This window comes from Bacillus sp. AR8-1 (assembly GCF_008042345.1).
Lineage (GTDB): Bacteria > Bacillota > Bacilli > Bacillales > Bacillaceae_G > Bacillus_A > Bacillus_A cereus.
On the sequence record NZ_QNUB01000067.1, the window covers coordinates 1 to 57,303 of the forward strand.

A 57,303-nucleotide genomic window follows, 5' to 3' on the forward strand; every position below is an offset into this window, starting at 1 on the left:
ATTATATATTATATATATAGTATTATTTATTAATAGTTATATAGTATGTAATACTATTAATGGTTTAAGGGGTTTGTTTTAGGGGTTTGATTTTCTGAGTCAGGAGGTTCGGAGATGACCAGAATTGATGGTTATGTTTCAAAGAAGACAATACGACTATGGCTGGAGAATTACGAATCACTGGCTGTAGGTGATCGGTTCCCTGATGCGCCGCCTAGCTTTACTGGACCTGGTGCACTGGATGGGAAAGGTGATGGACGGTTGAATAAGATTGTGCTGGATCAGGCGATTAAACAATTACCGAAGAACATGAAATATATAGTACTTGCTCGGTATGTGTACAAGATTCCTAGAAAGAATACATTACGGACTATGAATATCACTGCAAAATTGTATTACGCACGCTGTAGACAAGCCGTGGATTTATTGCACATGAGTATTAACGGTGATATGGCGGGTATGAGAAGTTTAATAAAAAATTTGTACGAGGCTTGACAAGGCGGGGTCATAGTAGGTACAATTTATGCTAGGATGGTGAAGTTGTGTCCTACTCCAACAATAAATAATACGCATAGCCATGAGGCCCGTGATGAGGGTATCATGGCTATTTTTATGTCCGTTGGATTGGACTGACTGTGGCGTATATAGTAGGTAGAAACTAAGGTGACTACTGTAGTAGTTATCTAACTGTCGGCAACACGAAAGTGGAAACCAATGGGTGTTTTTATCAGCCGAGCTCGCTGAGGGAGAAAGACCTTTGAAACTCAGGGGGTGGAGTAGACTTTTTATTAAACAAAATAGTAATGTTAAAATACTTTTAAATATTTATAGTGTTGCACGAATGCATACAGAATTCATGAGTGCCTCCTGAATTCCTACATTGTTGGTAACACTTTTCAGCTGACGCGTATGCTGTTTGCACTTGATATGGATTACCCCAGAAACAATAGTTATAACAATAATTAGGCATACCACCATTCTGAATGCATGCTAAAAAACATTGTATTTGTTGATTTGCGCTACTATAAGGTGCCGCTTGGGTTATACTGTTGGGTACTGTAGATGTTGTGTGTTGATATGATGTATGCAAAGGATGTTGTTTAATATATATATTACATGCCTCATGACAAGCATCATGTGGCCATCCCTTTTCCATGCAAAGTTCCATACATTCCTCATAGGTAGGGGCACGGTAATAAAACTGATTATACAAAGAAACTCACTCCTTCTTTTCTTTTTCTAGATATTATATTTAGTTGTATACTTAATGATAATTGTCCAAGGTTTATTAGGCGATTGGCTATTGAATATAGAATAGTTTATAGTGTTGTAGAATTTAAAGAGTTCCCTTTCGGTATCATAACTTAAAGGTTTTGACAACGTTTTGGTGGTGTGGTAATATCAAGGTATCAAACGGTGTCATAACTTAGATTCATTAGTTAGCGCCGAAATGGAGCTGATACGAATGAAATACGGATACGCAAGGGTAAGTACAGTTCACCAGGACTTAGAAGCACAGATTCAAACGCTAGAGAAGGAAAGTTGCGATACAATTTATTCAGAGAAGTTCACCGGTACTAAAGCTGATCGGCCTAAGTTTAAGGAATTGCTATCGAAGCTGGAGTCAGGTGATACGTTGGTAGTTACTAAGCTGGATCGCTTCGCACGTTCAACTGTCGATGCGATACATACTGTACGAGAACTATTTGAGAAAGGTGTAAAGGTTCACGTGCTAAACATGGGGCTGATAGAGGATACACCGACAGGACGTTTAGTATTCAATGTCATGAGTGCGTTCGCTGAATTTGAACGTGACATGATTGTTGAACGAACGCAAGAAGGTAAAGCTATCGCTAAACAACGTGCAGACTTCAGAGAAGGTAGACCGAGGAAGTATAACAAGAAACAAATTGAACACGCATTAGGCTTACTAGATAAGCATTCATATACGCAAGTAGAAGAAATGACTGGAATCAGTAAAAGTACACTAATACGAGCAAAAAAGAAAAAAGAGTCGGAAAAATAATTTCGGCTTTTTCTTTTTGTTCGAGAAAATATTCAGTCCCCCGGGGGAGGTCAAATCTGGTGAGGGGCTGGCAGGCGCTCGTAACGTTCCGCCAGAATTTTTAAACTCGGGGGGATAAGCTATAATTATATTATTATGTTAGAATGTAATAGCATAATATATATAATAAAGGAATGATATTTATGGCTTTGAAAGAGGAATTTTTAGCTCTTAGCTCTGGAGTTTATCTTGCAAGTTGTGCGGTAGGTTATTTAGATGAGCATGCTTCAATTGCGTTTGAGGATTTTAAAGAAGAAATAATAGACAGTATTGTACGCCCTAAAAAACGTACTGCTCTACATGTTTATCTTGACTCTTTTGGGAGCATGGCAGATCATTTGAGAGATGCAAAGGAAGGGGACTTAGAAAAGGATTTCAAGTTAGTTACTGAACTACTTAAAGAAGTGAATTTAGAAGCAGAATTACCTGAGCTAAACTTAGATAGTTGTGCAGAAGATTGTCAGCATGATGGGTGTGAATGTGATAAAATTTTGGATCAGTATTTTGATTATGTGTATGAACACTCTTCCGTAATTGATGCTCGTATTGTACAAGCAGCTTTTCAGATTCTGTTCCAAGACAGACAGTTTTTACGTAAATTTCATTTGGAATTAGCAAGATTTATAGAAAAAAATATGGATGCAATAAGAGAGAGGCATTCTGATCATGTAACCCAAAGAGGTTATATCAAACGTAGACCGTTCCCAGTTTGGTTGAAAACGGCAGTCTTTCACAGAGACAAAGGTACTTGTACTTTTTGTAGACGTGATTTAACGCACTTAGTAAGACCACAAAATATCAAACACATTGATCATATTGTACCTTTAGCTTTGTATGGAAGTAATGATGCATCAAATTTTCAATTGCTTTGCGAAACTTGTAATACATCTAAAGGAGCAAGATCCACAAAAACAAGTGCAGTAAACGTTCCTTTTTGGAATTTAGACTAGTAATTACATATGGTTTAAGGGCAAATTGAGAAAAAGGCAATCGATACTAAATCGGTTGCCCTTTTCTATTTCACGAAGAAAGGGGAGCGAAAGAATGGCGAAGTTAGACGAGTTAAAACAGAAACTTACGGCTAAACAAATTCAAGCGGCGTACTTGCTTGTAGAAAACGAGTTGATGGAATCGAATAACGAGGAAAAAAGAACCCAAGACGAAATGGCGAACGAGCTTGGTATAAATCGGACAACGCTTTGGGAGTGGCGAACTAAGAACCAGGACTTCATCGCATTCAAGAGTGAAGTGGCCGATAGTTTTCTCGCAGAGAAGCGCGAGCAGGTATACAGCAAGTTAATGCAGTTAATTTTAGGGCCGCAACCGAGTGTAAAAGCTATGCAATTGTATATGCAACGATTTGGTTTACTGACTGATAAGAAAGTAATCGAGGGTGATCTAGGAAATGCGACCCGTACAAATGCGGAAATCGAAGAACAGCTTCAGAAATTAAAAAAATTGACAGGCGAGTAAAAGGAGGGCGGGCTACATGGCATATATAGACGGTAAATGGTTAGCCCGTCATGAACGTCAGGAGCGTATCAATCTTGTAGCAGAAAGAGCAAAGAAGTTACAGGAGTTATACGAAACTGGTGAGGCTACAGAATATTACATGGATACACTACTTGCTGACATCGATGAGCTAGAAAAGTTAAAAAGGGTGCATCTTGGAGAACATGACATGTTGTACTTCATGTATGAGTATTTCTCGGAAGAAGGAAATCCTGGGAATCCTGATAACTTAATTCCGGCTGGAGTAACGATGGATGATGCAGCTGAATTTCACCAAACGTTATGTGGGCTTTTAGATGACATCACAACAGGTAGGGAGAAAAAGAAAAAAGTGGCCTGGAGTGTAGGGCGTGGCCATGCGAAAACAGCATACCTGAGTAACGGTTATTTGTGTCATCAAGTCGTGTATCGATTAAAGCAGTACATTGTTTTGATTTCTGAAACATCCGATGTAGCCGGTGACTTTATATCGTGGGCACGTGATCAGTTAAAGTACAACGAGAAATTACGTGAAGATTTCGGTATCTTACTTCACGAACAAAAAAGCCGAAATGAAGTAGATAACGATAAAGAGTTCGTGACTTTAACAAACACGAAAGTCGAAGCGAAAGGTATAGGGACACAGGTACGTGGGTTACGTCACGGTTCTAAAAGGGTTCAGCTCTATATTTTGGATGACTTAGAAAGTAAGGAAAACACGGCGACGGTTGACTTGATTGCAAAAAACAAACGCTGGTTCAAAGAAGAATTACTACCAGGTTTAAGTCGACAAGAGGGTGCCTGTATTTATATGGGTACTATCGTTTGTTACGACAGTTTATTGCACCATGTTATTAAAAACCGTCGTGACTTTGTATCAAGATCATTCCCGGCAATTCTGAAATGGTCAGAGCGTGAAGATTTATGGCAAGAATGGCGTGAGATTCGTCAGGTCGATGATCCAGACTCGGCAGATCGTGCTCGCGAATTTTATGAACAGAATAAAGAAGAGATGTTACGTGGTACAAAAACGTTATGGCCATCACATTTCCCATACATCGATTTGATGGAAATTAGAGAAGATGACGGTACCAAAGCGTTTAACCAGGAGTATCTATGTAACCCGACTGACGAGGAAAGACAGATATTTAAACCTAAATATTTCACGTACTGTACTGAAGATGATTTAAAAGACAAAAAACTTTTGTATTACGGTGCGGTTGATTTCGCAATGGGAAAAGAAAAAGGTGACTACAGCGTAGTAGTTACACTTGCGAAAAACGTGGAAACAGGAACGTGCTACATTATTGATATTTTTATGGAGCGTGTGCATCCAAATACGTTGTTAGAAAAGGCTGTAGAATACACGCTGGCATATCAATATGAATCAATCGCTGTAGAGGCACAACAAGCACAGGAATGGTTTGCGGATAAGGTTGGAGAGGCATTGCAGAAAAAAGGATATCCTTCATCGACTCGTTTAAAACAAATTAAGCAGCGTACACGAAAAGCACTACGTATTGAGTCGTTATTACCAGATATACAGAGCGGTAAATTACGTTTTATGAAACATTTACGTGCTTTATTGGAGCAATTTGAAATGTATCCGATGCACCCACACGATGACGGTCCGGATGCGGTTCAAATGGCTTTTTCTATCGCATATAAACGTGCAAGACGTAAAGCAGGCACTACAGGGAATTCAAGATATTGAGAAAGGAGGGGCTTGAATGAGAGTACAAGGTGATCGTAATTTTATGAATCCAGTGGAAATTGTAATGCCAGTTCGTACCGCACTCGGCGATTCTGAGTGGACACGCATTATGTCTGAGGTTCGCTTGTATGAGCGTTATGAAGGAGACTTAAACGTATGGTCTGATTATAAAAAACCAGACAATCTCGACTACGAACCTACGAAAATACAACTTGATTATCCTCAAAAAATCGTAAACATGATTGCAGCGTGGCAATTTGAAAAAGAACCGAAAGTCACAGTTCCTCCTGATGTGATAGACGATCCAGCTCTTATGATTCAATCAGGATATGAACCTAGTGAGGAGCAACAAGCAGAAAACAGTAGAGCGAAGGCGAAGGAACGGTTATTAACATGGGTTTGGGATGATAACCGAATGCATGAGAAGTTATTAGCAGCAGCAAAGGACCGCGCCATTTCCAAAACTGGTGTGTATGCTCGGATTCATTACGATAAACGTCGCGGTGAATTTAAGATTATTTGGCATCCATCAACAGAAGTTATTGCAAAGTATAGCGACTGGGATATAGACCAACTGGAAGAGATTCATTTTATTGCATGGCTTGATGAAGAACAAACGAAAATGTGGAAATTATCGTATTACTTAGTTTGGCATGAAGAAGCTGGTGAGTACGACTGTGAAATTGAAGAGGCTGTATACAACGGTGACTTAGAAAAACAAGAGGATAGGGTTGAGCGCTCATCAATGGGCATCGATTTTATTCCCGTTGTACCAGTGCCGACTGAAAAGCTCAGTAAGCGAACTACAGGTTATAGTGAGCTTGAAAAAACGATTAAGCTTTCTGACGAAATCGACAAAAAGATGTCTGATTACTCGGATGCATTACGTTTTGAAATGTTCGCCATTACGTTACTAACGAATGTAGACGAGGATCCAAAGAATCCACTTCAAGTTGCACCAGGTGCAAAATGGGATTTAGGTGATGGTGCGGAAGATGCAGGTGAACCAAGCGCTAAAAAGCTAGAAAGTGGATTCCGATTTAAAGAAACCATTGAAGCGTATCTGGACCGATTGCAAAAACGCCTACATGAAAAAGCAGAGGTACCGATGGTGAACACTGCTGACATGAATACAGGTGGTATAAATGATATGGCTGTACAGCTTTTATTCAGTAACATCATCTCGAAAACACAACGCTCATGGGTTATATGGCAGTCCCGTCTACAAACCTTAAATGAGTATATTTTGCGTTATATGAAAGCAAGGCAGGATGACCCAAAGTTCAAATACGATAAAGAAATGTTAGCAAAAGTAGATAACTATTATGCTAGCAAGATTATTTTCGGTTTACCGTTACCTCAAGATCAAAAAGCACTTATCGAACAGTTAGGCGATGAAATTTCAAACGAAATCGAATCAATTAAAGGTGCGATTACGAGAAGTGGTAAAGAAAATGCAGAACAGAAATTCATGGAGATTATGCAAGAACGAATGTTGAAACGACAGTCTCAGGATCCGTATAACGAAAAGTAATACTTGCCTTACGAAATGGCGCTATAAACTTTCGGAAATTATAGCCGACAGGCTCAAAACGGAGGATTTGCTAATGGAATACGCAAAACAAGCTACAGCATTAAAGTATTTTGTAGAAAAAGTACAAAAAACACCTAAGTTCCCACTTCGGTTAGACCTTCAGTTTTTCTCTGATGGTGGCGGTTCTGGAGATGATCCAGACAAAAAACCTGGAGATACTGACGACCCGTCAAAAACTTTTACGCAAGAAGAACTAGACGAAATTGTTAAGAAGCGCTTAGAACGTGAACGTGGTAAATCCGCTGAGAAATACGGTGACTACGATAATGTAAAAGCGAAATTAGCAGAATTTGAAAAAGCTGAAGAAGAGCGTAAAAAGCAAGAAATGACAGAAATTGAACGTTTGCAGGCTGAAAAAGAAGAAGCTGACAAAAAGGCACTAGAAGCTTCCGAAGCAGCGCAAAAAGCACAAGAAAAAGCAAATACACGTATTCTAAATACGGAAATTAAGAGTATTGCACGTGCTTTAGATGCAAATGATCCAGGTGATGTATTGGCGCTTTTAGATAAGTCGACTATTCAACTTGATGAGAATGGTAATTATCAAGGAGTTGAAGAGGCTGTTAATGCGCTAAAGGAAAATAAACCTTGGATGTTCAAGAAAGTTGTGGGCGCAGATGCAGCTGGTGGCGCGAATCCAGGAACAAATCCGAGAGCGAATGAAATTCTTGCTTTAGAAAAAGAGCTGGAAGAAGCAAAAACAAAAGCGTTAAAAGATTCAAAATTTGCGGGCGAAGTAACACGTATTTATAACAAGTTGTTAGAAGCGAAATCGAAGAAATAACGGATCGTTGATTAAAAGTCAGCGGTTTTTTAATTTTCAAAATTTGAGGGGGCTACAAATATGCCAGTACCAACTACGTACGAATTTCAACAACAAGTAAGACAAATGCAAGCGAATGTGGATTTAATTCTCACGAAAGCACCAGTTCTTTTCGGCTTAATTGGTGTAGGAGACGCTTTAACACAAACTAAATTTGAATGGCAGAACGACTATTTAAACTCTGATACAGGTATTGTAAAAACTGCCGCAGCTGTTGGGGATACGGACCTAGTTTTAGAAAAAGGCGAGGCTCGTAAATTCACTGAAAATGCTCTGGTACAAAACGGCTTAGAAGTACTACGTGTAGTAAGTGTCGATGAAAACGCGGATAAAATCACTGTGCAACGTGGTTACGATAGTACGAAAGCGGAGGCAATTACAGCTGGTGGTGAATTAAAAGTCATCGCAAGACCGAGACCAGAAGGTGAAGATGCTTTCCGTAAGAATGAGATCAATGACCGTTTAGTGTCATATAACTTCTCACAAATCTTTTCAAGATACGCATCTGTTTCACGTACACAACAACAAGTGAACACATACGGCGTATCAAACGAATTAGATTATCAAGTAAATCTGCGTTTACAAGAGATGATTCGTGAAGCGAACACGTCTTTAATTTATGGCCGTAGAAATAGCGGTTCTCCGACACAACCGCGTACTACAGGTGGTTTATTTGCATTTACAGGTATTGAAGGTTCTCATAAGCAAGATTTTAAAGGGAACGAAATCGCGGCTAAACCACTGAATGACGCTGTAGAGCAAGTGTTTACTCGAGGCGGTTCAGCAAACACAATTTTATGTGGACCGAATATCGCACGACAAATCACAAAACTTGGTGGCGATACAATTCGTACTACGCGTCAAGATACTGCGGCAGGTTACCAAATCTTATCGTTTGTATCGGATTTACCAGGTGGAGCGATTTCTAGTGTTGTAGTTGATTTAAATATGCCTAAAGATCGTGCGTTACTTCTTGATACAGAAAAAGTAAAGGCACGTTACTTAACTCCAATTTATGACCAAGATGCTACACCAAATGGTGCTGACTACTTTTCTCGCGTCATTCGTGGGGAATTTGGATTTGAAGTTAAGAATGCGAAAGAGTCTATCGCTGTTCTTGAAAATATCTCTAAAACAATGGCTTAAAAGGTAGCGTGTATGCTACCTTTTTTGTATTTTGAAAGGAGTTTTATGCATGTCTATTTCTGAAAGTCAAGCACAACGTTTAAACAGATCGATGCCGATTGCGAAAGACACATCACTTGGCAATATTATTAAAGGTCTTGAAGAAAAAGTAGCTCTAATACCCAAAAAGGTTGATAAACAACCAGATAGTACAGCGACTGACGTAGCGGGTGTAGTAAAAGACTTAAACGCCCTTATTGCAAAGTTAAAAGCTGCAGGAGTTATGACGCCTTAACAAAATTACAGTGACGGAGGTGACACCGAATGAAGGTGTCGGAAAGACTGGAGAGTCGGTTAGCAAAAGTTCCAAAAGTAACTCCGGAGGACATCGGAAATTGGTTGTCTGAAGCCGAAACTGAGTCAGAGTTAACTGAAAAAGTAAATGCAAATGCTGTTTTTTATCTTGCGTTGTCATTTGCTTATGAATCAATTGCAGCAGACGCAGCGCGCTATTTTTCTTATACAGATGGTGAAGAATCGGTTGATAAATCGATGATCTTTGCGAATTATAAGAAGTTATCAGTGGACGCGCTTAAAAAATACAGGAAGTATCGACGTGGAAAAGGTACTCATCAAACATTTGCTAAGCGTGCAGATGGGAGATGATTACATGAGCGATTCTCAACAAGAGATGGATGCAGCGCTCGATACCATTTCCGAAGAATTTAAAGAGGAGCACGAAAAACAAGTTTCTGATACTGTAAAGGCCATTATCCTAATACGTTTGTTTTTAGTTGATTTATTGAATGAATATCAAAAGGATGGAATCGTGAAGCGTAGTAGGTTAAATGCGTTATTACGAGATCTTACTTTATACGAAAAAGAATTTCGTAAACAAGCAGAGCGGTCATTCCATACATTGATTGAAAACACATCGAAGTGGACCACATCAAAATTATCAGAGGCAGGTTTGGACGTGAAATCTATAACTGCGGTAAATAAGCAAATTATTCAAGGGGTTATAAAAAGACCTGGTGAAGATGGCTTAGTTCTGTCTGATCGTGTATGGAATTTATCTGGAGATATGAAAGATCAATTAAGTAGTGTCATTCGTCCATCTGTATTAAAGGGCGAGAGCATTACAATGATTTCTCAAAAGATAAAGGAAGTACACGACAATGAGAAATGGAAGATTGAGCGTGTAGCAATTTCTGAGAGTACTAACACGTACCGAGCAGCTACTATACAGAATGGATTAGAAAGTGAAATTGTGACAGGTTATCAAATTATTGATAATGGCCATCGCCACAGATACCACTCAAAGCATATGTGTTACAAGCTAGCAAGACGTGATGCATACGGTTTAGGGGCTGGAAAGTATCCGAAAAATATTCCGGAAAGCCTTATGAATCAATTAATAAGCCCACATCCACAATGTTCGTCACGGCTGAACTACTTAATAAGCGAGGAGGTGTAGCAATTGCTTACTGAAGATGATATAAAAGAGATTCGAGAAAATCGTGAAATGATTGAGCAGGGACGTAGAGAACCGGTGATTTTATACATTAAAGGGGTTTCTGAAAAGGATCCAATTACAGGAGAAGAAATCCAAGGTGACCCCCGAAAAGAAACTGTTCAATTAGTTTGGAAGAAATTCACGTCAGTGGAAAAGACGAAGTTCGCTGATCTCGATGTTAAAAAAGGAGAGGCGCTTGTTACATTTCCTCTTAATGTGGACTTAGAGAACATTGAAAAAATTGAACATAAAAGTGTTTTTTACGTTATCGAACTTATCGATGAACGAGGGCTTGGTGGTGTAAACCGTCGTGAGGTCATTGTAAAGAGGGTGATTTGATGAGAATCAGAGTTGTTGTTAAAGGAAAATCAAATGTGTTAAAAGCACATAACCCCAATAGTTACAAAACACCAATTGAGCAAACGGTAGAAAAACATACACGCTTACAAGCTAATCAAGCCTCTAATCGAGCACCGATATTACACGGTCCTTTATCTGAAAGTATTCCTGCAAGTGTAAAGATGGTAGTCGGTGCGAGAATTATTGGTACGTATGGATCTCCTCTTATTTACGCGGCGGTACAAGAATTTACGCACAAAACCAAAAAAGGTTTTATGCGTAAAACAGCATTTGAAGGTGAGCAACCATTTGTTGAGGATATAAACAAAACTGTTCAACGTGTAACAAAGGGGCATTAATTATGTTGAATGATGTAATGTATTCATTAAAAAAGTCGCTGGACGTTTTTGCACCTACTACATGGATATACGATGGTGTTTCTGTATCAGGAAAAGACAAGCCTTTTATTACTATCGAGGATTTGTCAGGTAAAATTGATAGATTTTCAAAAGAAAATTTCTCGCGAGATCATCTTATCCAAGTAGGTGTTTATGCGGATAAAGTTTTTGACAGGAATGATTTGCAAGATAAATTAATTAACCGATTCGAAAAGGGTTCAATTGACTTGTACGATACAAGTAAAAAGAATCCAGAACGAATCGGTTTTTTTAATGCAAAAGTAAAGGATTTCGAACCACTATCTCAAAAAGATGTTGAGATTTTAACAGCGAAACATTTGAGTTTTATTACTATAACAATCAGAAATTAGAGGGGGACTAAAAATGGCAGAAGTGAAAAAAAGTAATGCACCTGAGTTTAAAGGTGCCGAAACACTTTACTTGATTGACATTCCGCAACCTGACGGGAAAACTACAAAAACAGTCCGATTTTTTAACCAAACGTCAGGTTCACGGTCAATTGAGGCTGGAGAAATCGAGTTAAAAACGAAAGATAAGAGTGGATCTGATTACGGTGACGTAACACAATCCGCTAGTATTGAAGGGATTTGTACTGAAGGTGACGAGGGACTTGATTATGTAGAAGAAGCAATTCTTAATAAAGTATTAGTAAGAATTCATGAAGTTAACCTACGTAGTGCAACCGCTTCTGAGTTTAAAGTTAAATCAGGAACATACATGTTGAATAGTTTGGAACTTTCTCATGAAAATGAGGAGTACTCAAAGTATTCTATCGGCTTAAAATTAAACGGGAAAATTTCTAAAGGGACGCTTAATAAAGTACCAGAAGGTGCACCTTCTGGTGATGTAGCTACACCAGGAACTGAATAAGGATGTTTTGAGGAGGATGAGAGATGGAATCTATAACAGAAATAATTGCTGATTTTGAAAAAAGAATTAACGATCTACAAAGAGATAATGAAGGTTTAATTCAAACGTTAAATTGTGTTTCAGCAGGTGTAAACGAATTAAACAGAAGGGTCAATATGTTAGAAGAGGGATTAGCAATGAAAGCTGATATAACTCATGTTCAACTAATAAATAAACAATCTGAAATAATTAAGAAGATTAATGATAGTAAATTGGTAGGGATGGATTGTAAGGTTGGGGTTTTATTAGATGGAAGAGTTGTAGCGGAATCCATTGTCGAACATACAGCTGATTCAATCCAAGGTCGCGTAGTAAAAGGGAGTGAGATAAATGAAACTAGATAAACAAGAACAAGCGGTTGCAATTGGTACATTTATTTCAATGCTAGGACAAGACCTTGTAAATGAACGCATCGATAAACAGAAATTAGAAAGTGTACTTCCTATCTTTAATGAAATGCAAGATAATACAACACCAAAGCAAAAGAGAGAAGCAATGATTAGTTTGCTTGGTAAAGCAGTGGATGAATTCCTGGAAAATAAATAATTGAGATTTGAATAAGCGTTCATATAAACGCTTTTTTATTTTGAACAAAAAATTGGAGGTAATTATTATGGCTGAAAAATCATATACGCGTTTCGTAATTAATGGTAAAGAACAAGAACTGAAATTCTGTTTACAAGCACTGAGATTATTAGATGAAAACGGTGGGCCGATGCAATTCGTTTCTCAAACCATGCAGGGCGGAATTACTAATTTCACGGATGTGGTTTATTACGCACTGATTCATACAAATGAGGGAATCACGTATGAGGCAGTACAGAAAGAGATTGAAAATATGTTTAATGCAGAAAAACTAGACCTTGATGAAATTCTAAAGTACAACAAAGCTGTTGTGTTAAATAGTTTTTTCTTCCAGAAGACAGTGAAGAAACTTCTAGGGACAATGACAGCGGAACAACAGAAATCGTTCGAGAACCTGTACGCATAAATATTGATGAATTGCAAGGTGAGTGTTTTCGTTTTTTTAATATGACCACCTTGCAATCTTGGCGTATTAGTCTCAAGGAATATCACCTTATGTTGAACGGATATAAGGAACAACTACTTGATAAGTACGAGTTTGCAAGTGTACAAGCTTTGTTTAATCGAAATGCTCAAAGTGACAAAATCAAGTCATTAGCGGATATATATACACGTCCAGAAAGTGTTCGTGATATTGAAAAACAAGCAAATGAACGGAAGGAAGTAGTTGAAAAAATTCAAAGGAACGAATCGTTTTTTGATCAAATAGAATCAATGATTAGAAGTCAAATACAAGAAGAGGAAGGGTAGGTGAGGTGAATGAGCCAGAACAAGGTAGAAACTCAGGTGATTGCGGATATATCTAATTTAATAAGTAACCTTGGACAAGCTACACAAGCATGGAATACGTTTTTTCAGCAGATTAGTAGACCACCTCCTATCCCACCGGCTCCACAACCGCCGTCACCTCCACCATTACCGCCAGCGCCACCAGCACCACCGCCTCCTGATTATTCAGGGTGGCGTGCTAGATTTCAAGAAGTAGGTAATCAAGCAATTGAAATGGGCCGACGTGTACAGCAAACAGGACAAACAATGCAAAATGCATTTGGTCCTGCAGCTGCAGCGTCGGCTTTTGCTTTAGGAAGTATGATTCAAAAGTCACGAGAATTTGAATCACAAACTCGTAAAGCGGCAGTTTTAACTGCAGGTGACTACGGTCAAGTAAAGAAAGCGATTCTTGATATGGCAAAGGATTCTGTGTATTCAACAGGGCAGGTAGCAGCGGCTTTTGCTGAAATGGGTGCGAAAGGTTTCGATTCGGCTCAAGCAACGTCCGCATTACCTGGTGTGTTGAGTGCAGCGGCCGCATCAGGCGAAGACCTGGGGATGGTTGCTGATACGATTACGTCAGCTTTAAACTCATTTGGTATGGAGGCAAGTCAAAGTACACATGTTGCTGATGTTCTAGCAACAGCCGCAAACGCAACAGCTGCGGGTGTAGGGGATATGCAATACGCTTTTAAATATGCGGCGGGTCCTGCAGCTCAATTAGGCATATCGATGGAAGAACTAGCGGCTTCTGTTGGTATTATGTCAAATAGCGGTATTAAAGGGGAGACCGCTGGTACAGCATTACGTGCATCTTTACTACGTTTAGTTAAACCGCCAAAAGCAGCGGCGAATGAGTTAAAACGACTTGGCGTATCTATTACGGATCAACAAGGTAATATGAAACCATTGTCTCAAATTATTGGTGAGTTGAAATCAGGAATGGAAGGTATGACAAGTGCACAAAAAGGTGCGGCGTTAGCAACAATATTTGGTACAGAAGCTGTATCAGGTATGATGGCACTTGTAGCAGCAGGACCTGAAAAGATTGATGCTTTAACACAATCCTTAGTGAACTCGGACGGTGCTTCTAAAAAAGCTGCGGACTCCATGCTTGAAGGATGGGCCGGAGCACTGACGAAAATGGAAGCCTCTCTTGATGTTGCGGCACGTGCATTTACTGACGCATTGGCTCCAGCATTAATGGCTGTAGCTGGAGTAGTTGAAACGCTGGCAAACGCATTTACAAAATTACCAGCTCCCGTGCAGACGGTGATCGCTTCCGTAGTAGCATTTACTACGGCTTTTTTAGTTATAGCAACGGTAATTGGTATGGTAACAAATGCTGTAGGTACAACGATGATTCTATTTGGTAAATTAGCTAATTATATAAGTAAAAGTTCAGCTGTAGCTTTTATTGCTAGAAATGCCATGATAGCACTGCGTGCAGCTTTTGTGTTTCTAACAGGACCAATCGGAGCAACGATTGCAATTCTAAGCTTAGTTGGGGTAGCGCTAGTTCAACTTTACAAACATAACGAGACTTTTCGAAATGCCGTTAACAATGCGTGGGAATCAATAAAAAGTGGGACAGTAGCGGCAGTTGAAGCTATGAAATCTGCTATTGATTCTTTAGGTTCTTATCTTGGGACAATACCGGAAAAATTTTCAGCAATGGGTACAGCAATCGGCGCAGCATTAGAGGCAGGGTTAATTAAAGCGGGTCAAGTGTTTTCTGGTTTTGCAACAGCTGTAGAGATTTCGCTAACTATAATAAAATCGAAATTTAGTGAATTTGGTCAGGGGATAAGTGGTGCATTTAGTTCAGCAATATCAGGACTTGGTTCAGCATTTGCCGGAATTGGGTCATCTCTTTCTCCAGTAATTGATTTTATCAAAATGTCTTTTTCCTCAATAGGAAATACGATAGCCACTTTAACACCATTAATTGTACGTTTAGGTTTATCATTTTTAGGTGTTTCAGGCCCCGTAGGATGGGTAATCGCTATTGTAGCTTCTTTAGGTGCTACGATATTTAAGTTGATAAATACAAATGATCAAGTGAAGTCTGCTTTTATGTCGGCTTGGCAGTCTATACAATCAATTTTTAGTTCTGTGATGTCTGCGATTTTGCCGGTTGTTCAGTCAATAGCTCAAGGGATTACACAAGCATTTGCACCACTTGCTCCTGAATTTGCGAAAACAGGACAAGTTATAGCAGAAAGCTTCGCTACACTTGGACCTGCTCTTTCTGAGCTAGGTACGGCCTTTGGTGAGCTAGGTACGGCCTTTGGTGAGCTAGGTTCTACAATAGCTAGTTTGTTTAGTGAAGTAGTACAAGCTGTAGTACCGATAGCACTCGACTTATTCCGTTTGTTTGGAGAAACAATCCAAGCCGTAGTACCTTTAGCGTCTGATTTATTTAAACTTTTTGGGCAAGTAATACAAGAAGTAATGCCTATGATTACTGAATTAATTCAGATGTTTGCTGATACGACAATAGAAATTATGCCAATGATAACAGAGGCTATACAACAAGTAGCTCAAATTTTTACTGAGCTAGCATCTACTGTCTTACCGATATTCCTTCAAGCTTTCCAAACGGCATTCCCTATTATATTACAAGTAATCCAGGCGGCATTTAGCATAGCAGGAATGTTAATTCAAGGGTTTGGAGAGGTCCTATCAATCATAGCAACGTCAGTGATTCCGATCATTCTGCAGGCGGTACAGGCGGTCTTCCCAGTAATAGCTGGGATTATTGCTTCTGCGATTTCCGTTGCGATTCCGATTATTCAATTATTAGGCCAGGTAATCTCTATCATAGCGACTACAGTTATCCCTTTAATTTTACAAATCGTTCAGGCGGTTTTCCCGGTAATAGTTTCGATAATTCAAGCGGCGATTCCCGTAGCCACTGCGATACTTGAAGGTCTGGCAACAATAATAAAAGGCGTAGTGATCCCAGCCATTCAATTTATTCTGTCGATTGTCCAGGCAGTCTTTCCCGCAATTATGGGCGTAATAACCTCTGCTATTGGGATAATCACCAACATAATAAAGCTTTTCACTTCAGTTTTAAAAGGAGATTGGAGTGGAGCGTGGAACGCGGTGAAAGGCATTACGTCGAGTATAATGTCATTAATCGGAAATATCATCCAAGGGGCGATAAATTTAATTTCAGCAGTCGTGACTGGTGGGCTAAATCTAGTGAAATCTATTTTTTCTAGTGTTTTATCAGCGATAGGTTCTCTAGTAAGTTCAATTTTTTCAGGTATAGGTTCAGTCATTTCATCTGTTATGAACGCAGTAGGTAGCATCATTTCCTCAATTTGGAATGCGGCTAAGTCAGCGACATCTAACATCCTAAATTCTATCTATAACACAGTGACTCAAATTTTTGGCAATGTAAAGTCATTCCTAAGCGGAATCGATTTAGGAAGCATAGGGAAAAATATGATGCAAGGGCTCTTAAATGGTATAAGCTCTATGGCTGGGGCTATTTGGGACAAAATTACGGACATTGGAAATGGAATCAAAGATAAAATTTCTGGTCTGTTATCGATTCACTCACCGAGTCGTTGGTTCAGGGATTTCATTGGTGTCAATATGATGAAAGGTTGGATTAATGGTATTGATGCCATGAAAGGTGCTGTACAAAGAACAACGGAACAAATGACTGAATGGATGAAACCTGAAGCTCTACAAGTAGAGACTGTATACGGAATGCCAAGAGGACTTGGCGCGTACCAGACAGCTAGACCACAAGTAAACTCAGGAAATACGGATGCTGGAACTGCTTCAAATTCTACAACTAGTGAAAAACAACCCGCGTATATTAATATACAGCTTGGTAGACAAGAGTTTAATAGGTTCGTTGACGATATTACTGGCGAACAAGAAGCAGTTAAAAGACGTAGAGAGGTATTTAAAGGAGGGCGGTAGATTGCTAGTTTTTAATGGGATAGATTTAGAAGAATACTTCGAGAAGAAATACGAAAAAGGATTTTTTATGGTTAACGATATAAGAGGTCGCGGAATTTTAAGTGACGAAATTAATGAGTTAACGGTACCTCACCGCCCAGGTTCATATTTTTTAAGCAAAAGGACTCCCAAGAGAGTATTAGAAGTAGATTTCTCTCTTAAGGGAGTCTCTCTTTTTGAACTAAGGAAACGGATAGACGAACTAAATGGTTTGTTAGATACGGATGGGCCTGTGGAAATATCGTTTACAGACGAGCCGGAATTAATCTACTACGGAATTAAAGAGTCAGTCGAAGAAAAGCTTGAAAAATCTAATATTCACCAAGCAACTATTTCAATAATTTGCCCAATGCCTTATAAGTTAGGACCCACTAGAACGGTGGAATTTGAAATGGACGGTCGAGGATTAATTGCAAATGTTCAAAACAAAGGAAGTGTAGAATCCAATCCAATTATAGAGGTTGAAGTGACGAAGCCTTCTACATTTCTTGATGTATGGAATGGAACGAATTATTTTCGCATTGGATATCCATTAAAAGCAGATCAGGTTCCAGTTGAAAGAAATCAACGCGTGTTATGGGACGAGATGGGGACAACCATAGGATGGACGGATGTTCCTAAAACAGAAGATATGACTGGTGAAGGGAAATTCAAATCAGATGGATACCGTTTTATGGCCGAGTATCTAGGTGAACCTACGGTAAAAGGATGGCATGGTTGTATAGCCAAAAAGAATATCCCACAAGGACCATTACAGGATTTTATCATGCAAGCTTATGTGCACATTAATAGTTATCATTGGGATCAAATGGGGCGTGTGGAAATAGGTCTTCTTGATGAAAATAGCGATTATGTAGCCCGTATATCAATGAGTGATGTCCAATGGGAAGCAGAGCAAAACAGTGGATTTGCTAGTGTTGGGAATAGTAAAAAACCGGGTGGGCAAGTCTTTATCAACGAATATGGAGATCATCCAGATACTTGGACTAACTTCAGAGGTCGCTTATGGCTTGCAAGAACAGGGAACAGATGGGAAGCATATATTTCTAAATTTATTTTAGGTACGGAAATTGATGACTCAGAGCGATTTGTAGTGTGGGTAGACGAAAATAATGTCAATATGAGCAAGGTCGCTCAAGTTCAAATCAGCATTTCTCAGTTTTCAAACAACATGTTTTGTTCGCAAATGTCCATTGATGACTTGAAAATATGGAAAGTCAATATGAATACACAAGATAATCCACCGTATATTTTCGATGTTGGAGATAAAGTGGTCATTGATACAGAACAAAGTATTGTAAGGATAAATGGTAAGAAGGCTATTAATTTAAAAGATTTTTTTAGTGATTATCCGGTTATTCAAAAAGGTTCAAACAAACTGGAAATCGTGCCTTCCGATGTGGGAATAGCCAAAGTAACGTATAGGGAGAGATATCGATGAGAGCACCTAGCGGCACACTTCATGTCATTGATTTTAAAACAGATCAAATTGTTGCTAATATCCAGCCGCAAGATTATCGGGATGATATACGTCATTGGGAGATTAAGAACAATATCGATACTTTAGAGTTTAAAGTGTTTGATAATACAGAGCATGCAGCGACACTCATGCAACAAAATTTAGTTTTAAAAGAAGTACGTGATGGACGGATTGTTCCTTACGTTATAAATAATGAAGTTGAAAAGGATTCAAGAGATAGATTACTTACTGTACACGCTTCTGGTGCTTGGGTTCAAATTGCAAAAGATGGTTATATCATGCCACAACGTATAGAAGGTAAAACAGTAAATCAATTCATGGATATGGCCCTGATAGGTATGAAGTGGAAACGCGGTAGAACGGAATATGCGGGCTTCCATACAATGACAATCGATGAAATTATAGATCCTCTTACATTTTTAAATAAAATCGCTTCGTTATTCAGTTTAGAAATTCAATATCGTGTAGAAGTGGTTGGCTCTCAGATTACCGGTTGGTACGTTGATATGATAAAGAGACGTGGACAAGAAACCGGTAAAGAAGTCGTTTTAGGTAAGGATTTAGTTGGTGTAAGACGAATCGAACATTCACGAGATATTTGTACAGCTTTAGTAGGGTTTGTTAAAGGTGAAGGCGATAAAATTATCACTGTTGAGGGTATAAATAACGGACTGCCTTATATTACAGATAGCGACGCTTTCCAACGGTGGAATGAGCAAGGGAAACATAAATTTGGTTTCTATACTCCTGAAACAGAAGATCAGAATATGTCTCCAGAACGACTTATGACACTTATGAAAACCGAATTTAAAAAACGAATAAACACATCCGTTTCCTATGAAGTAAATGCACAAAGCATTGGACGTGTATTCGGACTATCTCACGAGCTAATTAATGAAGGTGATACAATCCGAATAAAAGATACAGGATTTACACCGAAACTTTATTTAGAAGCCCGTGCAATCGCTGGAGATGAGTCATTTACTGATCCTTCACAAGATAAATATGTGTTTGGTGATTATCGTGAAATTACTGATCCGAATGAAGAAATGCGGAAATTATACAATAGAGTACTTGCTTCTTTAGGTAATAAAGCCAATAAAGAACTATTAGAACAACTAGAAAAGTTAGCGGAAGAAGCAAAAGGGACAGCCGAACAAGCTCAAAGAGAATCTGAATCCGCTAAGAAACTTGCTGAAAAGGTCCAGGAAAATCTAAAAAATAATACGGTAAATATTATTGAAGCTAAAAATCCACCGACCGATAATCTTATAGTAGGTAAAACATTATGGCGAGATATTAGCAATGGTAAACCTGGTATTTTAAAAGTGTGGAACGGTAAAGATTGGGAGCTCCTTATTCCTGATGTGGAAGCAATTAAGAAAGATACGTTGGAGCAGGTTAATAAGGATATTCAACTTACAAAAGAAGAATTAAATAAGAAAGTGGAAGAAGCACAAAATGAAACTGCTGGTCAATTCAAGGAAGTAACAGAAAACCTTCAAGAAGTTTCTTTAACTATTAAAAATGTACAAAATTCTCAAGGTGGAATTGACAAAACTGTCTCTGAAATGAAACAAACCAACGAAGGTTTTACTAAATCTATTGAATCTTTAACAAAAAAAGACGGTGAAATCACTGAAAAATTAAATACAGTGGTAGAGACTGCTGAAGGTACGAAAAAGACCCTCTCTGAGGTGCAGCAAACAACTAATAATCTAAAGAAAACCACAACTGAAATTACAGAAAAGGCTGGCCAGATTAGTGAGAAGTTGGAGATCGTAGAGAAGAAAGTTAATAACGATAAAGCTGGAGGGCGTAATCTGTTATTAGATTCAAACGTCAAATATGAAAAAACAGATTATCTAATCAATCCATATTCTCTAACTGAAAATTTTGTTGCAGGTGAGGAATATACTTTTGTAATTAAAGGGAGTGTCCCGCAAGGCCAGAAATTTGGAATTTGGCAGAATGGTGGTTCAAATAATGTTGGATATGCAACAAGTGTTTATGAGAATGGAATTACCTATGTAACTTTTAAAGCCGTAGCAGCAACGAGTGGTAATGAAAGAAAGTTGAGTCTATATAATTTTCCAAGTAACACTACAAAATCCGTTGTAGAATGGGTCGCTTTATATAAAGGTAATAGGCCACAGGATTGGACACCAGCTCCAGAAAATCAAGTAACGAATGATGAATTCACGAAGAAAACAAGCGAGATTGAAAAAAGTGTGAATGGTATTAAAGAAAGTATTAAAACGGTAGAAAAAACACAAGTCAATTTTAGCGAGCGTGTTACTACTGTAGAGAAAACAGCAGACGGTATTAGAGAAAAAGTTACTAGTTTACAAGAAATACAAACCAAACAAGGTACGCAGTTACAAGAGGCTAAAGCAGGTTGGGAAACTACTGCAAAAGCTTTGGAAGGAAAAGTAGAAATAAAAGATGTTGAAAATTATGTAGGTGGTTTAGGTACTGTAAACGAGTTACGTGATGCTGATTTTAAGTTAGGGCAGAAATATTGGTTTTGGAATAGTGGTAATGGGGCTGCTGGTTCTGTTGATACTAACTTAAAATACATAGGTATGAACACATTTTCAATTACCGGTACTGGCCAGACTCAAGATCGTTGGTGGGGACTTACAAGTCAATTCATTGAGTGTCAGGTTAACGAAGATTTTGTTGCATCGGGTTATTTCAATACTGATGGGAAAACACCTATTGATAGCGGCGGTGCATTTATTGAAATTGAATGGTGGACGGCTGACAAAAAAACTCGTGTTAAAACAGCTAGAACGAATGTTAAAGTTGTAAATAATACGTGGGTTCGTGCTGTATGTACAGATAAAGCACCTACCAATGCAGCGTTTGTGAGATGGCGTTATTACGTTACGAGAAATGGGCGTTTATGGTGTGCTGCACCTATGTTACAACGTGGTACTATAGCTACAGAATTTTGGCTACATCCGAAAGATCAAACGGATGCTGACAAAATGTTAGAGGATATCGCTAATAGAGTAGCAACTAAAGATTACGATAAAAAAGTAACCGAATTAGAAAGAAGTATCGCTGCTAATGAGGAAGGCGTTACTATCATTTCCAAAAAACAGGAAAGTTTTATTAATGAGACCTATAATGCCTATGTAAAGAAAACAGAATCGAAGTTGCAGGTATTAGATGAAGGGATCTTAGCACAAATTTTAAAAGACGGTATCATTACTTCTATCAATATGTCACCTGGTAAGATTACAATCGATGCTGAGAAACTGAATATTAATGCAGATACAATGGTCAAATGGTTAACGGCAAAAGGAATTGATACGAATCTTATTCGAATTGACGGTGATAAAATAACCATTGATAAAGACGGTGTAACTGTTAAAATGCTAGACTTCCTATTCCAAGATGAATGGGGAACAAAAACAACTGCGGTATCAAGACGAAACCTAATAGCAGATCCCGACTTTTCTAGTGTTACAAAGAAAAACATTGGGAATGCAGATTATTATGGATTTGAAGGTGGATATGGTCTTACTTGGAAGTCGTGGGGCAATGTAGTAATAGAAAAAAATAAACCTGTATTCGATTACGAGCAAATGGTAAATGCCACAAGGGTAGATATGTATAACTATCCAGAAGCAATCGTGAATAATGGTATACATCCTGGAAATGAATACACAGTATCTGCTCATTTTAGAACAGCAATGATAAATGGGGTACGTAAAACAGGGAAGCCGCGTTTACAAGTATGCTGCGTTACATTCCGAGACAATGTAAGTTACGATACATGGCATGAACAAAAAATGGATTTTCCTGAACCATCTACCTATTATGGAGAAATCAGAAGATACTCTTTCACTTTCAAAGTACCGACAAACTATATTCCGCAACAGCACGCATTAATTATTAAGGTTTGTTCTGGAAATGCTGACATGAGACAAGGTACAGCGGTTTGTGTATCGGGTGTAACGCTATACAGTGGTAAATATGCATCTATGTATAACTGGGATCGAGCAGCAGCAGAAAGGGCCGATGGTCTTCAACCGTTTAATAGAATTGCTATAGGCGGTGTAAATAACAACATAGGTCCATCTGATAACGGGCAGACCTTTGATATAAGTACAGAAAAGGATGTAAGCATAAATCAACCTATTCTAACGCAGGGAATAAATTTAGGGCGTAATAGAATGGGCCAAGCTGGATCCGCTCGTTTCTTTGATGGTGGTCAAGGCTATGGGTTTTATTTTATGGGAATGGCAGGACAATGGTACAAGCTACCTAACGTTTAGGAGGGAAATATATGGATGATTACAAAGATTTACAAGGTTATCCCTTACAAGCAGGGGAAGGTGCTCCGTTTGCTGGTAGGTTAGTAGATTCAGAAAGAAACGAAAACGGAGTATTTGTGCGAATACCTTTTGATATGCTAAACAATGCCGGTTTATATGGTGTGAATAAAGTAGAGGTGTGGGGGGAAACGGACGGAACGATATATTTTCGTATTGCAACAAGATGCGAAATATGTAAACGTGGCGCGCGTTTGTACCCACTAGATATGGGGTTTGCGAAAAAGAACATTTGTTTAGAGTGTTATACATCACTTACAGGGAATTATCCATCTCAAGAAACTCAAACAACTGAAAATATAAAGGAAACGGGGCAGCGATAAGCTGGTCTTTTTTTATTGTCTAAAAAAAGGGGTGATGGCGGTGGAACAAAAAGAGTACGAACGTATTGCGAAATTAGAAGTGCATCTTCAGACGATGAACGCCGCAGTTAAACGAATCGAGGAAAAGCTAGACTACAATCAAAAAAATTATATGCAAAGGACTGAAGTTGATGAAATGTTCAAATTCCGTGATCGAGAAATACGAGACTTAAAACTAGCGCAAGAAAAGTTGGAAAGTAACAAAAAAGCTCATATATCTATGTGGATTTCAGGACTGTCATTGGCAGTCCTTTTATTATTTAATATTTTAAATTTCTTTAAATGAGAGGGGGTGAGAGCATAGGGAACTTTGATGCAGCTTCAATTAGTCGTTATGTCGTATTAGTAATTGCTGTGATTAATAGTGTCTTAAATCTGATTGGATACCAAACGATTGATGACAAAATTACAAATGATTTAGTAGCCGTAATTACAGGAGCATTTACTTTGTATATGGCTTGGAAGAACAACTATTTGAGCAACAAAGGATTACAACAAAAAGACGTATTAGAAAAAAATAACTTACACTAAAAGGAGATGTTGAATAATGGGTTGTTTTGCAGGTTCAGGTGGCCACAATAGTATTGTACAAGGCGCAAATAGTGTATATGGGAAAGAGCATGTGGAGGATCGAAAATTCCTTGATGCAGTTGCAAAATATGTACAAGCAGCTGGATGGAAGTATGTGAATTGTTCTGATGAAGTTGGTACAACGCAAACCGCAGTTTGGAGCAATGCAGCAAATAACCACTTACGAGTGAAAGATAGTGATGTAGATTTACAATTTCATTTAAATGCTTCTCCAGGTGGTACGGGCTGTGAAGTTTGGTTGCACCCATCATACGGGAATAGAGAATTAGCAGCAAAGATTTCAAAAGCAATGGCTGATGCTTTTGGATTGAGAGACCGAGGTATTAAATTAACAACAGATTTAGGTTGGATTAATAAAACAAAGACTGGTTTACTACCTGAAATTTGTTTTATTGATAATGAAACAGATATGCAAAAATATCGTGCTAACTTTGATAAGGCTGCTAAAGCTGTAGCTGAAGTAATTACCGGTAAATCAATGCAATCAGTACCAAGCACACCACCGATAGGAGGCGAAAGAATGAAATGGACAATGAAATCAGGCGGATTAGGAATTAATTTAGCTCAAGAGATTATGGATAAACTCGCTGAATTCAAAGTGAAGGGTAACTTATTTTATGAAGGAGACGGTATTTTCTATCTACAATGTGAGCCTGTTGATGACCGTAATAAATTAGGTGCTATCACATGGTATTTCAAAGATTATAAAGATTGGTATTGCGAAGTTTATCAAGTGCAAGCTTAATAAAAGAATCGTTTGATGAACATAAATAAGAGCCGTCCTGTTGGGCGGCTTATTTGTTTATAGTTCGTAAGTACCATTTTTAATTGAAAGGGATAATTCCATGTGCTCATCTTCAGAAAGATTATGATATTTTTTCAACCCTTCCTGAATATCATTCCACTCTTCTTCAGTTCTAATTTCATTAAAATCCAATCCTTTATTAGGAATAATATATTTAGTAAGTACATATTTCAATTGACGGTCCTGCAATTTGTTTGCTTGTTTTTTTATTGACATCGAATATTCTCCTTCTCTTTAAGAATTCTAGTACGTTAAGAAAATCATACCAATTAAAGGAGAGAAATGTAAGGTGATTTTCTCGTACTATATAAATTGCGGACTGTTTAATTTATATCCACCAATTCATCAAACCTAAACTCCGTATTCGAACCAAACGCATCTGTACAATATACAGTTCTTGTCATCGGTTCGATATGTAATACATTTATGTACATGTCGTGCACCATTCCGTCACGATAGTAATAGATGTGTATTTCTTCTTTATTTTGTAAAGAATTCAGTAGTCCGATTTGCAGTTGTTCTTTCATATCCTCAGTAACAATTGGTTTTGACATTTTATTTAAGTCATTCAGCATCTCTCTAATTCCTTCGAACTGCTCTGGTAATGAGGCGAAAGGCTGCCATTTGACCATACCTCTCCCGCGTAATTTTGGTGTTCCCCAGTTATGCTTTTCCATGATGATCCCCCGATTCATATAATTTATGTCTATTATACACAAACGTTTGTTCTTTTTTAAAATATTTCTTCCGATACAAAGTTCGTAATTCACGTGGACAGGTGTTTTATATTACAAAAAATCCAACATACATGAAAGTAAGCTAGAAGTAGGCTCCTATTATATAGGAGCCTACTTTCTTTTTTTTGTACACATATATTTGTATTCTGGTATCATAAAAAGGAATATAAAGGGAGAGGTGTAGAATAAATGGCTCTAATATCATATGCGTCAAATAGAGGTTATATAGAAATTAATCCTAATAACATTCCTAACGAGTTAAAAAATAAACGCATCATTATTCAAGATTTAGATGCAGATGGGAATGTAGTACAAGAAACTGTAGCAAACGAGAGTGATAAAGATACAATGTTATCTGGCCTTGTTGCAAAGTACGGGTTCGCAGCGTTAACACCATTAGAAGCTTTAGGTGAATTTACAGATGAAGAGAAAAAAATAGTAAATTACATAACTGATGAAGATTGTAAGTACCTTACAGATAAAAGAATTCAAGAGTTTAGGAGTTTGTTTGATGAACACGGAGTTAGAAAAATTGACTTCGCTCTACAAATTTCTCAAGGAAGTCATCTTAATCCATATGCCTCTTATCATACTTACTTTTTAGTTCAAATGGGTAGTGAATACGCTCGTTCCTATACCTTTAAAGAAGCTTTAGAATTCATTGAAGAAAGAGATGGCATATATTATGCAATAACAAAAGAGGGAAATCGTCATTGGGATTTTATAGATAAACCTACAAAAAAACAAGCTCGATATCAAAGAAATAAACACGGTAATCGTATTGTTTTTAAGAGTTTTACAGATTGGAAAGAGTATCTTGTGAGTGAGGATGAACTAGATTAATGTTCCTTATTATGTATGTTATGATTTTGCCTATATAAATTTTTGTGATAGGGGAGTGGATTATACTAATGGGTGGTCAAATAACGGAAATAGAAGCTGTAAATAAAATGATGGAAATTGATCCTCCTGAAAAAGTAGATGAGGAAATACCGGAAAATGATTTATCGTCTAAACAGAGCGCTAATACATTATTTAATTTTACAAAGAAGTTTGAATGGCTAACTGAAATATTAAAAAGAAAGGCATTTTCTCCAAGATATAATGACGAAAACATTGAGGTGTATGGGTTAGGGGATGAAAAGACAATTTGTTTTCCCATGACATGTTTTTGTGATATACACTTAAAGCGCCTTAATCCTCATATGATAAAATATGGAGGCTATGGTATAGGATTAGAAAAAAGCTGGGGAATCAATGCTGGTGTGCAGCCTATTCAGTACATAAATATTAAATCACCATATCATAAGGAATTTGCTGAACTATTTACAAAATCATTGAGAAGTATGAATGAAAGCGACGATGTATTGACAGAGTATCAAAACTTTCTTTTAACTAATTTATTATATTTAAAGCCTCTAGAAGGAATGATGAGGAACTCAGATGATGATGATTTGTCCAAACATAATTTTCATGATGAAAGGGAATGGCGTTATATTCCAGATTTAAGTACGCAAGAGGACTTAACGTTATTAATCCCTGCAGGTCATATGTCACCGCAAGCACGTCTAAGTTATTCAAAAGCTTTAGGAAGAAATCCGGAGTTTTGGTTAAGTTTCGAATATAGTGATATCAAACACTTGATAGTTAAAAATGAGCAATATCGAGAGTTGCTAATTCATTTTATAATAGATGAATTAAACATTGAAAGTTTTGAGAAGATGTTGTTAGTTTCTAAGATAATTGTTTGGGAAAATATTGTAAAGGATTGGTGATTCTATGTTTTCAAATTTTAAGCAGGCATTTAAGAAAGACGAAAGTAAGAATGCCAAAATACCACAGGCTGTTTTGGATGCCTTAAGTGAAGATTTACCAAAAGGGTTAAAATATGTTCCAATAGATAATCAACAAATAAAAGCAGTTCCTGAAGAAGGTAATGAAATTAGAATCACGATATCGAGTTTAAAAGTAAAGTTACCGGATGGATTAAAATTAAATTCACCTGAAGAGTTACAAGAATTTTTATATCGTACACAACAAAAAGTACAAACTGATGGAGAAAGTATAAAAATAAATGGAGAAAAAAAACCGTTATCAGAATTAATAAAAAAACCATTTCAGCCTCAAAAAATCATACCTGGTAAAATTAAATATGAGATAGAGCCTCAGCCGTTTCCCGAACCCAATCCATTAGAGGTTACTTATGAGGAAATGGGTATAACTAAAGTTTTCCATGTGAAGAGGCAGCCCTTGGCTGATATGAAAAAAAGTTTATTTAAAACTATAGATTCCGATCCAATTGAAATCATTTTTACAATTGATGAAGAAGATAGTTCTGTAGCATTTAATGTAAATATGATGTTATCAAAAGTTACCAGTGTCGAAGAGATTATAAAAACAATAGAGCTATATAAGGGTTTTTTAAATGGGAAAGTAAAATTAGCTGATGTAATTCAAACGCCGATAATGAATGAAGTAGATGGAATAGACTCTATTGATGACGCCTTACGCTATTGGGAAAAAGTATCGGCTATTGGTAAAAAGTTGCAGTTAGAATTTAATCCGCAAGAAGAGATTGATGAAAAAGGGCTACTTCTTGTCGATCGACTGTATAAATCCTTGATTGAGAATGCACCTTATAAAATGCCGGTAATGATTGAAAAATTTACCACTACAACAAGTGAAGCGCTAAATAAAAGTGAGTTTTCAGATGGTAAGGGTATGGCATTTCAGTACAAGAATACGGAAATCTTTACATTATATGGGGTTAAGTTTAATATATTTAGTGCCGTGGCTTTGCTTAATTGTAAAATTAGTAATATTGAAACTGTGGAAACCAATAAATACAAGTTTAATATAGAACCAGCTTATGGAGATTCTATTGAGCAAGCTTCAAAACACTTTATTAGTCAGGAAGAACTAGACAAGTTCTTCACTCCACCAAGTAGTGCTTTAGAGGCGTTATCAAAAGCTGAAGATCTATAAAAATAAGCCTTCTTAATTGAAGGCTTATTTTTATACAATAGCAAACTTAATTTTTGTATTTTTATTTACAATACGTCTAACTCGAAATTTCGAGGACGTATCAAAGTTGAATATCTTCGTAATAACCTTATTTTCTTTACTCATTAAAAGCATCTCGTTAAGTGGTTCGTCTTCTTCAATTATTATCTCTAGTTTTTCTCCGTCTTCATCAGTTAACTCGATTTCGATATACTGGAACTCAATTGGTTGTGTTGTAACATTAATAAATCGCAAGGATAATTCTAAGCCATTCTTCCCACAACTCTTAACTTTTTCAAGCTCAATGCTTACATTTCTGGTGGAAGCTTCTAAATCTGCAAGTGCGGAAACGGCAGATAAATATTTTTCTTTATCACCCTGCCAAATTTTATAATCTGTAACTTCTAACTCTAATGTTTGAATAATGCTGTCTCTAAATTTATCTAATCCAACTGGATCATTCATTTTAAATGAAATTTTAGTGGGATCAATCGCTCCAACTATTTGCTTGAAATCAAAATTAGGAGTAAGAACTGTAGTGTATTCTTTTGATGTAATCCACGCTGCACCCATTTCGTTTAGACAAGGTGCGCTTTGATAATAATTATCTGAAAGAACGAATAATACCATAATGTTATTATTTTTCAATTCGTTTTTAAGAAATTCATAGATACTCTTACCATGCGGAATATCATAACCCGGTAAAGAGCTGCAGAAAATACTTTTTGAGCTCTTCTTGATACCAATGTCATTAAGTAGGTCTACTAATTCTTTTACATACTTTACATCTCTTGAAGCATGGCTAATAAAAATTTTCTCTATTTTGTTTGAATGATTTGCTTCCTGGTTTGTATTGGACAAGGAAAAGTCATAGTCTTTTAAGGACTGGAGCATTCCAATTAAGTACTCAAATCGTTCGAATCCATCTCCGTGAGCTTTATTGGCTGCTAGAGCGAAGTCATTTTTGAAGCTTTTGTCATGAACATTTTCATTTACAAACATTTTACATCTTTGAATCCATGATACATAATCAGGACCTGAAATGTAGTCATAGTATTCACCTGAGACAAAACACTTTTCTGCCACATCAGGTCCTTCGCTAATTAAATCTAATCGTTGTTGATGTAAATCCTTCATTATATTCTCCCTTATAGATAATATTTAATTTGTTAATTAACGTGTTAGATTTCCAGCTTTCCATTCTACTAAAGTACGTTTCTTACAACTCCCACAATCAAAATAACCGGTTCCTTTAGAAATTCTACGCTTATGATTACAATTAGGGCATTGTACTTCTTGTTTTTCAAATGACGCGTATATAAAGCCTAATGAAAAGAGAAAAAGGGGAATAGCAAAAAATAGCCCGACTATTGTGATACCTAAAATAACAGAAAAAATGATACCAAAAATACCGAAAACCAATGAAGTTTTACGGCCGAATTTTTCTTTTCCGGAACTCTTTTTTTGATCCACTTCAATGATAAACGTATTACCGTCTGCTGTTGTTTTTGTCTCCATATTTCTCCTCCTTTATTACTTTCAAATAAGTATATCAGAGTATTTGGAAATGTGTTTACAAATAAAAACAGTACATTTATTTTATGTACTGTACAACGTCTTCAATACGATATGTTTTCTCCATACCTTTTTCTTCAGCTAGTTGGTTTAAAGCATCCAGGATTGACTTTAATGTGTCAAAACGTACAAGACCAACCTCACCATTAACTAGATTACTAATAGTGGCAGGACGAACTTTTGATTCCACTGCTAACTTGTTTTTGGTAATCCCAATTTCCTCCATCGTTTCTCCTAAAGTGAATACCATAGAACTCATGGTAATACCTCCGTTCATTCCGATCATTTATTACTTTTCATTTTACACAATTTACATATCAAAGTAAAACTTTTTTCGAAAGACTATTGACGTATGACTCCTGAAGTTATATATTATCACTAATAAAGTTTTACTCCTAGAGTCATACTTTTGTATAAATGTGAAGGGTGGAACAGTATAGATGCAAAAAATAAGCGATTACTTCGGTTTAGAAACAAAATCTGATTGTATTTGGTTTTATGGTTTTTATACTGTGGCTTCGGTTTTATTCGTTATTAATATGCTTATAGCTCACGTGCTATAAGCTCTTTCTTTAACTAAATATCGGACAACCTCCAGCCTCGTGAATATCCTTATTCAAAAAAACAGATATACACGAGGTCTAGTTTCTTATTGTCTTTTTTAGGTAACTAAGAGGAGGATCCACACGAGGAATGACCTAACACTCGTTAAACTTGAACAGGTTAGCTAAGCCAACGTCAGAAAGTTAAGCGTCCTAACGAATAATGTTTCCTTGTTTGCGTTGTTAGGAGTCTAGGCGAGTACGGCCATTAACGGTACGGCGGTTGCTTGGCGTGTTACGGCACGGGTAGCAGCTGATAATGAAAGAATTATAGGTTACGAGTAATGAAGGATACGCCAGTAGTGCATTTCCTTTCCTGATTCTTTCTGCAGATAGGACAAGCTTTATCTGTAAAAAGTCAGCTGTGTAAGAGATTACAGCGTTTAAACAAGGTGTTACTATACGGATTCCTTAACCCGATAGACCATGATTGACAGAACGTCTACTTTACGACGCTTTTTATTTTTGAAGCGTTGTAAGGTAGTCATTCTCTGCCCTAGCCGTTGTCCTGTACCCTCATCCCATGATTGTCTGCCGAAAGCAAAAGTCAAGTGTAAAAAAAAATAAAGATAAAAACTTATTAAGGCTGGAGGGGGAGGAATTACTCCTCGATGGTCCAGATCTCCTCAATTGGTTTACCGAGTTCCTTACAAATTAGATAGGCTGTATCAAAACGAGGTTTAGTACGATTACGAACAATTGCACTAAGAGTAGAGTCGTCAACTCCAATACGTTTTGCAAAATCACTCTGCTTAATATCAAGCTCTGCAAAGATTACTTTGAGTCTACATTTAAACTTCATATACGTTCACCTCAAAGATTTACTTTCTATATACAAAAATAAACTCCTTTATAAATAGTACAAGCTAGAAAGAAAAAAATTGGTGTGGACGTGCAAAAATAATTCTCCAGGTCATATACCTATATCAAGACCACGAGGAATACCAAGTGGAAATAAGGACATCAAGAAGGGGAAGGTGAGGAACAATGAGACCTGGATATAAGTATTTAAACCGCATACAACTGTATCGATCCCAAACACTTTACAACATGTACGCAGCTTCAAATGACTATGCCGAAGTACGATGTGTGTACGATCACATTGCAAATCACAATATGTTACAAAATCCGAACTACGTCGATATCGTTGACTTATTAGGAGAAGAAGAGCCTTATGGTCCGTATAACGAAATAGGGATTCAGAAAAGGATTGATGCGTACTTAGAGGACTGTAAACAGTGGAGGGATGAACGATGAGGTGGCAATATGATTATTTGAACGACACGCCGTATCTGTATCCCTCTAAAGAGCTGAGAAGCATGTATAAAGAGTCCAGGGGTAAAGGTGAAGTAAACTCTATTCTAAAACATATGGAAAGACACGAGGTATCTAACAACAAAGAGTACCGCGGTTACTACAGTTTATCTAACGATATTATGGAAGATCTATACGGGGAAGAGGAAGAAATTCTTGAATGGGATGAAATGGTTAATCAGTATCAACCGATTCTCACGTCAAAAGGATTACAACTAAAAAGAAAGAGGGATTCGATATGACACTTGCTGGGGAAGCTATAGTAATTTGGACAGCGACAGGATTGTCTGTAGTGGCGATGAAGGCAGCTGAAAAAATGGGGATGAGTGTTCCACATTGGCTTCCACGTATGACGATGTATACAACTCTTACCGGCTCGTTTTTGTATCTTCTACGTTATGTGCTAATGGTGTTTCTTTGAAGGCATGGAACCTGGAATCATGGGACACTTTGTTATATAAGAAAAACAACTTGTATGTAAATCTTCCAGTAAAGAGCAACTATATCCTTTAAGGATATATAAGGAGTGAACCCCTATGCTTGAATTGTTATTAATACCTGCAGTTTCGCTCGGGTACGCTTTACTAAATGATAGTTTAAAAGGTAAAGAGGATGATAGAAAGAAAATACAAGTATTCTTTGCAGTAAGTGGGATTGCAATTAGGAAGGATGAAAAATTACATTATCCGGTTTTTCTCGAAAGAAAAGAAGATGATCGTAGTACGACTTATGTATATAAACTTCCGTTAGGGATGCCATCTAAATTAATACAAAAGGTTGAGGATGTTGTAAGTGAAGGATTAAATAAGCATGTACGTATCAAATACGATAACTACAAGATAATGATTCGGGTATTCAGTAAACGTATCCCACAAAAGTGGTGTTGGAATGAAGGGCTAGTAAAAAAAGGTGAATGGCAAGTACCGATGGGGCAAAGCCTCGAGAAGTTAATTTATCATGACTTTGATAAAACTCCTCATATGGTACTTGGTGGTCTTACACGAATGGGGAAAACAGTATTTATGAAAGTGCTACTTACTACTTTGATTGAGGCGAATCCTGAAAATGCTCACGTATATTTAATTGATTTAAAGGAAAAGGGATTGGAATTTAGCGAGTTCAGCGGCTTAAAACAGGTGGTGAAAGTGGCTGACTCTGTAGAAAAAGCACATCAAGTACTAAAACAAATAATGAAAAAAATCGAAGAGCGTGGAAAATTCATGAAGGAAAATGGTTACAAAAATATTGTTGAAACAAAAGAAAAAGATCGGTATTTCGTTATTGTTGACGAAGGTGCCGTGCTTGCTCCGGCCAAAGGATTACCACGTCATGTTAATAAGATCCGAGAAGAGTGTCAGTACATGCTTAGTTATATAGCGACTGTATCGGGCGGCTTAGGATTTCGTTTGATTTTGGCTACACAGTATCCTACAGTTACATCAATTCCATCGGTAGTAAAGCAGATGTCTGATGCGAAGTTAGGGTTTCGGCTACCAACATATAAGGCATCTGAGGTTGTTCTTGATGAATCGGGACTAGAAACATTGCCGTCCTTACCTGGTAGAGCTATTTATAAAACTGATCGACTAACTGAGCTGCAGGTACCGTTTATTAGCGATGAAATGATGTGGGAACACCTAAAACAATACGAGGTGAAAAAAGATGAACATCCAAACACATATCAAAATAAACCGTCAGATGACGATTCTGACCTCGATTAGAAAGTTGAAATTCGCAACACGTAGGCATCTAATGGCGGTGCACGATATGGGAGGGATTCGTAACGCAAATCGTATTTTAAAAGACCTCAGTCCTTATGTAAATAACGCAGTGTATCAAAAAGAATACGTGTATTATTTAAATAAAAAGGGCCGTGAACTGTTCGATGATACTGAGAAGATTGTACCAAATAGTCGACTAGCACACAGCTTAATGAGAAATGAAGCGTGGCTCTATCTGTTTTGTCCCGACGACTGGCAGATAGAAACAACTATACGTTATAAAGTAGATGATAAAAAGAAGACAATTATTCCTGATGTGAAGTTCAGGGATGAAGAAGGTACACTAAATGCTGTTGAAATAGATCGTACGCAAATGATGATTGTGAACGCTGAAAAGATGAGCAGGTATAGGGAATTTTCGTTATACTACAAAAATAAATACAACGGAAAAGTACCGCTCATTCATTTCTTTACCATGACAGAATACAGACAAAAAAAGCTGGAGCAACTTGCAGCTAAATACGATGTGTATGCGAAAGTTTATGTGGTTCCAGGTGTTTAATTCTTAAAATTGAGGTGATTTGTCATGAATGAATCGACAAAAGAATTGAATGCAATTTTACGTAAGTATGAGGTAAGCGGACCTCAACTTGCTTATTGGTTGTATCTAACGCTTGAAAGAATGACAGAAGATTACCGCGATAATTATTTAGAAGAACTTGGTGACGAGAGAATGGCACAGTTGGATGCGTTAGTTGATGAACTAAATGGTGTGGTTAATGAATACTGGCACCTAATTAAATGAATCTACAGCTAAAAAACTTAGAACCCTAACAGTAATAATACTTATATACTATTACTAATAATATACTCTATATATAATATATAATTATTAGTTTTATATTTATATTATATATATAAGGTATATTTTTTATAGAGGGGGTTCTTTTTCTTTTTTGTTTTTATTAGATGTTGTTGTGTATTGTTTACCCCCTCCTGAATTTTTGAGATTTATATATTTTTATTTTGACGACTGTAGAAAGTCGTTTTTTTACATTGGTAATAGATTGCCAGTTTTCGCGGTTAATCATATAATTTAATCATGATTATTCTTAGCAACAAACAGGAGAGGGTGTGTAAAAGTTGCGGTATGCTGTGTATGTACGTGTATCAACTGATAAGGACGAACAAGTATCATCAGTTGAAAATCAGGTTGATATTTGCCGATACTGGATTGAGAAGAATGGTTATGAATGGGATCAGAGTGCTGTGTATTTTGACGATGGTATTTCGGGTACCGCATGGCTTGAGCGCCATGCGATGCAGCTTATATTACAGAAAGTTAGGAAAAATGAATTAGATACGGTAGTTTTTAAATCGATACACCGCTTAGCCCGCGACCTTAAAGATGCGCTAGAGATTAAAGAAATATTACTTGGTCATGGGGTGCGTTTAGTAACAATTGAGGAAGGTTACGATAGTTACTATGAGGGTAATAATGATATGAAATTCGAGATATATGCGATGTTTGCTGCGCAACTCCCTAAGACATTATCAACATCCATCTCAGCAGCATTAAGCGCTAAAGTAAGACGTGGTGAGCATACAGGAACCATTCCTTTTGGTTATGATCGTATTGATAAAAAATTAATAATTAATGACGAGGAAGCGCTCCTTGTTAAGGAAATGTTTGACTGGTACGAAGACGGGCGAGGATATCGTATGATTGCTAATAACTTAAATAAAAAGGGGTGCAGGACAAGATTCGGAAACTTATGGTCTGAGGCATCTGTAAAAACAATAGTCACTAACTCTTTATATACTGGTGAACATGTAATGCACAAATATAAAACAGTAAAAGTTGATGGTAAAAAGAAAACCGTTAAAAATCCTAAAGAGAAGTGGTTAGTATTTGAAAATCACCATGATGCTATAATTTCAAAAGAACAATGGGAACGTATAAATCCAGTAAGTGACGTGAAGGATAAAAAGACAAAATCAGATTATCGTAATGAGTTTCGGGGAATAGTATGGTGTGCACACTGTGGTAAAAGAGTAAGAGCAATTTATGCTGGAGTACGCAGTAAATATGAGCGCGTGTATATGAAATGTTCGACGTATAAGGCGTACGGAACATGTGTAAATCATATACCAATCCGATACGAAGATTTTCGTAATTTAATCTTAGAACGATTAAAACAAAAGCAGGAGTATATTGAAACTAGATTAGTTGCACAAATTAAGGACAAGCTGCAAGGAAAAATAGCAAAATCAAAAAAGACGATTAAACAGCTGGAGAGTAAAAAAGAAAAACTATTAGAACTTTACATGGACTCGTTCATTGATAAAGAAACTTTCGTTAATCGAAACAGGAAATTAGAAGATGAGATGACAGCTCAGGAACTTCAATTACTTAAATTAAAAGATAAAGATATTCAAAACAGGGAAACAAAGGATATACAGGATGCTTTTATGCTGTTGCAGGAGGAACAGGACTTACATAAAGCTTTTCAGAAACTAATAAAAAAAATAGTGTTTTATCAAGATGGGAAGCTAGATATAGAATATACTTTTGATATTTAATTTTTGTAGCTATTGATATAATGAACATCAAGTAATAACTGGCAACAAACACAAAATAAATGGTTAGATTATTGGTTGTACGGAATTGAAAATGGAATTATGGATGAACCAATGGTTGATGTGCAAAGAGAAAATAAATCGTGGCAAAAGATAAAAAATTGGCCAGATCCAGCGGCTGTACCTTCAAAAATCCGTATGTATTTAAGTAATAAATCAGTCAATTTTCCACTAAGTATGGAATCTGTTAATAAAGTTTTCTCATTCTTAGATGATGCACAAATGAAATCAAATCAATTAGTAGCAAACCCAGAATTAGAAGTAGCCAATCGATTAGTATATACAATGCCTGTACTGCAAAAAGATACACGCATAAGTGGTACACCAAAGATTTCAATTACAGGAAATATTGATCGATCTGTATCAAATTTAACAGCATTACTTGTTGACTATGAAGGAACGAAGCCGGAAATCGTAACGAGAGGCTGGATGGATCCACAAAACTTAAATAATATAGAAGATTCAACAGCGATTCAACCGGGCAAAGATTATACATTCACATGGGACATGCAGCCAGATGATTATGTCTTTAAAGCTGGACATCAAATAGGGGTCGTTTTAATTGCTAGCGACTATGATTATACAATTAGACCGAAAGCGGGCACGAAACTTACAGTGAAATTAAGTGAAGTGACATTGCCGATTGTGAAATAAATATTTTTTCCAAAGAGCTTACTAAAGTAAGCTTTTTGTTTTATAGTCTGAATTTTTAATTTTATATTTCAAATTGGAAGGTTATGTAATACAATATCATTATATTCTATGGAAAGTGAGTGATATATTATGACAGTCAGCTCTTTCGAAAGCGCATTAAAATTAGAGGTACGAGAAGATTAGTTGAATTGGAATCTTCCGTACGTAAAAACGGAGGAGAAAATAAATGTTTAGTTTTTATAGTACACTTTGTACGGAACTGTATGATTACACAAAACCAGTCGGTTATTCTTTAAATGGTGATATTGAGTATTACAAAGAACGTTTAAAAGATTGTAGAGGTAGAATTCTCGAAGCTGCAGTAGGTTCAGGGCGTGTCATCATTCCGCTTCTAGAGGCTGGTTTTAAAGTGGATGGGATAGATTATTCAGCTGAAATGCTTGATTCTTGCCGTAAGCGGTGTAAAGAGAGAGGCTTACATCCTAATTTATATGAAGGAAGCTTGCAACAATTTTCACTTCCGCATAAATATGAGGCAATTATCATTCCTACTGGATCTTTTTGTTTAATTGAAAATCGTGTGGATTCTATAAACGCATTGAAATGTTTTTATGAACATCTTAATCCAGGCGGACGATTAATCGTAGATATTATGCTTCCGCATGACTGGAAGACTGGGGAAATTCATACATCGACTTTTTCTTTGCCGAGTGGAGACGGAATCACATTAGAAAATAAATCAATTGAAATAGATTGGCTGAACCAAGTTACTGTATCATATTTGAAATATGAAAAGTGGAGTAAAGGACAGCTAGTACAAACAGAGTTACAACGTTTTGCGCTGCGCTGGTATGGAATAGTAGAGTTTAAACTCCTTTTAGAAAGTATAGGTTTCTCTAACATTACTTGCTCTGCTGAATATGTTTATGAAAAAGAACCGTCAAATGCAAATCAAATGATTACTTTTGAAGCTCTGCGAAACGAAAAATAGAGAACTATCTATGGAAACAAGGCAGTCAATACAAAATGGACTGTCTTGTTTCCATTGTCCAAGCATTCTCCTACTAACTACATATACTATTTATGTTAAAATCGGTCACTATTTTAAACAGGACTGCTATTTTAATATATATAACTATTCAGGCAAGAGGGGAGAATAAATTTGGAAAACGAAGAACAAGGTAGAATTGAAAATCAAGTGTATTCAAATCGTGTAGTAAGATCAGAATTTGATGCGAATTGGGAAACTTGTATATCAAAGAGTGGTTATGTAATTTATATAGCAACAAGTAATAATGCTGAAGTAATAGTACTTCTTGCAGATGGTTCAAGTAAATTATTAATTTTCGAAAAAGGTGGTAAAGTAGTAGTAGGTGGCGGTGGAACAAGTCATTACAGTAAGCCACATATTGCAAGAAATATTTAAGGTAAAACATGTTAATTGAGAAGAAGCTGAAAAACGGTTAGTCATTCATATTTAGAGAATGACTAACCGTTTTTAAATGTAGTTTTTGAAGAATTATATATGTTATAGTATAATAGTGTTTTAAAACAATGTTATTTTAATATATTTCAAATTTTGTTATGTATTATTTTTATATTAAATTAGCACCTAAAGTATTTTTTTATATAAGGAGTAGTAATTAGAGAAATGAAAAATATAGACTTTATACTAGAAAGTGATGAGGCATTAAAACCGTCTGAACGATTAGTACTATTATTATTAGAGAAGCATAGAATGTTATATACGAACGATCTATTGGCATTATCAAATTTATCATATAAAACATTAACAGATTCATTAACGGCGCTTGTTTTAAAATCGTATGTGTTAAAGGAAACAGGTAAGGGAAGAAGACAGAATTGCTATAGATTAGTATGATAAGGCAGCTGTTTTAGAGATTTTTACATATGTTTTTTAATCGTAAGGTGAAAATGTGTTTTTGGTTTTCAAACGAAAAACTTACTATAAGAGGGGCTAAGATAGTAGTATTTCATTTTTGTAAGTGTAATTATTTCGTCATTGAAAATACAAAAATAAAATAAACCGCATAAAACAGAAATAAAAAAACAATCCATTTGGATTGTTTTTTTATTGGAATAATATTATTTGATATGTTGAAAGCATGAATAGCAAAATAAAATAACCCGTCATAGAAAATACAAAAATAAAATAAACCGCATAAAACAGAAATAAAAAAACAATCCATTTTTAAAATGGATTGTTTTTTTATTGGAATAATATTATTTGATATGTTGAAAGCATGAATAGCAGAATAAACATTACCTGTTTTAGTTCATGCAACTGAACGAATATGATGAAAACTATGTGTATAGTTTTTTTAATTACTTTTTTCAGTAACTCTAATGAAATCATAGTCTTTATTGTTTAAAGGTATTATTTTAAACATTATTGCTATTCAACATTAAGTACAAAGGTAATTTATAATATTATTATGTAAACTTAAGTTTTTAAAAGGAAAATGTAATAATTAATAGAACATGTAGAAGGGGATGCTTAAATATTTTGAAGGATAGGAGATTATTATGGAGCATTTACAATCAATAGTACAAGCTGTTTTAAGTGGTCATAAGGAAAAAGTAGTGGAGTTTATAAAGGCGAGTCCAAGTATTGTTAACGAATGTAGTGAAGATGGATGGACACCACTTCATTTAGCAGCTTATTTTGGACAGAAAGAAATAGCGAGTTTTCTTTTAGAAAGCGGTGCAGATATACATAGTAGAGCGAAAAACGAAAATGAAAATACGCCTTTGCAAGCAGCAATTGCGAACAAGCAAAGTAAACTTGTTGCTTTCTTAATTGAAAAAGGATCAGATGTAAATATTATGCAAAGTGGTGGCTGGACAGGACTTCACGAAGCGGCATTATTAGGAAATGAAGAAATAATTATGTTACTCCTTAAAAATGGAGCTAATAAGATGATAAAGAAAAATGATGGGAAAACAGCGTATGATATTGCATTAGAAAAAGGATATGGTCATCTATTACATCATTTGAAACAGGAAGTGAACTTATGATGAATAAATGGAGTGTTGGTATATTTTTATTTAATGAAGTAGAAGTGTTAGACTTTGCAGGGCCATTTGAAGTTTTTTCTGTAACTGAGGTGAATGAAGAAAAACCATTTACTGTTTATACCGTTAGCGAGAATGGGGAAATGATTACAGCAAGGAACGGATTGAAGGTACAGCCAGATTATAGTATTGAAAATTTACCACCAGTGGATATTTTAATAATTCCGGGTGGGCTAGGTGCTAGAGAATATGAAATAAAAAATGAAATAGTAATAAAATGGATTCGCCAACAAATGAAAGAAGTAAAGCTGATGACTTCAGTTTGTACAGGAGCGCTATTACTGGCGAAAGCAGGTTTACTGGAAGGTTTAAAAGCAACAACACATTGGGCTAGTATTGAAAAGTTTAAAAATGAGTTTCAAAATGTTGAAGTTATAGAAAATGTAAAGTTTGTAGATGAAGGACATATTATAACATCTGCCGGAATTTCAGCTGGAATTAATATGGCATTTCATATTGTGAAAAACTTGTTAGGTATGCATGTTGCGGAGGACACAGCGAAGCGAATGGAGTATGATATTAGTTTGCCAAATTAAAAAGCCCGGATTGGGCTTTTTATATTGAATGAATATAGTTAAGCTCTTCATCACTCAAAATAGGGCGAACAGATGCATTTGCATTTTCTTGTGCTTGCATTCCGGTTTTGGCACCAGGAATTACAACACTTACTGCCGGATGAGAGAGTACATAGCGAAGTGCAAGTTGCCCTAGGGTCTGATTTTTATTTGAGAGCAATCGAAGTTTTTCTACGGTTTGTAAGTCTTCTTGAAACCAAGTTTCATTTGGCCATTCTTTGCGTAAATCTCCATCTGGAAAAATTGTTTTATTTGTGAATTTTCCAGTTAAAATGCCCATTTTTAATGGACCACGAATAATAGATCCTAGATTTTTCTCTTGTAAGAATGGTAATATATCTTTTTCAGGTTTTCGATTTAATATATTGTAATCAAGTTGTACGATATCAATTTCGTTGTTGTTATTGAAATGATGAATGTATTGTAAATCATGAGTCGAAACACCGACTGCCCTTACTTTTCCATCACGTTTTAATATGTCAAATGCACGTAGAAATGCTTCTGTTTCTCTACGATTATGCCACCAAATATGACAAAAATAAAGATCAATATAATCTGTTTGAAGACGTTGTAAACTTGTTTCAAATACGGCGATGATTTTTTCGGGAGTATCATATACAGGAACTCCATTAGGGTCGTAGTGGTGTCCGATTAAACCACCTTTCGTTGATAGGATAATATCATTACGATGTCCTTTAATCGCGGTAGCCACCAACTTTTCACTATGTCCTAAACCATACACATCCGCAGTATCAATAAAATTCACACCACACTCAATTGCTTTTTTTATAGCAGTTATAGATTGTTTATCGTTAACAGGTCCCCATTCATCACCACCGATTGCCCATGCCCCAAAACCTATTTCAGAAACAGTTATTCCAGTTTTACCTAATGTGCGGTAATGCATATTTCCCCTCCTTGTAAGCATGTTATAACATGGATATGTGGGGTAAGAATTTTGTGTGTGAAAAAACTCTTCTACAATAGTAGAAAAAGAATTACAGAAACTACTATTTTATAGCAGCATGTATAAAAAAAAACGGTGTAAATGTAGAAATGTCGTCGAATGCTATCTTTAATTGGTTAATTTATGGGATATTTTTGTGAAGGAGTTTATTTTATAAGAATAGAATTTAGTTTAGTAAGAAAACGTGCCGATGATAGTGAAAAATATGGGTTAGGGGGATTTGAATGAGGAAACTCAAACGAGTAAATGTTCCTAATATACCAGAACAATCATCACAACCTAGTGACAAGCGTAAGATAAATAAAAAGAAGTTAAGGCGTCTTATTTTAATGGTCCTTTTTATTGCGGCAACTACTCTGTACGTTCAATATATTTTAACGAAACAACAAGAAGTAATTGATAAAAAGAAAGATACGATTACGGATCAAAAGAAACAATTAGTATCTTTAAAGAAAGATAAAGGTTCTTTAAAGACTAACATAGAAAATTTAACAGACGATGAAGAAGAAATTTTGAAGTTTGCGAGAAAAGAGTATCAATTTTCTAAGTCAAATGAAACTATATTTGTGATGCCAAAGTAATAAAAAAACAGCTAGCCATTGAACTGCACCTCCAATTGTTAGACACCGTCTAACAATTGGAGGTGCAGTTTTTTATGTATGAATGTCATGGTACAAGGAACAATCACATATTGTAAAAATGAAGAGTTTAAGCTATTTGCATAAATATGGAATATGCACTAAAATAAATGTTGTTAAAATTCTGTTAATTATATTATAATACAAGGTAAGCGGATACATTTTTTAATCAACGTTGAGTTCCTCGCTCATACGACTATTAAGAAACCCGTTATCCTCGTATAAGAAAGGAAGATAGCTGTGTACGCTTCAAATACAATTTATATCGTAGGGGATGCGAAAGCACCTCAAAATAATCCCATTACTGAAAAGTTTAAAAGCTATTTCGTAGCATTTGTACTTGTTAAGGATACAGGGGAAATTGTAGATGCAGACTGCTCAGCGACAATTGCATTAACATCTCAATTTGTTAAATATTTATTTCTACATAAAAATATAAATGACCCGGCGTTAGTAATGGAAGTAAAGAACCGATATTTCGGCTCTTCTCAAAAAGCGTTACTTGTAGCGCTAAAAGATGCACAGAAAAAATATAATCAGATTGCTGCTTTGTCTACTCAATCATAGACAAAATCCAGCCGTAAGAATCATTCTTATGGCTGGATTTTTTTATTTCACATTATCATCCTACACCAAAAGTAAACGAAAACAAAGTAGAGAGATAGGAGAGTAAATGCTCAATAGGTTTACCTAATAATCTGTGGGTATAAATTTCCAGTGGATTAAGATTTCACTTCATTGGAAGAAGAAAGGATGAACAAAATGAAAATTACAGACGTAAAAGTAAATCGTAGACGTATAAAACTGCATACACCGTTTAAAACCGCACTTCGTACTGTAACAGAAATTGAAAGTATAGATGTTTATATTCATACAGACGAAGGATTGATTGGTAAGGGGGCTGCAGCCGCAACGCCAGTTATTACGGGTGATTTCACCAGTGGAATGGAAGAAGCGATTTTAGGACCGATGCGTTCATGTTTAATTGGTCAAGATATCATTCAGTTTCAGCAGTTACTACAGCGCATTCAAATGAGTTGTATTGGAAATTCAAGTGCGAAAGCAGCGGTAGATATCGCTTTATATGATGTATATTGCCAATATCAAAATGTGCCGTTATATGCATTGTTAGGCGGGAAGAAAGAAATTTATACCGATATTACAGTGAGTGTGGATGAGCCTGTATTAATGGCAAAAGAAGCGAAGAAACATATAGAAAAAGGATTTCAAACATTAAAGATTAAAGTGGGTAAAGAGGCGCATTTAGATTTGGAACGTATTGAGGCAATTCGAAATGTGGTACCAAGAAATACGACATTACGTTTAGATGCGAATCAAGGTTGGAGTCCAAAAGAAGCGATCTCTATCATTCAAGAGATGGAAAATCGTAATTTAAATATAGAATTTATTGAACAACCAGTACACGCGAAAGATTGGGATGGGTTAAAGTACGTCAAAGATCGTGTGCAAACGCCAATTATGGCCGATGAAAGTATATTTTCAGCAAGTGATGCATTAAAGCTCGTTCAAGGAAGATATGCAGACTTAATTAATATTAAATTAATGAAATGTGGTGGCATACGTGAAGCATGGCGTATTGCAGATATCGCAGAAACGGCTGGTGTGAAGTGTATGGTGGGAAGCATGATGGAATCTTCACTTTCCGTTAGCGCTGTTGCACATTTAGCGGCAGCACATCCTAATATACATTATTTTGATCTTGATGCACCGCTTTGGTTAATGGAAGAGCCAGAAGGAATGACTTATTCTGGATCAAAGGTAAACCTTCAATCGACAGTGAATAGTAAGTCTTAGGAGAAGAGACTAGTAAACTATTTTTTTAAGGGGGATATATATGAAAAAAGTAGGAACTGCATTTTTAACAACTTTATTTATATTTTCATCGTTTACATCGGCAAATGCTGAAGAAAAGAAGGATAATAAAGCATTTATAGATGTATCTGCTGCAACGTTATGGACAGCACCTGATTCATTAAGGTCAATCGATACACCGAGTGCAACAAATCCAGTGGATCTATGGAAATGGACGAAATCAATGACACTTGACGAGAAACTATGGTTAACAAATGCAAATAAATTAGAAACACAAGCGTTACTCGGTCAAGAAGTAACCGTTATTGATAAGAAAGGCGAGTGGGTGAAGGTATTAGTGCATGGACAGCCAACACCACGAAATGAAGAAGGTTATCCGGGCTGGATGCCTGAAAAGCAATTAACATATAATCAAGAATTTGCAGATAAAACAAATGAACCTTTTGTGTTAATAACAAAGCCAACTGCGATTTTATATATAAATCCTTCTGAAAAACATAAATCACTTGAAGTCAGTTATAATACAAGACTGCCGCTATTAAGTGAAGACACAATTTCATACCGTGTATTGTTGCCAAATGGTCAGAAAGCATGGCTACGAAAAAATGATGGAACAGTTTACCGTTCTCAAACTGATATTCCAAAACCGACAGCTGATGATTTAATTAACACAGGGAAAATGTTTTTAGGTTTACCGTATATATGGGCTGGTACAAGTGGTTTTGGATTTGATTGCTCTGGCTTCACGCATACGATCTATAAATCGCACGGCATTACAATTCCGCGAGATTCTGGACCGCAATCAAGAGCAGGAATTGCAGTTGATAAAGAAAACTTACAAAAGGGAGATTTAATCTTCTTTGCACATGATCAAGGGAAAGGTAGTGTCCATCACGTTGCAATGTATATTGGTGATGGCAATATGATTCACTCACCAAGAGCTGAAAGGTCGGTAGAGATTATACCACTAAATACACCAGGATATATAGAAGAATACGCTGGTGCTCGTCGTTACTTACCTTAAAAATAGAGGGGGTTTTTAAATGAAAAAAGTTGTTCGTTACTCATTAGTTAGTACTCTATTAGTTTCTTCATTTTTAGTTGGCTGCGCAAAAGAAAAAACTACAACAAAGCCGAAAGATGAAAAGAAAGTATTACAGTTACTAGAAACGGGTGAAATTCCGTCGTTAAACTCAGTGAAAGTCACAGATGCAGTCTCGTTTAACGTTTTGAATAACGTAATGGAAGGACTATTCCGTCTATCGAAAAATGATGAAGTAATTGAGGCAGGCGCACAAAAATATGAAGTGAGTAAAGATGGAAAGATATATACATTTCATTTGCGTGATGCGAAATGGTCAAACGGAGATCCAGTAACCGCTCATGATTACGTATACGCTTGGAAGCAATTGATTAATCCAGATACCGCTTCTCAATATGCATACATTGCGTACGATGTGAAAAACGCTGAGAAGATAAATAAAAAACAACTAGGTCTAGATGAATTAGGAGTAAAAGCGAAGGATGATAAAACGTTCGTCGTAGAGCTAGAACATCCTGTACCGTATTTTACGAAATTATTAATTTTACCATCCTTCTATCCAATTAACGAAAAATATGCGAAAGAGCAAGGTGATAAATACGGATTAGAAGCAAATAAAGCGGTATATAATGGACCATTTACATTATCAGAGTGGAAGCATGAAGCTAGCTTTACAATGAAGAAAAACGATAAGTATTGGGATAAAAAAGAAGTGAAGTTAGATGAAGTAAACTATCAAATTGTAAAAGAAATTTCAACTGCGGTAAATTTATATGAAACAGATAAAGTTGATAGAGCTGTTATTTCTACAGAATTCGTGGATAAATATAAAAATAATAAAGAGCTAAAACAATATACAGATCCAGTTATGTACTTCTTCCGATTTAATGAAAATGTACCGATTCTTAAAAATAAAAATGCACGTCTTGCGCTAAGTACAGTTTTTGATAAGAAAGGACTTGCGGATTCATTTTTAAATGATGGTTCGGTTGCTGCAAACTATTACGTACCAAAAGGATTTTTAAAGGGACCAGATAAAAAAGATTTTAGAAGTACGGCAGGTGAGTTTAATAAAACTGATGTAAAAAAAGCGAAAGAATATTGGGAAAAAGCAAAGCAAGAAACAGGTACAGATGAAGTGACGTTAGAACTATTAAATTATGACTTAGAAAACTTTAAAAAAGTTGGAGAGTACATTAAAGAGCAGCTTGAGAAAAATTTACCAGGTTTAAAAGTGAATGTGAAATTGCAACCACATACGCAAAAATTAGCACTAGAGAAGAAGAAAGAATATGAAATGTCGTTATCACGCTGGTTACCGGATTATCCAGATCCAATGACTTACTTAGAAGTATTCCTTTCTGGAAGCAGTGTTAATAATACAGAATATGCAAACCCAGAATATGATGCGTTAATTAAGAAGATTAAAACAGAATTAGGTAATGATGAAAAAGCTCGCTGGAAAGCAATGCAAGAAGCTGAAAAAATGCTACTTGATGATGCAGTAATTGCACCGGTATTCCAGCGCGGATTATCTTACTTACAAAAACCATATGTGAAAGATTTATATGTACATCAATTTGGTCCAGCTACAAGTTTAAAAGGGGCAGATGTACAAAAATAAAAGAATGGAGAAACAGACTTCACGTATGTGATAGTCTGTTTTTTTGTACAGTTCCGAATGAAATATAGACATTTCATATGTTTTTTTACGACTTAAAAATAAAATTATTACTAAAATTCCAGTGTGAAATTTATGTAGAATCTTGTATAATTAACGTGTTTCTATGGAAACATTTTCTTGCGCTATTTCTATAGGATTTAATAGAACAAGGAAGGAAATACATACATGTATATAATAGACAAATAGAATGGAACATGTATAGAGAAAAAGGAGAGAAAAGATGGCGTGTCAAAGACAAGGGTTACAATTTAATAACGATAGAAAGAGGGACAGAAGATGAAAATGAAGCATGCTTTTGATCCTATAATTTTAGCGTGTGTGCTTTTTTTCATTATCATTCTAATCCCATCGAAAAGTTTAGTATCGCTTATTAGTGATAAGAAGGTAGAAGATGCGGCTACTTCTTTACAAAAAGAGAAATTACAAAGTGTTTTCTTACAGCGAAAAATGTTAGATAATTCACAGTATTTACCGATGTACGGTTCATCAGAATTTTTACGAATGGATGTATATCATCCGTCTAATTATTTCAAAGTAAATCCAGCTGGTTTTACACCGTTTTTAATTGGAACTGGCGGTACACAAAGTTTAGCTCATATTTTAAATATGACATCTACTATGGATGAATTAGAAGGTAAAAAAGTAGTCTTTGTTCTTTCACCACAATGGTTTACAAAGACTGGTGTATCACAAGGGGATTTCACTAATAATTTCTCCAAACAACAAGCATATCATTTTATTTTTAATGATGAGATAAATCCAGAAATGAAGAAGCAAATCGCCAAACGGCTATTAGATTATAAAGTTGTTCAAGAAGATGATATATTAAAAAATTCATTAGAAGGTATTGTATATAATGATACGAAACATAACATAAAAGCAGGTTTAGTTAAACCACTTGCTTATATGTATCGAAATATTTTAGATCATAGAGATTTATTTAACTCTTTATTTAAAATCGAACCGATGAAAGAGAAAACCAATAGCGGGCTTCGTTCAATTTCTTGGGAAGACGCACGTAAACACGCAGAACAAGAAGGGAAAGCTGAGTCTACTACAAATACATTCGGAATTGAAAATCCGTATTATCATAAGAATAATCTGAAGAAAAAACTAAAAGGTTTAAAAAACTTTAGAGCAAATGAAACATATGATGAATCACCAGAATATGATGATTTACAAATTATTTTAGATTTATTTAAAGAGAAAAATGTCAAACCACTCTTTATTTCTGTACCTGTAAATGGGCCTTGGTATGATTATACTGGCTTCCCGAAAGAACGCCGTGAAGTGTATTATAATAAAGTTCGAGAACAGGTTGAGAAAGCAGGATATCCAGTAGTTGATTTCTCTGGTCATGAATATGATAAGTATTTCTTAAAAGATACGATTCATTTAGGCTGGAAAGGTTGGATTTATTTTGATGAAGCAGTGCAGAAATTTTATTCTGAGAAATAAAGTATAGAAATCGGAATGGCTATGAGCCGTTCCGATTTTTTTAGTATAGAGGATTTTGGTGAGGGCAATTTGGGAATGCATGTATATCTTGAACCTGTCTATAATCATAATGTTTCATTGCGAACTGAGCTTGATAAAGGTATTCATACACATATAATTGACCATCATGCGCTGAACATAATACGCCAGAAGTTCCTTGCCCATTTATGAAGGAAATACCGATAGGGCGTCCGATTAAGTATGGTATTTTTTGCTGCCAATGCATAGGGGAATCACTCCTTTTTGAGATAATATACGAAAGAAATGATCAAATGGTTGCTTATCCATGTAAATGTAGATGGAAAGGTGTTATATAATTCCTGAAGATTAATTCATATATAAATAAAAAACCGCTATAATTCCGAATGAATTTATAGCGGTTTTTATTATATTCTTAAGCGAGATTTTTACGCTTTTTTGTCCATTTTTTTATAACGAAGTATAAAAGTATAAGTACGACGCCACCAATTGCGAATGATTTCACATACGGACCAGCAATATCATTTATATTCTCCCAATTTTCACCTAGTTTTTCACCTAAATAAATGAAAATGATTGACCAAGGGATGATTGCGAGTGCTGTTAATGTAGTGAAACGTAGTAAAGGCATTTTTGTAATACCAGCAGGAATTGAAATCGCATGACGCACTACTGGAATGAAGCGTGCTGTAAAAATGACGCCAGTTCCGTAACGATTAAACCAATCTTCTGCAGCATCTATTTGTTTTTTATGTATGAAAATATATTTTCCATAACGTTCTAATATGGGGCGTCCGCCGTATCGTCCAAGCCAATAAATAAAGATTTGGGCAATAACACCGCCAATTGTACCGAATACGACTGCACCTATAAATGAGATACTACCATTGAATACTAAGTAACCTGCATAAGCAAGGACTATTTCACTTGGAATAATCTCAATCATAAGTCCAAGCATAATGCCCCAATAACCTAATCCTTCAAAAAACGTTAATACTGAATGAATAAAACTACTTAACATTGTTGCACCTTCTAGTTTATGAATTTTTGAGTATAAGAACCTTTTATTTAATCACGTAAAAGGTTCACTATATGTAGATTATACCTTATTTACATAGGGAATTGCTATTTCAATTCTTTTATGTCTCTCATAAGTATTATAGTAAAGGATATAAGCCGCGTTTTTATGAAGGGTTAATGAAAAGATTATTAAAAATTTCTCATATATCAATGATAATAGACTGAAAATTAAGTATAATGGTATAGGTCTTTCATTTACAAAAATAGGAGGAGAACGTATGTATATTACAGATCCGATTTATGGACCAATCTCTATTCGTGATAGAGATATCCTTCGATTGATAGATACAAAAGCATTTCAAAGGTTGACGCATATTAAACAACAAGGACATACTTATTTTTTACATGAGAACGCAATACATACAAGAGAAGAACATTCGATAGGTGTATATGTGCTAGTAAATAAAGTGATAGAACATCTTACTGAGATTGGTGACATACATTTATCGAAATATGAACGAAAGCTAGTATCTACTGTAGCCCTTCTACACGATGTTGGACATGGGCCATATTCACATTGTTTTCAGCAAATATCGGGTGAAGATCATGGTGAGTGGACGGTACGAATCATTCAAGAGGACGAAGAAATACGTACGATTTTAAATCAAACACCTAGATTATTAGATGATGTAACGAAAGCTTTAACAGAAGATGGAGTTTTTCCAATTATAGATGAGCTCTTATTTAATTCATTAGGAATGGATCAATTAGATTTTTGGAATAGAGATATATATTACTCATCGCTTGAATTAGAAGGTTTACAGATAGAAGAATTGATTGCTAACATGCGTTTAATTGACGGTAAACTTGTTATTGAAGAATCGGGAATCCCCTTCATTGAACAATTAATGAAAATGAAAGAAGGGCTTTACAATAATGGATTTGGCCACCCGTTTGTGATAGGAAAAGACATATTGCTGCAAACAATTTTTAAAATGATAGAGGAGAAAAATCTTTCGTTCTATACTCCTGAACTTCAAAACTTCTTTCATAACGGAGAGAAGTTAGAAGTAGAGGACTTTCTTCCGTTACAAGATGAAATCATTTTAAATGAAATAAAGTACTTTGCAAAATCAAAGGACGTACAATTAGCGACGTTAATTCAGCTTTATTTTTCAGAAGCCAAAAGTTTATCTTTTGAAAAAGGACTAGAGGGTGATTTTAAAAAGGAAAATAGCACTTTAGCAGTAATAACTGAGAAAAAGGCGTACAGTTCATATGTAGGTGGTATTTACGTCTATAGTGAGGGGCAGTTAGAGGATATTATAGAAAAATCCCCTTTTATTCAACAGATAGTGAGATTACCTAAAAAAGAATATGCATATTCTTTTTAAATTGGTTTGAAAACATAAAATAGATGGGGTGGAAATGTGAACTGGAAAGAACGTCTTCTAGAATTGGATGATTTACCAATTATATTAGAATGGTATAACGACGAAGAATTACATAACATAGCAGATGTGAAACCATTTAAGCGATATACAATAGAAGAACTTCGGGAGTATTGGACTAAAAAATTAGCGCGGTCTTATGCAAGTTATCATGTAATAATAGTGAGAGATGAAGTAATAGGAAGAGTCGGATTAAAAAAGACGAAATATGATGATACCTATGTGATGGAATACTCTATTCTTATTGGCGTTTCGAATTTATATTCAAAAGGACTTGGAACAGAAATTACAAAGTATTTCATAAGTAAATCGTTTTTAGATTCCGATATACAAGCAGTTGTATTACAGGTACGGGAAGACAACAAAAGGGCAATTCGTTGTTATGAGAAAGCTGAATTTAAAAAAGTAAAATCATATATAGAGAATGAAGTGAAAGTGTATGATATGCATAGAATTAAGAATGAGAAAATAGCACGTTAAAAAAACAGTTAATTCTGAATGTAATGAGGGTTAGAGGGATATATGGAACCTTAAATGACACTACTTGTAGATATGCGTAATACTACGGCTTTATATGAAATGAAACTTAAATTTAAATAAATCAAGCAAGCATTTGTTGTATATTTGGAACAGATGGTTGCTTGTTTCCGTTATAAAAAAATAGAAGCATTTCTGCTCCTATTTTTTAAGGCTTCACATCTAAGTTCTGTAAAAATAAAGTTGCTGTTACGTAACGCTTTGCTAACATTTGTACATAAGCGGTATGTACAGAAAGGGTCGCAATGATAATAGCGTTACGAATTGCTTCGCGTTGTTCGTTATTAATTTGATCGAACTTGCTTGCGATTTTATCAGCTTTTTCTTTTACGATGTTTTCAATTGTATGAACTGTATCTGTTGCATTTAGTTGTAAGCAATTCCCTTGATTGAGTTCTTCAAATAGAGAAGAGTATGCTACATATAAATGAACAGGATTGATTAAATCATCACTTCGATCGGCTGGGTCATTAACGATAAGGCGTAATAGCTTACGAATTGATTCAAAATCAAGTGCTGTTTTTAAATCTTCGACAATGAACAGTAAGGCTGCTTGTTCAATCGAATATTTTTTCCCTTTTTGAGGAGAGCCAATCATTTCTTTTATATCTCGTTTCACCCAGTTTTGCATAGCAGTTACAGAGAAACTTGTGTTTTCAATCTGATTGCCAAGCGCAACTATTTCATTTAAAGAAAAACCGACATCAGTATCGTCAATTTTAATCAGCTTTTCAAAAATAGGTGAAAGTGCGGTAGTAATAAAAGCTGTAACGCTTTGTCCGCTTTCAATATCTTTTTTATGTGACTTTGCCCAAGCTTCTTGTAAAATACCGAGAGGCTTTTTCGTATTCCATCCTCTTAGTGATAGAAGAAGGGTAGCCATTTCGTTTCGTGTGAGATGAAATGTTTCCATCTTTTCACCTCCAAAATAATAAAAAGTTCTTATGAACTTATAATATGTTTTGTTTCATTTAAAGTCAATTCTGTTTTGCTTAATTTTTCCTTTGTCACCAAACTGTTGAAAGTAAATAATACTTGCATATTTCGACAAAAGTTCATATAATAAGTTCATAAGAACCTTTAAAATGTTCTTAAAAACAAATCTATCATTCTGAATTTACTAGAAAGATAGATTTCACATATATCTATATAAAAGGAGAATGGATATAATATGTTGAAAAAACTTGTAGCAGTAATGACAGCATTCATGGTTATCTTTGGGGCTAGCAGCTTTATGTTCGTAGATCATGCAGCAGCGAAAAGTTACAAATCGGGTAAAAAATCATTTACACCAAGTTCAGGTCAAAAGTCAAAAGTTGATTTAAACAAAAAAGACTCAAATGTAAATTCTCAAAAAACGACTCCAGATTCAAAAACGAAAGCAACAAACACAGCACCAAAAAGTAATAAAGGAAGCTTTATGAAAGGTTTATTACTAGGTGGTCTTGGTGGTTTACTAATGGGTAGCTTATTTGCAAATATGGGAGCTCTTGGTTCTGTATTAGCATTTATGGTAAATATGTTAGTAATGGCTGGTATCGTAATGTTAGCAGTTCGTGCATTTAAATACTTCAAAGACCAACGTAAAAAGAAGGCAGATGAAGTAGCATGGAAACAATAAAAATTTCTGAACAAGAATTAATAAATGCGCTTTGCGTATATATAGCTGAAAAAAGACAAGTGGGTCCAGAAGAAGTGTTAGTTGAACTCATGTATGACGATGACTACGGTTTCTCTGCGGAAGTAGAGGTAAATGGTCGCCAGCAAATTTTAATTCAAGCAAACTTAATCGAAGCATTACGCTTATTGCTTGACAGAGAATATAATGTCAATTCATTCGCAGCGAGATTACAACTTGAATTAGATGATGAAGAAGGTATTTACGCATTAGCGAAATTTAATAGTGATGAACAATAAGACTGTTAGGGCTTTATGCTCTAGCAGTTTTTTATTTTAATTTCTATTTTTAGTATGTTTCCTATTTTAGGATAAAATTCAATTTTTAATAAACTGATGAATTGGTAAAAATATGTTATTCTTATTAAGAATGTTTTATGTTAATAGGAGGATATTATGAAAAAGAAATTATTAGCAACAATTGCTGCGGTATGTTTATCTTTAACTGCTTGTAATTCAACGGAGCAAACAAAAGATGTACAAGCGAATGAAAAAAAAGATAAGAATACTGAACAGCAAACAGCAACAACTAGCCCGAAAGCTAAAGAGATAAAAGAAAAAAGTGCAGTGGAGAGATTATCACAAGATCATAGTGTTTCGTTAGAAGGTGATGGTGCGAATTCTTCTGATTTTTTTGAGTTAAAATCCGGATTTGTTATTGCGGAAGTAGAACATACAGGAGAAAGTAATGCAATTCTAGAGTTAAAAGATGAACAAGGTAATGACTCTGGTTCACTTTCGAATTTTATTGGTAATGGAAAAGAAAAACGTGTAGTTTTATTAAACAAGAGTGGAAAATATTTTATTAATCCAATGGCAGATGGTCACTGGAAAGTGAATATGTCTCAGTCTATTCCAATAGATAAAGTAGTAACAGCTCCAGGAACAATTAGTGGTCACGGATCTGATGTTGTTTTTGTGAAACTTGAAAAAGGTTTGAAAGAATTGCATGGTGTACATAAGAATGGTGAAAGTAATTTTGTAGTGGATTTAAACGATAGCATGATATTTAATGAAATTGGTGCTGCCGATACTACGAAAAAAGTACCTGTAAAAGAAAATGGTATACATATATTCACTATTCAAGCTGATGGTGATTGGACAATCGAAGTGAAATAATTTGAAAAGCTCTCCTTATGTTTTGGATAAGGGGAGCTTTTTGACAAATAAGTCTTATTAAATAATTTCTTGTTGTTTATAGAAATCTTTATCATTTGTTTGGAATTTATGCCATAAATCATTCATCTTTCGTCTACCGATATCTACCATCGGATTAAACTGAATTGCAGCTTTCTGACGAACAGAGTGAACGTTTTGAATGGCGTGATATAATTGTTGGTCGACTATATCATGTTGTTCACCTGCATATTTAGCAATAGATAGACCTGCAACAGTTCCTTGCGCCATCGCAATTTTTCCGCTTTCAATGCCTGTAATATTGCCAGCTACAAATAAACCAGGAAGAGGGGTTTCCATTGTTTCGGAATGGAGAGGAACGTGTCCACCTAATTCTGAAATGTAATGGAAGGGACAACCAGCTACAGCTGCAAGTTCGGCAAGTGGGTATAATCCCCCAGCAATACAAACAAAATCTGCTTCATATATTTTCTCTGATCCATTAATAACATTTCCTTTAGAGTCAATATTAGCAATGCGTACACCTTCAACTTGATCTGTTCCGATAATTTCAAGAGCTGCTTTCCGAAGGTGAAGTGGCGTTCCGTTTATTTTCATTCCGCTGTTTGGATAGAATGTTAATCCAGCTTTTCGAATCCAATCATATTTCATAAAGTGGCTACCTATTCGTAAAATAGCAGAAGGAGCGAGATGTGCTGCATTTAAAAGAGAGTTTAAAACTTCTTCAGGTTCACCAGCTTTTTGACTTAACTCGCTTTTTTCAGGGAGTACAATATGATCTACTTTAATTCCCGCTAATTGCAATTCACTTAAAATGGCGAAAGACAAAATGTTAGCACCAATAATGATTCCTTTTTTTCCAACTTGCACGCGATGAACATTTGTCATAACTTGAGCTGCTCCAATTGACATCACTCCTGGAAGTGTCCAGCCTGGAAGGGGAATAGAATATTCCGCAGCACCAGTAGCAAGTAGTACGAACGGTGCTTCTAACGTACCGATATTAGTATGTACAAACCAATTGTTTTCATCTTTATCTAAATTATAGACCGAAACACCGCACCTGATATGTACTGAAAGTGATTCTGCTTCTTCATGAAGTCGCTTCGATTCTTCTATTCCGTTCCACCATTCTCCAGTAGGCTCTTGATGCAACTGTCCTAACAATCTCCCACCCGGCTTCATAAATTCATCAATAACGAGCACTTTTAGTCCGAAACGAGCACAAGAGATAGAAGCAGATAATCCCGCTGGTCCTGCACCAATGATAATTACATCACTCATCGTTTTTTCACCATCTCTCTCACGATATTCGGATGCTGTTTCCCGCTTTCAACAACCATGTTTTCTTCTACAACAGTTAAGCATGCGCGTACATTTGTTTGATTATTTACTGTCACGCGGCATTCAGAACAGTGCCCAATATTACAATAAATACCTCGCGGTGTCCCGCTATCTTCATGAACTCTTAATGTCCATATTTCATTTGCTAACAGGGCAGCAGCTATCGTTTCATGTTCATATGCTTCGTATTGATGACCGTTAAATTGAAAAGTAATACGCTCACTACTTTGTAAAGTACCTAAAATAGGGTGATGTGTAATTCTACTCATTTACTTTCACCTACCGATCCAAAAGTAACTGCACGTATTGGTGGTTGATATTTTAACGGTAGTTCATTAAGAGTTACGTCAGGATTCGCATTTTCAATCATTCGATCTATCATTATTCTGCATGTACGACCACCGCAAAATCCCATGCCAGCACGTGTTCTTAGTTTTAATTCTCTTGCCGAGCAGTTATATTCAGCAATTGTCGATTGAAGTTGTCCGTATGTAACCTCTTCACAACGACAAACGATTAAGTTGTTTTTATTGGTCATGTGTATTCCTCCTCTAGTTCGGTTTGCACAAATTATATATGCAAAAATCATGCCAATATAGAGGAAGGGGAGAGAGCTACCTGTAAACGCCTAATCGGTGCATACTGCTTCTTTATTGAAGTCCAAGTTTTTTTAAACGGTTATATAAAGTAGCCCTTGTTACGCCAAGTTGTTTTGCACATTCTAATTTATTCCCATTTAAAATTCGTAAAGCCCTTTCAATAACTTTTTTCTCATGCTCATCCATCTCTTCTTGTAAAGAAAGGATTGTATTATTGTTGCTGAGTAATAGGGAATGAGCTGTATGATTGTCTAAATTTTCGGTTGTATGAAATGGTAAATATTCTTGTTTTATAATTCCGTCTGTCGCAAATACCACAAGTCGTTCAACAACGTTTCGAAGTTCGCGAATATTACCTGGCCAATTGTAATGAAGCAGTTCATGCATAATGCTTGAAGGTAAGTCACGAATTGGTCTGTTATAGTTGATTGAAAAATCGTTTAAGAATGAGTATGTGAGTTCGATAATATCCTCTCGTCTTTCACGCAGCGGTGGAATATGCAGGCTAACTACATTTAAACGATAATATAAATCTTCTCGGAAAGTTCCTTTTCTCATTTCTTCTTGTAAATCCCGATTTGTAGCAGCGATAATGCGGAAATCAATATTAATTTCTTTTTCTCCGCCAACTCGGTAATACTTTCGTTCTTGTAGTACACGTAACAGTTTTACTTGCATATCGAGCGGCATTTCGCCAATCTCATCGAGGAATAAAGTACCGCCTTGCGCGAGTTCAATTTTACCTTTTTTTCCTTTACTATTTGCTCCAGAAAACGCCCCACGCTCGTAACCGAATAATTCACTTTCAAATAACGCTTCTGGAATTGCCCCGCAGTTAATCGAAATGAAAGGCGCCTTCGCTGCCTCACTTGCTTCATGAATTGCTTTCGCAAATACTTCTTTTCCAACTCCGCTTTCCCCAAGTATTAAAACAGTTGATTTCACCGAACAAACTTTTCTAGCTAATTGTATCGTTCTTTGTATAACAGGACTTTTCCCATTCATCGCAAGGAATGGATCGGATTCATCTTTATACTTTGCCACTTCTTGTTCTAAACGGTG

67 protein-coding genes and 1 pseudogene (1 of these 68 only partly in view) are annotated in these 57,303 nt (G+C 36.0%); 54 read left to right on the forward strand and 14 right to left on the reverse strand.

What is annotated here, in order from left to right; translation table 11 throughout:
* Positions 1-114: 114 nt before the first annotated feature.
* From DN400_RS28080 to DN400_RS28205, 26 genes are all read left to right on the forward strand, one after another.
* Positions 115-495 carry a hypothetical protein gene (locus DN400_RS28080; protein WP_147802064.1) on the forward strand — a complete coding sequence of 127 codons (381 nt, stop codon included), beginning with the start codon at positions 115-117 and terminating at the stop codon, positions 493-495.
* 970 nt (positions 496-1,465) lie between these two features.
* Entirely contained in the window at positions 1,466-2,026 is a 561-nt protein-coding gene (locus DN400_RS28085) for a recombinase family protein (protein WP_030025191.1), read from the forward strand.
* 182 nt (positions 2,027-2,208) lie between these two features.
* Entirely contained in the window at positions 2,209-3,015 is an 807-nt protein-coding gene (locus DN400_RS28090) for an HNH endonuclease (protein WP_147802065.1), read from the forward strand.
* 94 nt (positions 3,016-3,109) lie between these two features.
* Positions 3,110-3,538, forward strand: coding sequence for a phBC6A51 family helix-turn-helix protein (locus DN400_RS28095; RefSeq protein ID WP_001086032.1), 429 nt, complete (start codon positions 3,110-3,112; stop codon positions 3,536-3,538).
* A gap of 16 nt (positions 3,539-3,554) precedes the next feature.
* Complete coding sequence (gene terL / locus DN400_RS28100) at positions 3,555-5,270, forward strand: phage terminase large subunit (protein WP_147802066.1); 1,716 nt, start codon at positions 3,555-3,557, stop codon at positions 5,268-5,270.
* Positions 5,271-5,286: 16 nt separating this feature from the next.
* Positions 5,287-6,804 carry a phage portal protein gene (locus DN400_RS28105; RefSeq protein ID WP_147802067.1) on the forward strand — a complete coding sequence of 506 codons (1,518 nt, stop codon included), beginning with the start codon at positions 5,287-5,289 and terminating at the stop codon, positions 6,802-6,804.
* A 73-nt stretch (positions 6,805-6,877) separates the two neighbouring features.
* The gene (locus DN400_RS28110; protein WP_147802068.1) at positions 6,878-7,648 is read left to right on the forward strand and encodes a phage scaffolding protein; all 771 of its coding nucleotides are present in this window, start codon (positions 6,878-6,880) and stop codon (positions 7,646-7,648) included.
* A gap of 60 nt (positions 7,649-7,708) precedes the next feature.
* On the forward strand, positions 7,709-8,833 hold the full coding sequence (locus tag DN400_RS28115; RefSeq protein WP_147802069.1) for an SU10 major capsid protein: 1,125 nt from the start codon (positions 7,709-7,711) through the stop codon (positions 8,831-8,833).
* 49 nt (positions 8,834-8,882) lie between these two features.
* Entirely contained in the window at positions 8,883-9,107 is a 225-nt protein-coding gene (locus DN400_RS28120; RefSeq protein ID WP_097855787.1) for a head fiber protein, read from the forward strand.
* A gap of 29 nt (positions 9,108-9,136) precedes the next feature.
* Entirely contained in the window at positions 9,137-9,478 is a 342-nt protein-coding gene (locus tag DN400_RS28125; RefSeq protein WP_141505613.1) for a hypothetical protein, read from the forward strand.
* A 4-nt stretch (positions 9,479-9,482) separates the two neighbouring features.
* Positions 9,483-10,289, forward strand: coding sequence for a hypothetical protein (locus tag DN400_RS28130; protein WP_097855788.1), 807 nt, complete (start codon positions 9,483-9,485; stop codon positions 10,287-10,289).
* 3 nt (positions 10,290-10,292) lie between these two features.
* A complete protein-coding gene (locus DN400_RS28135; protein ID WP_097855789.1) occupies positions 10,293-10,667 on the forward strand; it encodes a hypothetical protein in 375 nt (124 codons plus the stop codon).
* Positions 10,667-11,026, forward strand: a complete 360-nt coding sequence (locus DN400_RS28140; RefSeq protein ID WP_147802070.1) for a hypothetical protein — start codon at positions 10,667-10,669, stop codon at positions 11,024-11,026. Before DN400_RS28135 ends, DN400_RS28140 begins: the two co-directional genes overlap by 1 nt.
* Before the next feature lie 2 nt (positions 11,027-11,028).
* On the forward strand, positions 11,029-11,436 hold the full coding sequence (locus DN400_RS28145) for a hypothetical protein (protein WP_000930922.1): 408 nt from the start codon (positions 11,029-11,031) through the stop codon (positions 11,434-11,436).
* Between the two features lie 13 nt (positions 11,437-11,449).
* On the forward strand, positions 11,450-11,956 hold the full coding sequence (locus DN400_RS28150; RefSeq protein WP_000852562.1) for a phage major tail protein, TP901-1 family: 507 nt from the start codon (positions 11,450-11,452) through the stop codon (positions 11,954-11,956).
* Positions 11,957-11,979: 23 nt separating this feature from the next.
* A complete protein-coding gene (locus tag DN400_RS28155; RefSeq protein ID WP_147802071.1) occupies positions 11,980-12,339 on the forward strand; it encodes a hypothetical protein in 360 nt (119 codons plus the stop codon).
* Positions 12,326-12,541: a hypothetical protein gene (locus tag DN400_RS28160; RefSeq protein WP_000762691.1), complete on the forward strand. Its 216-nt coding sequence runs from the start codon at positions 12,326-12,328 to the stop codon at positions 12,539-12,541. The genes DN400_RS28155 and DN400_RS28160 overlap by 14 nt, the downstream gene beginning before the upstream one ends.
* 67 nt (positions 12,542-12,608) lie before the next feature.
* On the forward strand, positions 12,609-12,986 hold the full coding sequence (locus DN400_RS28165; protein ID WP_000818630.1) for a tail assembly chaperone: 378 nt from the start codon (positions 12,609-12,611) through the stop codon (positions 12,984-12,986).
* Between the two features lie 89 nt (positions 12,987-13,075).
* Positions 13,076-13,330 (forward strand): hypothetical protein, encoded by a 255-nt coding sequence (locus tag DN400_RS28170; RefSeq protein WP_000931847.1) that lies wholly within the window; start codon positions 13,076-13,078, stop codon positions 13,328-13,330.
* A 36-nt stretch (positions 13,331-13,366) separates the two neighbouring features.
* Positions 13,367-17,296 (forward strand): phage tail tape measure protein, encoded by a 3,930-nt coding sequence (locus tag DN400_RS28175; protein ID WP_147802089.1) that lies wholly within the window; start codon positions 13,367-13,369, stop codon positions 17,294-17,296.
* A 1-nt stretch (position 17,297) separates the two neighbouring features.
* Positions 17,298-18,776, forward strand: coding sequence for a distal tail protein Dit (locus DN400_RS28180; protein WP_147802072.1), 1,479 nt, complete (start codon positions 17,298-17,300; stop codon positions 18,774-18,776).
* Complete coding sequence (locus DN400_RS28185; protein ID WP_147802073.1) at positions 18,773-23,104, forward strand: phage tail spike protein; 4,332 nt, start codon at positions 18,773-18,775, stop codon at positions 23,102-23,104. Before DN400_RS28180 ends, DN400_RS28185 begins: the two co-directional genes overlap by 4 nt.
* An 11-nt stretch (positions 23,105-23,115) precedes the next feature.
* Entirely contained in the window at positions 23,116-23,484 is a 369-nt protein-coding gene (locus tag DN400_RS28190; protein WP_147802074.1) for a hypothetical protein, read from the forward strand.
* A 34-nt stretch (positions 23,485-23,518) separates the two neighbouring features.
* Positions 23,519-23,809: a hypothetical protein gene (locus DN400_RS28195; RefSeq protein ID WP_231122442.1), complete on the forward strand. Its 291-nt coding sequence runs from the start codon at positions 23,519-23,521 to the stop codon at positions 23,807-23,809.
* A gap of 14 nt (positions 23,810-23,823) precedes the next feature.
* Positions 23,824-24,054 (forward strand): phage holin, encoded by a 231-nt coding sequence (locus tag DN400_RS28200; RefSeq protein WP_078993282.1) that lies wholly within the window; start codon positions 23,824-23,826, stop codon positions 24,052-24,054.
* Between the two features lie 16 nt (positions 24,055-24,070).
* Positions 24,071-24,859 (forward strand): N-acetylmuramoyl-L-alanine amidase, encoded by a 789-nt coding sequence (locus tag DN400_RS28205; protein WP_147802075.1) that lies wholly within the window; start codon positions 24,071-24,073, stop codon positions 24,857-24,859.
* 57 nt (positions 24,860-24,916) lie between these two features.
* On the opposite strand, the gene DN400_RS28210 is transcribed toward DN400_RS28205, so the two are convergent.
* Entirely contained in the window at positions 24,917-25,135 is a 219-nt protein-coding gene (locus tag DN400_RS28210) for a hypothetical protein (RefSeq protein WP_078993280.1), read from the reverse strand.
* A 107-nt stretch (positions 25,136-25,242) separates the two neighbouring features.
* Positions 25,243-25,596, reverse strand: a complete 354-nt coding sequence (locus DN400_RS28215) for a YolD-like family protein (RefSeq protein ID WP_147802076.1) — start codon at positions 25,594-25,596, stop codon at positions 25,243-25,245.
* Between the two features lie 249 nt (positions 25,597-25,845).
* Between DN400_RS28215 and DN400_RS28220 the strand changes: the two genes are divergently transcribed.
* The 3 genes from DN400_RS28220 (at position 25,846) to DN400_RS28230 (ending at position 28,641) form a co-directional block, all read left to right on the forward strand.
* Positions 25,846-26,499, forward strand: a complete 654-nt coding sequence (locus DN400_RS28220) for a hypothetical protein (protein ID WP_147802077.1) — start codon at positions 25,846-25,848, stop codon at positions 26,497-26,499.
* A 68-nt stretch (positions 26,500-26,567) separates the two neighbouring features.
* Positions 26,568-27,431, forward strand: a complete 864-nt coding sequence (locus DN400_RS28225) for an abortive infection system antitoxin AbiGi family protein (protein ID WP_147802078.1) — start codon at positions 26,568-26,570, stop codon at positions 27,429-27,431.
* 4 nt (positions 27,432-27,435) lie between these two features.
* Positions 27,436-28,641 (forward strand): abortive infection system toxin AbiGii family protein, encoded by a 1,206-nt coding sequence (locus DN400_RS28230; RefSeq protein ID WP_147802079.1) that lies wholly within the window; start codon positions 27,436-27,438, stop codon positions 28,639-28,641.
* 30 nt (positions 28,642-28,671) lie between these two features.
* On the opposite strand, the gene DN400_RS28235 is transcribed toward DN400_RS28230, so the two are convergent.
* The 3 genes from DN400_RS28235 to DN400_RS28245 all read right to left on the reverse strand — a co-directional run bounded on the left by DN400_RS28235 (position 28,672) and on the right by DN400_RS28245 (position 30,493).
* Positions 28,672-29,796, reverse strand: a complete 1,125-nt coding sequence (locus DN400_RS28235; protein ID WP_147802080.1) for a toll/interleukin-1 receptor domain-containing protein — start codon at positions 29,794-29,796, stop codon at positions 28,672-28,674.
* A 36-nt stretch (positions 29,797-29,832) separates the two neighbouring features.
* Positions 29,833-30,177 carry a DUF1385 domain-containing protein gene (locus DN400_RS28240; RefSeq protein WP_147802081.1) on the reverse strand — a complete coding sequence of 115 codons (345 nt, stop codon included), beginning with the start codon at positions 30,175-30,177 and terminating at the stop codon, positions 29,833-29,835.
* A 76-nt stretch (positions 30,178-30,253) separates the two neighbouring features.
* Entirely contained in the window at positions 30,254-30,493 is a 240-nt protein-coding gene (locus DN400_RS28245) for a helix-turn-helix domain-containing protein (RefSeq protein WP_098398976.1), read from the reverse strand.
* A gap of 181 nt (positions 30,494-30,674) precedes the next feature.
* Between DN400_RS28245 and DN400_RS28250 the strand changes: the two genes are divergently transcribed.
* Positions 30,675-30,797 carry a DUF3961 domain-containing protein gene (locus DN400_RS28250; RefSeq protein WP_001169625.1) on the forward strand — a complete coding sequence of 41 codons (123 nt, stop codon included), beginning with the start codon at positions 30,675-30,677 and terminating at the stop codon, positions 30,795-30,797.
* Positions 30,798-31,437: 640 nt separating this feature from the next.
* Here the strand turns inward: DN400_RS28250 and DN400_RS28255 are convergent.
* Complete coding sequence (locus DN400_RS28255; RefSeq protein WP_000669091.1) at positions 31,438-31,638, reverse strand: helix-turn-helix transcriptional regulator; 201 nt, start codon at positions 31,636-31,638, stop codon at positions 31,438-31,440.
* A gap of 185 nt (positions 31,639-31,823) precedes the next feature.
* On the opposite strand from DN400_RS28255, the gene DN400_RS28260 reads away from it, so the two are divergent.
* From DN400_RS28260 to DN400_RS28320, 13 genes and pseudogenes are all read left to right on the forward strand, one after another.
* Positions 31,824-32,093, forward strand: coding sequence for a hypothetical protein (locus DN400_RS28260; protein WP_147802090.1), 270 nt, complete (start codon positions 31,824-31,826; stop codon positions 32,091-32,093).
* Positions 32,090-32,392, forward strand: a complete 303-nt coding sequence (locus DN400_RS28265; protein WP_001267618.1) for a hypothetical protein — start codon at positions 32,090-32,092, stop codon at positions 32,390-32,392. Before DN400_RS28260 ends, DN400_RS28265 begins: the two co-directional genes overlap by 4 nt.
* Positions 32,389-32,571 (forward strand): hypothetical protein, encoded by a 183-nt coding sequence (locus DN400_RS28270; protein ID WP_098159769.1) that lies wholly within the window; start codon positions 32,389-32,391, stop codon positions 32,569-32,571. Before DN400_RS28265 ends, DN400_RS28270 begins: the two co-directional genes overlap by 4 nt.
* Before the next feature lie 115 nt (positions 32,572-32,686).
* A complete protein-coding gene (locus DN400_RS28275) occupies positions 32,687-33,871 on the forward strand; it encodes an FtsK/SpoIIIE domain-containing protein (RefSeq protein WP_147802082.1) in 1,185 nt (394 codons plus the stop codon).
* Positions 33,813-34,433, forward strand: a complete 621-nt coding sequence (locus DN400_RS28280; RefSeq protein ID WP_147802083.1) for a replication-relaxation family protein — start codon at positions 33,813-33,815, stop codon at positions 34,431-34,433. The genes DN400_RS28275 and DN400_RS28280 overlap by 59 nt, the downstream gene beginning before the upstream one ends.
* 24 nt (positions 34,434-34,457) lie before the next feature.
* Positions 34,458-34,676, forward strand: a complete 219-nt coding sequence (locus DN400_RS28285) for a hypothetical protein (protein WP_042597849.1) — start codon at positions 34,458-34,460, stop codon at positions 34,674-34,676.
* Positions 34,677-35,014: 338 nt separating this feature from the next.
* The gene (locus DN400_RS28290) at positions 35,015-36,454 is read left to right on the forward strand and encodes a recombinase family protein (RefSeq protein ID WP_147802084.1); all 1,440 of its coding nucleotides are present in this window, start codon (positions 35,015-35,017) and stop codon (positions 36,452-36,454) included.
* Between the two features lie 24 nt (positions 36,455-36,478).
* Positions 36,479-37,165: pseudogene (locus tag DN400_RS28295) on the forward strand (CocE/NonD family hydrolase C-terminal non-catalytic domain-containing protein); the annotation flags it as partial.
* A gap of 226 nt (positions 37,166-37,391) precedes the next feature.
* Positions 37,392-38,156 carry a class I SAM-dependent methyltransferase gene (locus DN400_RS28300; RefSeq protein ID WP_147802085.1) on the forward strand — a complete coding sequence of 255 codons (765 nt, stop codon included), beginning with the start codon at positions 37,392-37,394 and terminating at the stop codon, positions 38,154-38,156.
* Positions 38,157-38,327: 171 nt separating this feature from the next.
* Positions 38,328-38,591, forward strand: coding sequence for a hypothetical protein (locus tag DN400_RS28305; RefSeq protein ID WP_000426646.1), 264 nt, complete (start codon positions 38,328-38,330; stop codon positions 38,589-38,591).
* A 225-nt stretch (positions 38,592-38,816) separates the two neighbouring features.
* Positions 38,817-39,047 (forward strand): hypothetical protein, encoded by a 231-nt coding sequence (locus tag DN400_RS28310; protein WP_000789031.1) that lies wholly within the window; start codon positions 38,817-38,819, stop codon positions 39,045-39,047.
* Positions 39,048-39,712: 665 nt separating this feature from the next.
* Complete coding sequence (locus DN400_RS28315) at positions 39,713-40,204, forward strand: ankyrin repeat domain-containing protein (protein ID WP_016512680.1); 492 nt, start codon at positions 39,713-39,715, stop codon at positions 40,202-40,204.
* A complete protein-coding gene (locus DN400_RS28320) occupies positions 40,201-40,797 on the forward strand; it encodes a DJ-1/PfpI family protein (protein ID WP_000981422.1) in 597 nt (198 codons plus the stop codon). The genes DN400_RS28315 and DN400_RS28320 overlap by 4 nt, the downstream gene beginning before the upstream one ends.
* 19 nt (positions 40,798-40,816) lie before the next feature.
* On the opposite strand, the gene DN400_RS28325 is transcribed toward DN400_RS28320, so the two are convergent.
* A complete protein-coding gene (locus DN400_RS28325) occupies positions 40,817-41,743 on the reverse strand; it encodes an aldo/keto reductase (protein WP_098211273.1) in 927 nt (308 codons plus the stop codon).
* 284 nt (positions 41,744-42,027) lie between these two features.
* Between DN400_RS28325 and DN400_RS28330 the strand changes: the two genes are divergently transcribed.
* The 6 genes from DN400_RS28330 to dltD all read left to right on the forward strand — a co-directional run bounded on the left by DN400_RS28330 (position 42,028) and on the right by dltD (position 48,458).
* Positions 42,028-42,384, forward strand: a complete 357-nt coding sequence (locus DN400_RS28330) for an FtsB family cell division protein (protein ID WP_001228739.1) — start codon at positions 42,028-42,030, stop codon at positions 42,382-42,384.
* 297 nt (positions 42,385-42,681) lie between these two features.
* The gene (locus DN400_RS28335) at positions 42,682-43,008 is read left to right on the forward strand and encodes a DUF3870 domain-containing protein (protein WP_000271314.1); all 327 of its coding nucleotides are present in this window, start codon (positions 42,682-42,684) and stop codon (positions 43,006-43,008) included.
* A 186-nt stretch (positions 43,009-43,194) separates the two neighbouring features.
* Positions 43,195-44,256: a dipeptide epimerase gene (locus DN400_RS28340; RefSeq protein ID WP_025118374.1), complete on the forward strand. Its 1,062-nt coding sequence runs from the start codon at positions 43,195-43,197 to the stop codon at positions 44,254-44,256.
* A gap of 40 nt (positions 44,257-44,296) precedes the next feature.
* Positions 44,297-45,298: a C40 family peptidase gene (locus tag DN400_RS28345; RefSeq protein ID WP_023522207.1), complete on the forward strand. Its 1,002-nt coding sequence runs from the start codon at positions 44,297-44,299 to the stop codon at positions 45,296-45,298.
* Between the two features lie 19 nt (positions 45,299-45,317).
* Complete coding sequence (locus DN400_RS28350; protein ID WP_000758268.1) at positions 45,318-46,940, forward strand: peptide ABC transporter substrate-binding protein; 1,623 nt, start codon at positions 45,318-45,320, stop codon at positions 46,938-46,940.
* Positions 46,941-47,276: 336 nt separating this feature from the next.
* Complete coding sequence (gene dltD / locus DN400_RS28355; protein WP_147802086.1) at positions 47,277-48,458, forward strand: D-alanyl-lipoteichoic acid biosynthesis protein DltD; 1,182 nt, start codon at positions 47,277-47,279, stop codon at positions 48,456-48,458.
* A 40-nt stretch (positions 48,459-48,498) separates the two neighbouring features.
* On the opposite strand, the gene DN400_RS28360 is transcribed toward dltD, so the two are convergent.
* Entirely contained in the window at positions 48,499-48,723 is a 225-nt protein-coding gene (locus DN400_RS28360; RefSeq protein ID WP_000558692.1) for a hypothetical protein, read from the reverse strand.
* A 168-nt stretch (positions 48,724-48,891) separates the two neighbouring features.
* Positions 48,892-49,497: an undecaprenyl phosphate transporter UptA gene (gene uptA, locus DN400_RS28365; protein ID WP_000952913.1), complete on the reverse strand. Its 606-nt coding sequence runs from the start codon at positions 49,495-49,497 to the stop codon at positions 48,892-48,894.
* A 277-nt stretch (positions 49,498-49,774) separates the two neighbouring features.
* Here uptA and DN400_RS28370 point away from each other — a divergent pair, with 277 nt between their 5' ends.
* A complete protein-coding gene (locus tag DN400_RS28370; protein WP_098211275.1) occupies positions 49,775-50,890 on the forward strand; it encodes an HD domain-containing protein in 1,116 nt (371 codons plus the stop codon).
* A 36-nt stretch (positions 50,891-50,926) separates the two neighbouring features.
* Positions 50,927-51,427 carry a GNAT family N-acetyltransferase gene (locus tag DN400_RS28375; protein WP_003312395.1) on the forward strand — a complete coding sequence of 167 codons (501 nt, stop codon included), beginning with the start codon at positions 50,927-50,929 and terminating at the stop codon, positions 51,425-51,427.
* 205 nt (positions 51,428-51,632) lie between these two features.
* On the opposite strand, the gene DN400_RS28380 is transcribed toward DN400_RS28375, so the two are convergent.
* On the reverse strand, positions 51,633-52,397 hold the full coding sequence (locus DN400_RS28380) for a DUF1836 domain-containing protein (RefSeq protein WP_000447231.1): 765 nt from the start codon (positions 52,395-52,397) through the stop codon (positions 51,633-51,635).
* A gap of 258 nt (positions 52,398-52,655) precedes the next feature.
* Between DN400_RS28380 and DN400_RS28385 the strand changes: the two genes are divergently transcribed.
* From DN400_RS28385 to DN400_RS28395, 3 genes are all read left to right on the forward strand, one after another.
* Positions 52,656-53,105, forward strand: a complete 450-nt coding sequence (locus tag DN400_RS28385) for a hypothetical protein (RefSeq protein ID WP_000914478.1) — start codon at positions 52,656-52,658, stop codon at positions 53,103-53,105.
* A complete protein-coding gene (locus DN400_RS28390) occupies positions 53,093-53,401 on the forward strand; it encodes a YxcD family protein (RefSeq protein ID WP_000447760.1) in 309 nt (102 codons plus the stop codon). Before DN400_RS28385 ends, DN400_RS28390 begins: the two co-directional genes overlap by 13 nt.
* Positions 53,402-53,557: 156 nt before the next feature.
* Positions 53,558-54,280, forward strand: a complete 723-nt coding sequence (locus tag DN400_RS28395; protein ID WP_000727976.1) for a hypothetical protein — start codon at positions 53,558-53,560, stop codon at positions 54,278-54,280.
* A 57-nt stretch (positions 54,281-54,337) separates the two neighbouring features.
* On the opposite strand, the gene DN400_RS28400 is transcribed toward DN400_RS28395, so the two are convergent.
* The 4 genes from DN400_RS28400 to DN400_RS28415 all read right to left on the reverse strand — a co-directional run.
* Complete coding sequence (locus tag DN400_RS28400) at positions 54,338-55,582, reverse strand: NAD(P)/FAD-dependent oxidoreductase (protein ID WP_001286084.1); 1,245 nt, start codon at positions 55,580-55,582, stop codon at positions 54,338-54,340.
* Positions 55,579-55,911: a (2Fe-2S)-binding protein gene (locus DN400_RS28405; RefSeq protein ID WP_147802087.1), complete on the reverse strand. Its 333-nt coding sequence runs from the start codon at positions 55,909-55,911 to the stop codon at positions 55,579-55,581. Before DN400_RS28405 ends, DN400_RS28400 begins: the two co-directional genes overlap by 4 nt.
* On the reverse strand, positions 55,908-56,180 hold the full coding sequence (locus DN400_RS28410; protein WP_000182619.1) for a (2Fe-2S)-binding protein: 273 nt from the start codon (positions 56,178-56,180) through the stop codon (positions 55,908-55,910). Before DN400_RS28410 ends, DN400_RS28405 begins: the two co-directional genes overlap by 4 nt.
* Positions 56,181-56,292: 112 nt before the next feature.
* Positions 56,293-57,303, reverse strand: the 3' portion of a protein-coding gene (locus DN400_RS28415; protein ID WP_000885730.1) for a sigma-54 interaction domain-containing protein. The gene runs 651 nt beyond the window's last position; 1,011 of the gene's 1,662 nt are visible here — the last part of the coding sequence; its start codon lies beyond the right edge, outside the window — the gene reads right to left on this strand; the stop codon is at positions 56,293-56,295.

Excerpts from the sequence above, each read along its gene's own strand:
- DN400_RS28310 (WP_000789031.1), top strand. The coding sequence starts at position 38,817 with ATGAAAAATATAGACTTTATACTAGAAAGTGATGAGGCATTAAAACCG.
- DN400_RS28395 (WP_000727976.1), top strand. The coding sequence starts at position 53,558 with ATGAAAAAGAAATTATTAGCAACAATTGCTGCGGTATGTTTATCTTTA.
- DN400_RS28145 (WP_000930922.1), top strand. The coding sequence starts at position 11,029 with ATGTTGAATGATGTAATGTATTCATTAAAAAAGTCGCTGGACGTTTTT.
- DN400_RS28215 (WP_147802076.1), bottom strand. The coding sequence starts at position 25,596 with ATGGAAAAGCATAACTGGGGAACACCAAAATTACGCGGGAGAGGTATG.
- DN400_RS28085 (WP_030025191.1), top strand. The coding sequence starts at position 1,466 with ATGAAATACGGATACGCAAGGGTAAGTACAGTTCACCAGGACTTAGAA.
- DN400_RS28250 (WP_001169625.1), top strand. The coding sequence starts at position 30,675 with ATGCAAAAAATAAGCGATTACTTCGGTTTAGAAACAAAATCTGATTGT.
- DN400_RS28275 (WP_147802082.1), top strand. The coding sequence starts at position 32,687 with ATGCTTGAATTGTTATTAATACCTGCAGTTTCGCTCGGGTACGCTTTA.
- DN400_RS28345 (WP_023522207.1), top strand. The coding sequence starts at position 44,297 with ATGAAAAAAGTAGGAACTGCATTTTTAACAACTTTATTTATATTTTCA.
- DN400_RS28205 (WP_147802075.1), top strand. The coding sequence starts at position 24,071 with ATGGGTTGTTTTGCAGGTTCAGGTGGCCACAATAGTATTGTACAAGGC.
- DN400_RS28230 (WP_147802079.1), top strand. The coding sequence starts at position 27,436 with ATGTTTTCAAATTTTAAGCAGGCATTTAAGAAAGACGAAAGTAAGAAT.
- DN400_RS28370 (WP_098211275.1), top strand. The coding sequence starts at position 49,775 with ATGTATATTACAGATCCGATTTATGGACCAATCTCTATTCGTGATAGA.
- DN400_RS28315 (WP_016512680.1), top strand. The coding sequence starts at position 39,713 with ATGGAGCATTTACAATCAATAGTACAAGCTGTTTTAAGTGGTCATAAG.
- DN400_RS28170 (WP_000931847.1), top strand. The coding sequence starts at position 13,076 with ATGTTGAACGGATATAAGGAACAACTACTTGATAAGTACGAGTTTGCA.
- DN400_RS28340 (WP_025118374.1), top strand. The coding sequence starts at position 43,195 with ATGAACAAAATGAAAATTACAGACGTAAAAGTAAATCGTAGACGTATA.
- DN400_RS28280 (WP_147802083.1), top strand. The coding sequence starts at position 33,813 with ATGAACATCCAAACACATATCAAAATAAACCGTCAGATGACGATTCTG.
- DN400_RS28125 (WP_141505613.1), top strand. The coding sequence starts at position 9,137 with ATGAAGGTGTCGGAAAGACTGGAGAGTCGGTTAGCAAAAGTTCCAAAA.
- DN400_RS28245 (WP_098398976.1), bottom strand. The coding sequence starts at position 30,493 with ATGAGTTCTATGGTATTCACTTTAGGAGAAACGATGGAGGAAATTGGG.
- DN400_RS28385 (WP_000914478.1), top strand. The coding sequence starts at position 52,656 with ATGTTGAAAAAACTTGTAGCAGTAATGACAGCATTCATGGTTATCTTT.
- DN400_RS28130 (WP_097855788.1), top strand. The coding sequence starts at position 9,483 with ATGAGCGATTCTCAACAAGAGATGGATGCAGCGCTCGATACCATTTCC.
- DN400_RS28095 (WP_001086032.1), top strand. The coding sequence starts at position 3,110 with ATGGCGAAGTTAGACGAGTTAAAACAGAAACTTACGGCTAAACAAATT.
- DN400_RS28410 (WP_000182619.1), bottom strand. The coding sequence starts at position 56,180 with ATGACCAATAAAAACAACTTAATCGTTTGTCGTTGTGAAGAGGTTACA.
- DN400_RS28080 (WP_147802064.1), top strand. The coding sequence starts at position 115 with ATGACCAGAATTGATGGTTATGTTTCAAAGAAGACAATACGACTATGG.
- DN400_RS28390 (WP_000447760.1), top strand. The coding sequence starts at position 53,093 with ATGGAAACAATAAAAATTTCTGAACAAGAATTAATAAATGCGCTTTGC.
- DN400_RS28195 (WP_231122442.1), top strand. The coding sequence starts at position 23,519 with ATGGCGGTGGAACAAAAAGAGTACGAACGTATTGCGAAATTAGAAGTG.
- DN400_RS28150 (WP_000852562.1), top strand. The coding sequence starts at position 11,450 with ATGGCAGAAGTGAAAAAAAGTAATGCACCTGAGTTTAAAGGTGCCGAA.
- DN400_RS28220 (WP_147802077.1), top strand. The coding sequence starts at position 25,846 with ATGGCTCTAATATCATATGCGTCAAATAGAGGTTATATAGAAATTAAT.
- DN400_RS28320 (WP_000981422.1), top strand. The coding sequence starts at position 40,201 with ATGATGAATAAATGGAGTGTTGGTATATTTTTATTTAATGAAGTAGAA.
- DN400_RS28225 (WP_147802078.1), top strand. The coding sequence starts at position 26,568 with ATGGGTGGTCAAATAACGGAAATAGAAGCTGTAAATAAAATGATGGAA.
- DN400_RS28400 (WP_001286084.1), bottom strand. The coding sequence starts at position 55,582 with ATGAGTGATGTAATTATCATTGGTGCAGGACCAGCGGGATTATCTGCT.
- DN400_RS28260 (WP_147802090.1), top strand. The coding sequence starts at position 31,824 with ATGAGACCTGGATATAAGTATTTAAACCGCATACAACTGTATCGATCC.
- DN400_RS28185 (WP_147802073.1), top strand. The coding sequence starts at position 18,773 with ATGAGAGCACCTAGCGGCACACTTCATGTCATTGATTTTAAAACAGAT.
- terL (WP_147802066.1), top strand. The coding sequence starts at position 3,555 with ATGGCATATATAGACGGTAAATGGTTAGCCCGTCATGAACGTCAGGAG.
- DN400_RS28240 (WP_147802081.1), bottom strand. The coding sequence starts at position 30,177 with ATGGAGACAAAAACAACAGCAGACGGTAATACGTTTATCATTGAAGTG.
- DN400_RS28140 (WP_147802070.1), top strand. The coding sequence starts at position 10,667 with ATGAGAATCAGAGTTGTTGTTAAAGGAAAATCAAATGTGTTAAAAGCA.
- DN400_RS28300 (WP_147802085.1), top strand. The coding sequence starts at position 37,392 with ATGTTTAGTTTTTATAGTACACTTTGTACGGAACTGTATGATTACACA.
- DN400_RS28265 (WP_001267618.1), top strand. The coding sequence starts at position 32,090 with ATGAGGTGGCAATATGATTATTTGAACGACACGCCGTATCTGTATCCC.
- DN400_RS28115 (WP_147802069.1), top strand. The coding sequence starts at position 7,709 with ATGCCAGTACCAACTACGTACGAATTTCAACAACAAGTAAGACAAATG.
- DN400_RS28360 (WP_000558692.1), bottom strand. The coding sequence starts at position 48,723 with ATGCATTGGCAGCAAAAAATACCATACTTAATCGGACGCCCTATCGGT.
- DN400_RS28090 (WP_147802065.1), top strand. The coding sequence starts at position 2,209 with ATGGCTTTGAAAGAGGAATTTTTAGCTCTTAGCTCTGGAGTTTATCTT.
- DN400_RS28405 (WP_147802087.1), bottom strand. The coding sequence starts at position 55,911 with ATGAGTAGAATTACACATCACCCTATTTTAGGTACTTTACAAAGTAGT.
- DN400_RS28235 (WP_147802080.1), bottom strand. The coding sequence starts at position 29,796 with ATGAAGGATTTACATCAACAACGATTAGATTTAATTAGCGAAGGACCT.
- DN400_RS28285 (WP_042597849.1), top strand. The coding sequence starts at position 34,458 with ATGAATGAATCGACAAAAGAATTGAATGCAATTTTACGTAAGTATGAG.
- DN400_RS28120 (WP_097855787.1), top strand. The coding sequence starts at position 8,883 with ATGTCTATTTCTGAAAGTCAAGCACAACGTTTAAACAGATCGATGCCG.
- DN400_RS28210 (WP_078993280.1), bottom strand. The coding sequence starts at position 25,135 with ATGTCAATAAAAAAACAAGCAAACAAATTGCAGGACCGTCAATTGAAA.
- DN400_RS28270 (WP_098159769.1), top strand. The coding sequence starts at position 32,389 with ATGACACTTGCTGGGGAAGCTATAGTAATTTGGACAGCGACAGGATTG.
- DN400_RS28105 (WP_147802067.1), top strand. The coding sequence starts at position 5,287 with ATGAGAGTACAAGGTGATCGTAATTTTATGAATCCAGTGGAAATTGTA.
- dltD (WP_147802086.1), top strand. The coding sequence starts at position 47,277 with ATGAAAATGAAGCATGCTTTTGATCCTATAATTTTAGCGTGTGTGCTT.
- DN400_RS28255 (WP_000669091.1), bottom strand. The coding sequence starts at position 31,638 with ATGAAGTTTAAATGTAGACTCAAAGTAATCTTTGCAGAGCTTGATATT.
- DN400_RS28190 (WP_147802074.1), top strand. The coding sequence starts at position 23,116 with ATGGATGATTACAAAGATTTACAAGGTTATCCCTTACAAGCAGGGGAA.
- uptA (WP_000952913.1), bottom strand. The coding sequence starts at position 49,497 with ATGTTAAGTAGTTTTATTCATTCAGTATTAACGTTTTTTGAAGGATTA.
- DN400_RS28350 (WP_000758268.1), top strand. The coding sequence starts at position 45,318 with ATGAAAAAAGTTGTTCGTTACTCATTAGTTAGTACTCTATTAGTTTCT.
- DN400_RS28165 (WP_000818630.1), top strand. The coding sequence starts at position 12,609 with ATGGCTGAAAAATCATATACGCGTTTCGTAATTAATGGTAAAGAACAA.
- DN400_RS28325 (WP_098211273.1), bottom strand. The coding sequence starts at position 41,743 with ATGCATTACCGCACATTAGGTAAAACTGGAATAACTGTTTCTGAAATA.
- DN400_RS28160 (WP_000762691.1), top strand. The coding sequence starts at position 12,326 with ATGAAACTAGATAAACAAGAACAAGCGGTTGCAATTGGTACATTTATT.
- DN400_RS28380 (WP_000447231.1), bottom strand. The coding sequence starts at position 52,397 with ATGGAAACATTTCATCTCACACGAAACGAAATGGCTACCCTTCTTCTA.
- DN400_RS28330 (WP_001228739.1), top strand. The coding sequence starts at position 42,028 with ATGAGGAAACTCAAACGAGTAAATGTTCCTAATATACCAGAACAATCA.
- DN400_RS28155 (WP_147802071.1), top strand. The coding sequence starts at position 11,980 with ATGGAATCTATAACAGAAATAATTGCTGATTTTGAAAAAAGAATTAAC.
- DN400_RS28110 (WP_147802068.1), top strand. The coding sequence starts at position 6,878 with ATGGAATACGCAAAACAAGCTACAGCATTAAAGTATTTTGTAGAAAAA.